The 57,671-nt window shown below is 39.0% G+C and carries 46 protein-coding genes, 1 tRNA gene and 2 pseudogenes (1 of these 49 running past the window's edge); 23 read left to right on the forward strand and 26 right to left on the reverse strand.

Annotated features, from left to right (window positions below; genetic code table 11):
• Positions 1-91 precede the first annotated feature (91 nt).
• From BLP81_RS05740 to BLP81_RS05775, 8 genes and pseudogenes are all read left to right on the forward strand, one after another.
• Positions 92-1,192, forward strand: a pseudogene (locus BLP81_RS05740) (Sec-dependent nitrous-oxide reductase); the annotation flags it as partial.
• 81 nt (positions 1,193-1,273) lie between these two features.
• On the forward strand, positions 1,274-1,879 hold the full coding sequence (locus BLP81_RS05745; protein WP_093366921.1) for a hypothetical protein: 606 nt from the start codon (positions 1,274-1,276) through the stop codon (positions 1,877-1,879).
• Between the two features lies 1 nt (position 1,880).
• Entirely contained in the window at positions 1,881-2,333 is a 453-nt protein-coding gene (locus tag BLP81_RS05750) for a nitrous oxide reductase accessory protein NosL (protein WP_093366924.1), read from the forward strand.
• A gap of 1 nt (position 2,334) precedes the next feature.
• Positions 2,335-3,583, forward strand: a pseudogene (locus BLP81_RS05755) (nitrous oxide reductase family maturation protein NosD).
• Complete coding sequence (locus BLP81_RS05760) at positions 3,577-4,284, forward strand: ABC transporter ATP-binding protein (RefSeq protein ID WP_093366928.1); 708 nt, start codon at positions 3,577-3,579, stop codon at positions 4,282-4,284. Before BLP81_RS05755 ends, BLP81_RS05760 begins: the two are co-directional and overlap by 7 nt.
• Positions 4,277-5,059 (forward strand): ABC-2 transporter permease, encoded by a 783-nt coding sequence (locus BLP81_RS05765; RefSeq protein ID WP_093366931.1) that lies wholly within the window; start codon positions 4,277-4,279, stop codon positions 5,057-5,059. The genes BLP81_RS05760 and BLP81_RS05765 overlap by 8 nt, the downstream gene beginning before the upstream one ends.
• A gap of 168 nt (positions 5,060-5,227) precedes the next feature.
• A complete protein-coding gene (gene ric / locus BLP81_RS05770; protein ID WP_093366933.1) occupies positions 5,228-5,947 on the forward strand; it encodes an iron-sulfur cluster repair di-iron protein in 720 nt (239 codons plus the stop codon).
• A 9-nt stretch (positions 5,948-5,956) separates the two neighbouring features.
• Entirely contained in the window at positions 5,957-7,201 is a 1,245-nt protein-coding gene (locus BLP81_RS05775; RefSeq protein WP_245686421.1) for a hypothetical protein, read from the forward strand.
• 184 nt (positions 7,202-7,385) lie between these two features.
• On the opposite strand, the gene BLP81_RS05780 is transcribed toward BLP81_RS05775, so the two are convergent.
• The 13 genes from BLP81_RS05780 to BLP81_RS05840 all read right to left on the reverse strand — a co-directional run bounded on the left by BLP81_RS05780 (position 7,386) and on the right by BLP81_RS05840 (position 20,400).
• Positions 7,386-8,129, reverse strand: coding sequence for a VIT1/CCC1 transporter family protein (locus BLP81_RS05780; RefSeq protein ID WP_093366937.1), 744 nt, complete (start codon positions 8,127-8,129; stop codon positions 7,386-7,388).
• A 30-nt stretch (positions 8,130-8,159) separates the two neighbouring features.
• Positions 8,160-8,459, reverse strand: coding sequence for a chaperone modulator CbpM (locus BLP81_RS05785; protein ID WP_093366939.1), 300 nt, complete (start codon positions 8,457-8,459; stop codon positions 8,160-8,162).
• Positions 8,446-9,372: a DnaJ C-terminal domain-containing protein gene (locus BLP81_RS05790; protein WP_093366941.1), complete on the reverse strand. Its 927-nt coding sequence runs from the start codon at positions 9,370-9,372 to the stop codon at positions 8,446-8,448. The genes BLP81_RS05785 and BLP81_RS05790 overlap by 14 nt, the downstream gene beginning before the upstream one ends.
• 153 nt (positions 9,373-9,525) lie before the next feature.
• Entirely contained in the window at positions 9,526-9,987 is a 462-nt protein-coding gene (locus tag BLP81_RS05795; RefSeq protein ID WP_093366943.1) for a hemerythrin domain-containing protein, read from the reverse strand.
• A 30-nt stretch (positions 9,988-10,017) separates the two neighbouring features.
• The gene (locus tag BLP81_RS05800) at positions 10,018-10,416 is read right to left on the reverse strand and encodes a group III truncated hemoglobin (protein ID WP_093366945.1); all 399 of its coding nucleotides are present in this window, start codon (positions 10,414-10,416) and stop codon (positions 10,018-10,020) included.
• A complete protein-coding gene (locus BLP81_RS05805; RefSeq protein ID WP_093366947.1) occupies positions 10,413-10,700 on the reverse strand; it encodes a hypothetical protein in 288 nt (95 codons plus the stop codon). The genes BLP81_RS05800 and BLP81_RS05805 overlap by 4 nt, the downstream gene beginning before the upstream one ends.
• A 76-nt stretch (positions 10,701-10,776) precedes the next feature.
• On the reverse strand, positions 10,777-11,373 hold the full coding sequence (locus BLP81_RS05810) for a Crp/Fnr family transcriptional regulator (RefSeq protein ID WP_093366949.1): 597 nt from the start codon (positions 11,371-11,373) through the stop codon (positions 10,777-10,779).
• 82 nt (positions 11,374-11,455) lie between these two features.
• A complete protein-coding gene (locus tag BLP81_RS05815) occupies positions 11,456-13,885 on the reverse strand; it encodes a TonB-dependent receptor domain-containing protein (RefSeq protein ID WP_093366950.1) in 2,430 nt (809 codons plus the stop codon).
• On the reverse strand, positions 13,866-15,230 hold the full coding sequence (locus BLP81_RS05820) for an HTTM domain-containing protein (RefSeq protein ID WP_093366952.1): 1,365 nt from the start codon (positions 15,228-15,230) through the stop codon (positions 13,866-13,868). The genes BLP81_RS05815 and BLP81_RS05820 overlap by 20 nt, the downstream gene beginning before the upstream one ends.
• 71 nt (positions 15,231-15,301) lie before the next feature.
• Positions 15,302-16,420, reverse strand: a complete 1,119-nt coding sequence (locus BLP81_RS05825; protein ID WP_093366955.1) for an imelysin family protein — start codon at positions 16,418-16,420, stop codon at positions 15,302-15,304.
• Between the two features lie 74 nt (positions 16,421-16,494).
• Entirely contained in the window at positions 16,495-17,700 is a 1,206-nt protein-coding gene (locus BLP81_RS05830; RefSeq protein WP_093366958.1) for a DUF4856 domain-containing protein, read from the reverse strand.
• Between the two features lie 277 nt (positions 17,701-17,977).
• On the reverse strand, positions 17,978-19,015 hold the full coding sequence (gene cydB / locus BLP81_RS05835; protein WP_093366960.1) for a cytochrome d ubiquinol oxidase subunit II: 1,038 nt from the start codon (positions 19,013-19,015) through the stop codon (positions 17,978-17,980).
• Between the two features lie 5 nt (positions 19,016-19,020).
• On the reverse strand, positions 19,021-20,400 hold the full coding sequence (locus BLP81_RS05840; protein ID WP_093366962.1) for a cytochrome ubiquinol oxidase subunit I: 1,380 nt from the start codon (positions 20,398-20,400) through the stop codon (positions 19,021-19,023).
• 157 nt (positions 20,401-20,557) lie between these two features.
• Here BLP81_RS05840 and BLP81_RS05845 point away from each other — a divergent pair, with 157 nt between their 5' ends.
• From BLP81_RS05845 to BLP81_RS05870, 6 genes are all read left to right on the forward strand, one after another.
• On the forward strand, positions 20,558-20,941 hold the full coding sequence (locus tag BLP81_RS05845; RefSeq protein ID WP_093366965.1) for a hypothetical protein: 384 nt from the start codon (positions 20,558-20,560) through the stop codon (positions 20,939-20,941).
• Positions 20,942-20,989: 48 nt separating this feature from the next.
• Entirely contained in the window at positions 20,990-23,287 is a 2,298-nt protein-coding gene (locus BLP81_RS05850) for a TonB-dependent receptor domain-containing protein (protein ID WP_093366968.1), read from the forward strand.
• A gap of 188 nt (positions 23,288-23,475) precedes the next feature.
• Entirely contained in the window at positions 23,476-24,804 is a 1,329-nt protein-coding gene (locus BLP81_RS05855; RefSeq protein ID WP_093366971.1) for a TolC family protein, read from the forward strand.
• Positions 24,794-25,864 carry an efflux RND transporter periplasmic adaptor subunit gene (locus BLP81_RS05860; protein WP_093366974.1) on the forward strand — a complete coding sequence of 357 codons (1,071 nt, stop codon included), beginning with the start codon at positions 24,794-24,796 and terminating at the stop codon, positions 25,862-25,864. Before BLP81_RS05855 ends, BLP81_RS05860 begins: the two co-directional genes overlap by 11 nt.
• A 5-nt stretch (positions 25,865-25,869) precedes the next feature.
• Positions 25,870-29,100: an efflux RND transporter permease subunit gene (locus BLP81_RS05865; protein WP_093366977.1), complete on the forward strand. Its 3,231-nt coding sequence runs from the start codon at positions 25,870-25,872 to the stop codon at positions 29,098-29,100.
• 190 nt (positions 29,101-29,290) lie between these two features.
• Complete coding sequence (locus BLP81_RS05870) at positions 29,291-30,403, forward strand: porin (protein WP_093366979.1); 1,113 nt, start codon at positions 29,291-29,293, stop codon at positions 30,401-30,403.
• A 463-nt stretch (positions 30,404-30,866) separates the two neighbouring features.
• Here the strand turns inward: BLP81_RS05870 and BLP81_RS05875 are convergent, their stop codons facing one another.
• The 11 genes from BLP81_RS05875 to BLP81_RS05925 all read right to left on the reverse strand — a co-directional run bounded on the left by BLP81_RS05875 (position 30,867) and on the right by BLP81_RS05925 (position 44,843).
• The gene (locus BLP81_RS05875) at positions 30,867-32,114 is read right to left on the reverse strand and encodes an NAD(P)/FAD-dependent oxidoreductase (protein WP_093366981.1); all 1,248 of its coding nucleotides are present in this window, start codon (positions 32,112-32,114) and stop codon (positions 30,867-30,869) included.
• A gap of 202 nt (positions 32,115-32,316) precedes the next feature.
• The gene (locus tag BLP81_RS05880) at positions 32,317-33,057 is read right to left on the reverse strand and encodes a ZIP family metal transporter (protein ID WP_093366983.1); all 741 of its coding nucleotides are present in this window, start codon (positions 33,055-33,057) and stop codon (positions 32,317-32,319) included.
• 85 nt (positions 33,058-33,142) lie between these two features.
• Complete coding sequence (locus BLP81_RS05885; RefSeq protein ID WP_093366987.1) at positions 33,143-33,820, reverse strand: aspartate/glutamate racemase family protein; 678 nt, start codon at positions 33,818-33,820, stop codon at positions 33,143-33,145.
• A 385-nt stretch (positions 33,821-34,205) separates the two neighbouring features.
• Positions 34,206-34,976, reverse strand: a complete 771-nt coding sequence (locus tag BLP81_RS05890) for a 3-hydroxybutyrate dehydrogenase (RefSeq protein ID WP_093366990.1) — start codon at positions 34,974-34,976, stop codon at positions 34,206-34,208.
• The gene (locus BLP81_RS05895) at positions 34,969-35,763 is read right to left on the reverse strand and encodes an alpha/beta fold hydrolase (RefSeq protein WP_093366992.1); all 795 of its coding nucleotides are present in this window, start codon (positions 35,761-35,763) and stop codon (positions 34,969-34,971) included. The genes BLP81_RS05890 and BLP81_RS05895 overlap by 8 nt, the downstream gene beginning before the upstream one ends.
• An 8-nt stretch (positions 35,764-35,771) precedes the next feature.
• Entirely contained in the window at positions 35,772-38,225 is a 2,454-nt protein-coding gene (locus tag BLP81_RS05900; protein WP_245686422.1) for a TonB-dependent receptor, read from the reverse strand.
• Between the two features lie 164 nt (positions 38,226-38,389).
• A complete protein-coding gene (locus BLP81_RS05905) occupies positions 38,390-39,820 on the reverse strand; it encodes a hypothetical protein (protein ID WP_093366998.1) in 1,431 nt (476 codons plus the stop codon).
• Entirely contained in the window at positions 39,820-40,749 is a 930-nt protein-coding gene (locus BLP81_RS05910; RefSeq protein ID WP_093367001.1) for an alpha/beta fold hydrolase, read from the reverse strand. The genes BLP81_RS05905 and BLP81_RS05910 overlap by 1 nt, the downstream gene beginning before the upstream one ends.
• Complete coding sequence (locus tag BLP81_RS05915) at positions 40,727-42,253, reverse strand: class I adenylate-forming enzyme family protein (protein ID WP_093367004.1); 1,527 nt, start codon at positions 42,251-42,253, stop codon at positions 40,727-40,729. Before BLP81_RS05915 ends, BLP81_RS05910 begins: the two co-directional genes overlap by 23 nt.
• Positions 42,250-43,752 (reverse strand): sodium/pantothenate symporter, encoded by a 1,503-nt coding sequence (locus tag BLP81_RS05920; RefSeq protein WP_245686423.1) that lies wholly within the window; start codon positions 43,750-43,752, stop codon positions 42,250-42,252. The genes BLP81_RS05915 and BLP81_RS05920 overlap by 4 nt, the downstream gene beginning before the upstream one ends.
• 287 nt (positions 43,753-44,039) lie before the next feature.
• Entirely contained in the window at positions 44,040-44,843 is an 804-nt protein-coding gene (locus tag BLP81_RS05925; protein ID WP_093367009.1) for a sulfite exporter TauE/SafE family protein, read from the reverse strand.
• Positions 44,844-44,975: 132 nt separating this feature from the next.
• Here BLP81_RS05925 and BLP81_RS05930 point away from each other — a divergent pair, with 132 nt between their 5' ends.
• Positions 44,976-45,425 (forward strand): GatB/YqeY domain-containing protein, encoded by a 450-nt coding sequence (locus BLP81_RS05930; RefSeq protein WP_093367011.1) that lies wholly within the window; start codon positions 44,976-44,978, stop codon positions 45,423-45,425.
• 63 nt (positions 45,426-45,488) lie between these two features.
• Positions 45,489-45,562: transfer RNA gene (locus BLP81_RS05935), tRNA-Arg, on the forward strand.
• Positions 45,563-46,304: 742 nt separating this feature from the next.
• On the opposite strand, the gene BLP81_RS05940 is transcribed toward BLP81_RS05935, so the two are convergent.
• On the reverse strand, positions 46,305-48,725 hold the full coding sequence (locus tag BLP81_RS05940) for a TonB-dependent receptor (protein WP_093367014.1): 2,421 nt from the start codon (positions 48,723-48,725) through the stop codon (positions 46,305-46,307).
• Positions 48,726-49,021: 296 nt separating this feature from the next.
• On the opposite strand from BLP81_RS05940, the gene BLP81_RS05945 reads away from it, so the two are divergent.
• The 4 genes from BLP81_RS05945 (at position 49,022) to BLP81_RS05960 (ending at position 53,969) form a co-directional block, all read left to right on the forward strand.
• Complete coding sequence (locus BLP81_RS05945) at positions 49,022-50,095, forward strand: sensor histidine kinase (protein ID WP_093367017.1); 1,074 nt, start codon at positions 49,022-49,024, stop codon at positions 50,093-50,095.
• Complete coding sequence (locus BLP81_RS05950; protein WP_093367020.1) at positions 50,092-50,862, forward strand: LytR/AlgR family response regulator transcription factor; 771 nt, start codon at positions 50,092-50,094, stop codon at positions 50,860-50,862. The genes BLP81_RS05945 and BLP81_RS05950 overlap by 4 nt, the downstream gene beginning before the upstream one ends.
• A 38-nt stretch (positions 50,863-50,900) precedes the next feature.
• On the forward strand, positions 50,901-52,016 hold the full coding sequence (locus BLP81_RS05955; protein WP_093367023.1) for a sensor histidine kinase: 1,116 nt from the start codon (positions 50,901-50,903) through the stop codon (positions 52,014-52,016).
• 165 nt (positions 52,017-52,181) lie between these two features.
• Positions 52,182-53,969 (forward strand): SLC13 family permease, encoded by a 1,788-nt coding sequence (locus tag BLP81_RS05960; RefSeq protein ID WP_093367026.1) that lies wholly within the window; start codon positions 52,182-52,184, stop codon positions 53,967-53,969.
• On the opposite strand, the gene BLP81_RS05965 is transcribed toward BLP81_RS05960, so the two are convergent.
• A complete protein-coding gene (locus tag BLP81_RS05965) occupies positions 53,944-54,279 on the reverse strand; it encodes a DUF202 domain-containing protein (RefSeq protein WP_093367029.1) in 336 nt (111 codons plus the stop codon). The two genes, BLP81_RS05960 and BLP81_RS05965, sit on opposite strands and share 26 nt — an antisense overlap.
• 305 nt (positions 54,280-54,584) lie before the next feature.
• Between BLP81_RS05965 and BLP81_RS05970 the strand changes: the two genes are divergently transcribed.
• The 3 genes from BLP81_RS05970 to BLP81_RS05980 all read left to right on the forward strand — a co-directional run.
• The gene (locus tag BLP81_RS05970; RefSeq protein WP_093367032.1) at positions 54,585-55,727 is read left to right on the forward strand and encodes a hypothetical protein; all 1,143 of its coding nucleotides are present in this window, start codon (positions 54,585-54,587) and stop codon (positions 55,725-55,727) included.
• A 13-nt stretch (positions 55,728-55,740) separates the two neighbouring features.
• Entirely contained in the window at positions 55,741-57,039 is a 1,299-nt protein-coding gene (locus tag BLP81_RS05975; RefSeq protein WP_093367037.1) for an erythromycin esterase family protein, read from the forward strand.
• A gap of 71 nt (positions 57,040-57,110) precedes the next feature.
• On the forward strand, positions 57,111-57,671 hold the start of the coding sequence (locus BLP81_RS05980) for a malate:quinone oxidoreductase (protein ID WP_093367039.1). It continues 939 nt past the right edge of the window; 561 of the gene's 1,500 nt are visible here — the first part of the coding sequence; the start codon lies at positions 57,111-57,113; its stop codon lies off the right edge, out of view.

Raw genomic sequence — 57,671 nt, forward strand, 5'->3', positions numbered from 1 at the left:
TTTTTCCTTGCATTACTAAAGATAATCAATTCCAAACTTTTCAATGCCAATCAATTATATATATTTACAAGAAATTGAGTTGTGCAACAGGCACAATGTGTATGACGAATCTACCATGACGGCTACTACTGAAATGAAAGAAGGGGTTATTTCTGTAGATCCACGTGATGTTGAAGGTGCTGTGTATTATATGCCTGTACCTAAATCTCCTCACGGACTGGATGTCGATCCATCGGGTCAGTACATCATCGGTAACGGTAAATTATCAACTCAGCTAAGTGTGTATTCTTTTGAAAAAATTCAAAATGCAATTCAAAACAAAGATTTTGATGGTGATGCTTATGGCATTCCAATCTTAAGCTTTGAATCTGTCCTTGAAGGTGTCGTAGATAGCGGTGGATTAGGCCCATTGCATACAGAATTTGATGGTAAGGGTTATGGTTATACGACCTTCTTTATTTCCTCAGAAGTGGTAAAATGGAAATTGGGAACCTGGGAAATTGTGGATAGGAAACCTACCTATTACTCCGTTGGACACTTGATGATTCCTGGGGGTAACTCCAGAAATCCTTATGGTAAGTATATGATAAGTTTGAACAAAATTACCAAAGACAGATATTTACCCACAGGACCAGAACTCGAACACTCAGCCCAGTTGTATGATATTACTGGTGAAAAAATGGAGTTATTGTCAGATTTCCCAACTCACGGTGAGCCTCACTATGCTGCAGGGATCCCAGCTGAGAAAATCAAAGCGCAATCCAAAAAGTATTATGAGTTAGAAGAAAACAATCACAAATATGCAGTAAAAAATGAAGCTGACACTCGGGTTGAACGCAACGGAAACGAAGTTCACATCTATGCAACAACGGTAAGAAGTCACTTTGCTCCAGATAATATTGAAGGTATAAAAGTGGGAGACAAAGTGTATTTCCATATCACAAACCTTGAGCAGGATTTTGATGTTCCACATGGATTTGCAATGATTGGAGCCAATACCTCAGAAATATTAGTCATGCCTGGACAGACTAAAACTATTATCTGGGAACCTAAACGCGAGGGGGTATGGCCTTTCTACTGTACTGATTTCTGTTCTGCACTTCACCAGGAAATGCAAGGTTATGTAAGAGTTTCTCCTGAAAACAGCAATACTAAACTACGCTGGTCACTAGATGACGAATGGAGAGAGTAATACAGGTTAACACCACATTTTAATTACTTAATTCGGGGCGAGTAGATTCTCTGCTCGCCCTTTTTTAATAAAAATCATACTATGAAAACGGCAAGTATCACGATGATTATTGGTTCTGCCCTATTGTTTGGATTGTTTTTTTATCCACTTTGGAGCATTAGCCTTGAAGCACCTCAATACCCGAGTGGCATAGGCATGTATATTCACCTTGACGGACTTGAAGGTCATGAAAAGCATGATATTCAAAATATAGATGGGCTTAACCATTATATAGGCATGCGTAAATTACCAAAAGATGATGAAATGTGGGAGTTTTCTGTATTTCCCAAAGTCGTTGGTGGCATGGCTATATTGGGCATTATCATTGGAATTCTAGGCTTTTTTAAAAAAATATCTTACAACTGGTTTTTAGGATGGCTTATTCTTATGCTTGTGCTAGGTGTTCTAGGCATGATCGATTTTAATAACTGGATGACCGATTACGGTACTAATTTAGATCCTAATGCCATCATGAAAATGACAGATAAAGAAGGCAATCCATTAAGTTATAAACCACCATTGTTTGGCTCAAAAGATATTTTAAACTTCACTGCTCATTCCTATCCAGCTACGGGTGCCATATTGATGGGCCTAGGGATGTTCCTCACCTTTGCGGCTTATATCATCGGACTTAAAAAAGCAAAATAACATGCAAAAATATATTATTTTAATCCTATGCTGTGTTGCTTTAGCAGCCTGTGATAAATCTGCAAAACCCATTTCATACGGAGAAGATCAATGTGACTATTGCAGCATGAGCATCGTACAAAAAACGCATTCAGCCCAGATGGTGACTGAAAAAGGAAAGCAACACAAGTTTGATGCTGTTGAATGTATGGTGAATTACATTAAGCAAGAACCGAAAAAGTTTGAAAATGCTACTTTGCTTGTGGCTAATTATAATCAGTCCGGCGAAATGATTCCTGCTGAAAATTCAGCCTACTTGATCAGTAAAAGTTTACCAAGCCCAATGGGAGCCAATTTAACTGCTTTTGCAACAACAGCTGAGGCTAAAGAAGCACAAAAAAAATTAGATGGTAAAGTATATCAATGGAATGAACTTAAAAAAGTCATCAATAAAGATAGTCATCAAAGTCGATAGAATGAAATCAAGTTTCTTACTCTTATGCCTGATCACAGCTTTAAACTTCAGCTATGCACAGAACAGAACCCTGGAGGTTTGTGCTAATGATTGTGAGTTTACTTCGATTCAGCAAGCAGTCGACCAGGCAAAACCCGGGGATTCTATTTTCATTAAAAAAGGAATTTACAAAGAACACGATATTTTCATCAACCGGAAATCGCTTCATCTCTACGGTGAAGAAGGTAGCATAATAGATATCGACAATAACGGCTACGGGATTAAGGTGGAAGCTAATGATTTTAGCATCACTAACCTGACTATAAAAAACGTTGAAGTAAGTTATACCTCGGATTATGCGGCGATTTACCTTTTTAAATGTGACAATTTCAAACTAAAAAATATCACTTTAAAAAAAGCATTCTTTGGATTTCTGATTGAAAAATCCAACAATGGCATTATCGAACAAAACGATATTTCTGGTATTGGTCAATCTGAAGCAAGTTCTGGAAACGCCATTCACCTCTGGAATTCAAAAGAGCTGGATGTACGAGATAACAATGTTTATCATATGCGAGATGGGATTTACATCGAATTTGGGAGCAATAATGTTTTTGAGAATAATACAAGCCATGACAATATGCGCTACGGACTGCATTTTATGTTTTCCGATGATAATCGCTACAGTTATAATACGTTTCAAAACAACAGTGCTGGTGTAGCAGTTATGTTTTCTAAACACATTCAAATGAACAATAATGTCTTTAAGAAAAATTGGGGCACAGCCTCTTATGGTTTATTACTAAAGGAAATCAACGATGGCGAAATCTACCACAATACTTTTGAAAATAACACAACAGGTATCACGGCAGATGGTTCTACCCGAATAAACTACTACGAAAATGACTTTATCAACAATGGTTATGCGGTGAAATTCATAGGGGGTAGGCTACAAAAACAAGTTTTACAAAAATAATTTTCTTTACAACAACTTTGATTTAAGCTACTCTGGAAGACTGAACAATAATAGCTTTGATACCAATTACTGGAGCGATTACACAGGTTACGATTTAGATAAAGATGGCTATGGCGATGTGCCTTACCGCCCTGTAAAATTGTTTAGCTATCTGGTAAACCAAACGCCCGAAAGCATTATTTTATTGAGAAGTTTATTCATAGACATTATCAATTTTTCTGAAAAGGTAACCCCCGTTTTCACCCCAAAAAACCTTACCGACCAACAACCCTTAATGAGCGAAGTACAATGGTAGAATTTAAAGATATACATAAAAACTTTGGTAAAAACGACGTGCTTACAGGCATCAATTTAACGATTCAGGATGGTAAAACCACAGCCATTTTAGGTCCTAATGGTTCCGGAAAAACCACCTTAATCAAAATATTGCTTGGGATGTGTCATTCAAATAAAGGAGATATTTTAATTGGTGACTCCACTACCAAAAACAATTGGTCTTATAGAAAAAACATTGATTACCTCCCTCAAATCGCCAATTTCCCGGGAAATATAAAAGTGAAAGAAATCATTGCGATGATCAAAGACTTGAGACATCAAAAAACTCGTGATGAGGAGTTGATCACGTATTTTGAATTGAAACCCTACCTAGACACCAAGCTGAGTCATCTTTCCGGTGGCTATAAACAAAAAGTGAACCTGGTGCTTAGTCTTATGTTTGATAGTCCATTTGTTATTTTGGATGAACCGACTTCAGGCTTAGATCCTCTGTCTTTAATCAAGCTAAAAGACCTGCTCAAAAAAGAACAAGACAATGGGAAAACCATCCTGATCACGTCTCACATCATGAGTTTTGTAGAAGAAATTTCAGACCACATCAGTTTTATTTTAGACGGAAAAGTCTATTTCGATGGAAGTATAGATGAATTAAAATCAACAACCCAAGAAACCGATTTTGAATACGCCATTGCTAACTTATTAAAAAACGATCATGCTTAAAATTTTAAAATACAGTTTTTTTGACTTGACAAGAAGCCGCTGGAGTTATGTGTATTTCCTGTTCTATCTGCTGTTGAGTTCGGTGTTATTATTCTTGAATAACGATTTGTCGAATACTATTATCACACTGCTCAATGTTGTGATTGTTCTAGTGCCGCTCATCGGCACTATTTTTGGGGTGATGTATTATTACGATTCGCAAGAATTTACAGAACTCCTTTTAGCACAGCCCATTAAAAGGAAGTCCATATTTTTGGGTCAGTACCTGGGTGTTGCCACTTCCCTATCTTTAAGTGTATTGTTGGGCCTTGGGATTCCCTTTGCCTTGTATGGTTTATTTCAATCCAATGTTATTTTTGATTTTTTAATCTTGATTGTCGTCGCTGTTTTTTTAAGCTTCATATTTAGTGCTTTGGCTTTTAATATTGCTTTGTCCAATACCAATAAAATTAAAGGTTTTGGGTATGCTATTTTAGTTTGGTTGTTTTTAGCAGTCATCTACGACGGTGCCTTTTTAATTGCCCTCATCTATTTCCAAGAATACCCTTTAGATAAGTTTACTTTGGTTGCTACCTTATTTAACCCTATCGATTTATCGCGGATTTTAATCTTGCTAAAGCTCGATATCTCCGCTTTACTGGGTTATACAGGAGCCATTTTTAAAGACTTTTTCGGAACTATTACGGGGAGTATAGTGTCTTTAGGCGTTTTGGCAGTATGGGTGGTTTTACCGTTATGGCGAATGCTCTACGTGGCTAAGAAAAAAGATTTTTAAATAAAAACGTCAGCACCAAGACCTCACAGTCCACAAAACTTTGGGGACTGTGAGGTCTTATTCCAAATGAAGCATAAGAGAATTTTACTATGACTTCAACTTGATTCAAATCATAAATTAAGGGTACTTATAGTTGTAATTTCACCTTAAATTAATACATATAACGTTATGACCTTAATAAAAGATAAAACAGTAGCAGAATTGGTTAGCGAAAATATCAACACGGCTCATGTATTCAAAAAACATGGTATCGATTTTTGTTGTGGTGGTGGCATCAGCATCTCCAAAGCTTGTGAAAAAAATCAAGTAGAACTAGATGAATTAATTGACGATTTAGACAATCTGAAGGATAAAGGCAGAACCTATGACTATAAAAAGTGGGACTTGCATTTTCTAGCACAACATATTGAAAATGTACATCACAGTTATGTAGAAGAAGCTATCCCAATATTGATCCAGTATACCAATAAAGTTGCTGATGTACACGGCGGAACCAACCCAGAATTAATCCAAGTTAGAGATTTATTTGCTGAAATAGCCAACGAATTAACTCAACACATGAAAAAAGAAGAGCTGATTCTATTTCCATTTATAGCCAAAATGGAAAGAGCGATGAAAAACGGCGACAAAATTGACCGACCTCACTTTGGAACGGTTGAGAATCCTATTGCCATGATGGAAGATGAACATGAAGCCGCAGGAGATTTACTTAAAGAAATAGCTCTCATAACAAACAATTACACCTTGCCAGAACATGCCTGTAATACCTATCGGGCCATGTTTCATAAACTACAGGAATTTGAAAACGATTTACATTTGCACATACATTTAGAAAATAACATTCTTTTTCCAAAAGCTTTGGCCATGGAGAAAAGTATCTTTTCATAGTTTGTTTTGATGATGACCCTAAAACAGTATTTTATAAGTAGCTTTTTATATTTACTTGTCACCGCTGTTTTAGGGTTTTTTCTTAGGCTCGAAGCCACTCCATTGGAATTGGATGTTATAAACCACTACAACTATGTGGTGCATGCGCATTCACATGTAGCCTTATTAGGCTGGGTCTATTTAGGTTTAAGCAGTTTTATCGTTTATTTTTTTGTTTTAGAATCCAAAGTCAAAAAACATTACACCAAAATTTTCTGGGCAACTCAGGCTTGTTTAATCGGGATGCTTATCGCCTTTCCAATTCAGGGTTATGCTTTAGTGTCGATAACATTCTCCACCTTATTTCTGTTGGTAAGTTATGTATTCTTCGGATTTATTCTTAAACGTACGCAACCTGAATTCAAATCAAAAAAATCATTCCTTCTCATCAAGCACGCCTTGTTCTATATGGTATTATCGTCAATTGGACCCTGGGCCTTAGGCGTGATTATGACGACTTTAGGCAAAGCCTCGATGTGGTATAAATTAGCGATTTACTTTTACCTCCACTTCCAGTATAACGCCTGGTTTATCTTGGCCGTAATAGGCCTCCTGGTGTTCATTCTGGAGAAATATCAATTCAAAATTGAAACCCAGTCGTTTACAAAATTTGTATACCTCTTTCATATAGGAATCCTCGGCACTTTTTTCTTGTCTACCCTATGGGCAAGCTCACACTGGACTTTGTATCTGTTTAGCAATCTGGGAAATCTGTCTTTATGGCTTGGTTTATTTTATTTAGGGAAATCGATTAAAAAGCCGACTGAATTTTTTTACGGAGAATTACCTCCACAATCTAAATTTATCCTGAAGTTTTTAGGCCTCGTTTTCATCTTAAAACTGATCATGCAAACCTTGAGTGGGGTTCCTTTTTTTGCTGAAATCGCCACTGCCAACTTGGATGTGGTCATTGGGTATTTGCACTGGTTCTTCTTAGGCTTCGTCAGTTTGTTTTTAGTGTTTCTGGCCTCCTACCTGAATTGGATCAGGCTTTCAAATCTTAGCCTTAGCCTGTACATCATCGCCTTTCTTACTACAGAATTTCTGATTTTCTACCGCGCTGGCAGTGCAGTCTTTAGCTGGCATTATTTACCTCATTTAAATACCTATTTAGCACTGGCTTCTTTCTTATTTAGTGCTGCGGTACTTATAATTTTATACCAGACCCTGTTAATCCGAAAAAATCAAAATCAGTTGACTTCCAAAACGGCTTAGATCAAGCTTTAGCAGATTTTTATTTGTGAGCTTAGTATCTCTGCGAGGGATTTCATCTTCATAAAATAGCTTTTCAAAATCACATCCTGTGCTAAAAACCATAGACCAACGGCTTCATGATTTAGTTAACGTATTTTACACGAGTAAAAATGAATAGGTATCTTAAATTCAGTTGAGATTAAGATCACACATTCACCCCAAACAAATAGCCTACCAGAGCCGATAAGCCCATGGCAATAGAGCCCCAGACCAGTATTCTCAAGATAGCTTTTAGAACATCGGATCCACCTGTTTTTGCCGAGACAGCGCCCAGGATAACCAGGGAGACACTAGTGAAACCGTATAAGTAATATTCCATCAGATTCATGGGTGCGAAAATGGTGACCAGCAAGGGTAAAGCCCCTCCAAAAGCAAATGCCACACAAGAGGTTAAAGCAGCCTGAATAGGTTTGGCCTGATTGATATCGTTAATACCCAGCTCATCTCTCACATGAGCTCCCAAAGCGTCGTTTGCCGTCAATTCTTCGGCAACCTTAAGCGCTGTTTCTTTTTTCAGTCCGCGTTCTTCATAAATTTTGGCCAGCATCTGTAATTCCAATTCAGGCATCTCTTCCAGTTCTTTTTTCTCTCGTTCAATATCGGCTTTTTCGACATCGGTTTGAGAACTCACAGACACGTATTCTCCGGCAGCCATAGACAAAGCTCCGGCTACCACACCAGCAGTAGTGGCTAGCAAAACAGGATCCCGTGTTACACTTGCGGCGGTTACCCCAATAGCCAGACTTGCTGTCGAAATAATGCCGTCATTTGCTCCCAGTACTGCTGCGCGCAACCAATTGCTGCGTTGCACATAATGCGCATCTAGGTAACTATCAATGTTTTCAGCATCCTTATCCGCAGATACCTCTGTTGTTTTGTTATTTGCCATGGCCTTTCTTAGCGAGATTCGTTAGATCAGTTATTCATCGATATTAAACGCCTTCAACTTATTGTTGGCTGCCCTAAGCTCTTCCTGTAAATCATCGATTTGATGCAGTAAATTATGTATCACATCGATGCCTTCTATATTGATATTCAACTCATAATGAAACTGAATGGCTCTTTCAAGGGTTTTCAGCTGTTCGTTTAAAATGTATTTTTTATCCTCCACCACTACGATTTCAATGACACCATTTTCATTCAGGGCCTCGATAAAGGAAAAATTGATATCACAGTTGGAGCAGAATTGTTCAACGAGTATCATTTTATTGGTTTCCATGCGTTCTGAGGTTTTGTAATTCTGTTAGAAGTTCTTTTTCTTTTTCGGACAGGTCTGTTGGTAATTTCACCTGATAGGTTACAAACAAATCACCAAACTCATTTTCCTTTTTATACACGGGAAAACCTTTACCCTTTAATTTGACTTTTGTGCCGGGTTGGGTTCCTGGAGCTACCTTCAGTTTGACTTTGCCGTCGAAGGTATCTATCATGACATCACCGCCAAGGAGAGCCGTGTAGAGATCTATCTCTGCTGTGGTATATAAATGCTTTCCGTCTCGTTTAAAATCGGTATTGTTTTGTATGGAAAAGGTAATGTATAAATCACCCTTTGGTCCTCCATGAGGACCCGGGGCACCATGTCCACTTATTTTTATCACCTGTCCGTTTTCAATACCCGCCGGAAATGTTAAACGGATTTTTTTGCCATTCACAGTCAGGGTTTGCTGTTGTGAGGTATAGACGTCTTTTAAATTTAATTCTAACTCAGCGTTTAAATCCTGACCTCTGTACCGGGTTTGTCCGGTTCTTCTTCCCTGGCGACTTCTGCTGCCCTGACTACCAAACATGGATTCAAAAAAGTCTGAAAAATCTCCTGAAAATTCCTGCTGATCTGAATGCCCACCAGCTGTTCGATAGGCCTGTTGCTGTTGCCTTTGTTGCTGCTGAGCTTTTTTGAATTCATCTGCGTGTTTCCAGTCCTTACCGAATTCATCGTATTTTTTTCGATTTTCAGGATTACTCAACACTTCATAAGCCTCACTGACCTGTTTAAACTTGGTTTCAGCCTCCTGGTTGTTGGGGTTCAAATCCGGATGATATTTCCTGGCCAGCTTACGGTAAGCCGCTTTAATTTCCTTTTCGGTAGCCTTTTTGGAAAGGCCTAAAATTTTGTAATAATCAATAAATTCCATAGTTGATAGTTGAATTTGATTACTAATCCCCTGTTTCAAAGTTAGATACTTTGTTTCAAAACCTCTTAAGTTTAACTCATAAAAATTTAAGGACTACATTTAAATACCTTAGAAATCAGAAGCATTTGAATAGGTACAAAGATCATATGCCTGTTATTCCCAAAACGGATTGGGCCAGACTTCGCAGGATTGCTGCGCCTCATGAATGTCATGGAATGCTGCAAGTTGGTTTTCAGTCAATTTTTCCTGAATCCAATTAAATACTTCTCGTTCTTCCAGGCGGATATGCTTCTGCAGCAGTTCATAAATCGCTTTGAAATCTGCATAAGACTTAGCCTGGATTTCAAAAAGAGCCTGTAAGCTACGGTGCTGTTGTTTAGCTTTCTTTACCAAGGCCTGTTCCTCATCAACTCTGGGAAACAGATGTTTTTCTTCCATTGCGAAATGAGGAACCAGATGATGTTTCCAAAACCAGGCGGCATAGGCTTCCATAGCCTGAAGCTTTGCTTTTTTGGCTACCCCTTTCTGCAGGCGCAAGGCAAAAATAAGCCCGTCATGGTGTTCTCTGCTCAGGTTTTTTAAAGCTTCGTGGCGTTTTATAGGTGCATAAGTCATAGTTTGAAAATAACTAAAAATTTTAAACAACTAGTCCATCGCCTTTGACTTTCTATGCATATACATCTGCATAAAAATATGAGACGCCATGTTTCTGGCGTTGTTTTTTGCCCGATTGGCCAATTCGCCGGCAAAATAATCGTCTACGGTTTCAAACCAGAGGTTTAACCAAACTCCAAAATGTTTTTGTTCGATGCTTTCGTTAAAATCCCGGTCAACACGTTGATGGACCAGTTTAGGATTGCCTTTATAGTTGCGTTTAAAAAATAAATTGGTTTCCCAGAAATCGGTTAATTTCTCAAGATGCGCATCCCAGTCTTCAATGCTTTCATTAAAAAAATAGCTAATCTCTTCGTTTTGACGAACTTTTTTATAGAACTGATGCACTAATTTGGAAACATCATCCCTTGTTTTCAAATCTGTTTTCATGTGAAAAAAATATAATAGGCAATGCTAAGCACGCTTGACAATACACTGAAGACTTGGAGAAAAAAAACCATTTTAGATTTTAAGCCAACCAAAACGGAGGCATTATAAATCATGGCGGCAATAACAATCCAGCTTAAGTGGATGACATGGTATACAGAATTACCATCTGCCAAAATCATCATAGCGGCAATAGATCCCAGGCAACTGGAAACAATGATGCCCAAAATGGAATTGGCCATATAAAACCTTTCAAAATCTGTAGATAATCGTTCAATAATGTTCATGTTACTTTTTTTTACAAATTACAAAGTCACATGAGCACTAGTTATGATTTGAATCAGGTTGGCTTAATTCAGCCCTTTATCTGAAGATTTTACGCTTTTTAATTTGGATTTCATTCTTTTTTTCCAGGGCCTTGCATGCCCGTATTACCGTCTCTACCCGCAAGCCGGTAAGGTCAGCAATTTGCTGACGTGTTAAGTCTACTTCCAGGACGTCTGTTGAATCCAGCTCATGGATATGCTTTTTGGTATAGTCCAGTAAGCGCAGGATACGGTGTTCGGGTTCCTGAGATGAAATTTCTGAAGCCATAATCGCTTTATAATAGAGTCGGGAGGCCAATACTTCTGAAATTTTAAGATGTGTGTCGGGGTTTTGTTTAAGCAATTCAAAAAAAATATCTTTTGGTAAGCGGTATAGTTCAACATCTGTGATCGCTTCAGCTCCGGCAGGGTAAGCCACATCTGCAAATAAGGGAGGCTCACCAAAACTTTGACCTGCATAGAAAATACCCTGGATGAACTCCTTACCATCCCGGTTGACGTTATTCATTTTTACCTCACCGGATTTCACCTGATAATAGAACTGGGCTTTACTTCCGTAGTCAAAAATCGTATTGCCTTTCTCTATTTCAATGAGGTCGGCATTGAATTGTTCTAATAAATGCACATCAATCATAAGAATTGTTTTATCAACATTAAAGATGCTAATTTTTCAGGTCATAAGACCACATAGAAAAAATTAAAGCAGGATTTCAAACTTAAAACTCAATCTCTAGAGTTGCATACCAGTTTCTGGGGGCGGAAGGAATAATACCCGGTCCGGGATAGCCTGTTGCTCTCCTGGTAAAATAGGCTTCATCCAGAAGATTATTAACCCCTGTTTCGAGTTTAAAATTTTTATAGCGGTAGGACATAGAAAAATCAAGCACATCGTACTGCGGTATTTCACCTATAACGCCGCTTAAGCCCGCCTCAACAGAATTGGTCGCATCTGTAAACTGATCTGATAAATACGAGTACTGTATACTTGCTCCAAAATTTTTGAACGCAAATCTGGCTCCGGTTTTCAGGTTGAGGTCAGGGACGAATTCAACATTGTTCCCCTCTATTCCCGGGCGTTGAGAATTGGTGTATTCTGAATTGATTACTGAAGTATTGACAAAATAATTCAAACTATAAGATGAACCTAAGCTAAAAATCTTTTTCAGATTAAAATCAAATAAGGACTCTACGCCATAGATCATGGCGTCGCCTACATTTCCACGTTCACTAATTATTCGATTATCGTCCAAAACCTTTTGTACGAATCCAATTCTGTCTCGATAAGCCAAAGCAAATGCACTGGCGTCATACGAAAGGAAATTATTAAAGTTTCCCCTTAGACCTAAATCGGCTGTAAAGCCTTCTTCATCGGTGATATCGGGATCCACAGAAAAAGCGGGATTGCTGATATTGATATCGGAAAAGGTAACCGAGCGGTAATTTTCTGAAATGTTGGCATACATTTCTATATCATCAATCGGCTTATAGCTTAAACCAAGGCCTAAAAGCACAAACGAACGTTCAAAACTTCGCTGATCCGGAATGGTCCGGTCATCGATAACGTTTCCGGCCGCATCGGTGTTGATACGTCTGAAAAATCCATCGCTTTCCGTTTTAATGTATTCAAACCTGAAACCAGGGGTTACTGAGAATTTGTCGTTTAGATAAAAAATATTTTCGCCGAACACAGCCACATTTGTATTGGGTAAATCGAATTCGGATTGGTTGGGATAGCCCGGATATTCGTCATTTCTAAAACTAAAATCAGGACCAAATCCATCAGAACCAGCTCCCTGCTGTTCCTGGTTATCCGAATCGTAATATTTCGCTCCAATCAAAAAAGTGGCATCGCTTTCAAATAATTTGTATTCACTCAACAACCGAGTTTCAAATCCGAAATTGCTGAAATCACTCACAATCAAATCACGCTCCTGGTCAGGATCGATTTGGTTGACTCTGTTGGTTCTGAAGCCTAACGCATTTCTTTCAGCATTAAGACCAAAGAAATTGAAGGTGAACTGGGTTTGTTTTGAAAATTCGTGTTCTAATTTTAGATTATAAAGCAGCCAATCCACCTCAAACCAGTTGCGCTCCCGGTTGCTTTGGTAAGGATCTTCAGAAAACATCGCATCGGTTAAACCACCGCCTTGCTGGGCGAGATAATTCATGTAGGTGACTTCGCCAGTCAGTTTTGTTTTTTCGTTAAATTCATAGCCCAGATGCGAAAACAGGTTGATGGATTCATATTCAGAGTTGGGCCTGAACCCATCACCCCGCTTATAATTCATGTAGGTATAATAACTCCAGTTGCCTTTGGTACCACTTAGGCTGGTGAAATTGGTGTAAAGTCCAAAACTGCCGGCTGTATTGCGCGTAACAACTTCAAGCGTCTTATACGGATTAGGTTCTTTCATAATGAAATTGACAAGCCCGCCAAACTGAGTTCCATATTGAAGTGAAGCCGCTCCCCTTATGATTTGTATCTGTTGTAAACCTTCAGACGCCGGGGTATAATAACTTTCAGGATAACCTAAAACATCGGCACTAATGTCATAACCATTTTGTCGCGTATTGAAATTGGCTGTCCGGTTCGGATTGAGCCCCCTGCCCCCTATATTAAGCTGTAAGCCGCCATCGTCATTCTGAAAAATATTTAAGCCGGCAACCTGACTGTAAATTTGCCTGGCATTGTTGGTTGCCAGGTTGGCCATGGACTGGTCAACCTGAATAACTTCGGTCTTCTTACCAGCATAGATGGCCGTACCTTCCACATCTTTAAGACGGTTGAGTGTAAAAACTTTTTCTTTTTGAGCGATGATTTGAACTTCAGAAAGCTCTTCAGACAAAGCTTGCAGTTCAACCTTTAGTGAGGACGTTTCAGTCGGATCGATAGTCCGTTCAAGAATTTCGTACTGAAGTCCGTAGAAAATTAAATTCAACTCGGGTTTTGTGGTTTCAAACTCAAAATAGCCCAAGGCATTGGTTTGTGCTAAAATGCCTTTTTCCTTGTCGTAAACATTGACCGACTTCAGTGGTTTTTGGCTGGCTTTTTCATAAACATAACCTTCAACCGTATAGGTCTGAGCACGGCCCAGGACTGAAAATAAAACCAAAACTATTACTATACTAAAGTCCTTTAATGTCATCTTTGAAGGGTAGTATCCAGCTTTTGGGCTGGAATGATTCGTATTGTTTTAATAAATCTACATCGGGGTCGATATAAGGCTGACTTCTTCTGCCATTGAGCGCTACATAGCTTTCTACATAAATTTCAATGGGCTCATGACCCTGGGCCTTAAATTGCTCCCCCAGGAAATGGGCATATTCCAAAATAAAATCGGGTTGTGTACTCATTTGTTTTTCCTGAAATGAAGATAAAAAATCTGTATTATCCACATAAAAATAGGTGTTTTCCTTAGGGTTCACCACCTTGAAATTGGCATAACCTCGCTTCTCCATCAGCATCACTCGCCACGAAAACCGGTAGCCTTCCTCTCGCCAAAACAATTCGCTGGGATATAAGGCATATCTGAATGGTAAAAGCATTTGAATGACAAAAAAAACAAGCAAACCAGAGACTATTAATTTTTGATTTGAATATTTAAACGTTCCTGTAGCAATGGGTTTCGGTTTTATGCTGAACAGCTTTAAAAACTCTTGAATGCTGTGAATGATTTTATGATGCACTTTAGGGTCAAAAAACACCAAACTTCCAATGATCATGATATACGGAAACATTCCTATGGGAAAAAGGACACGCGTAAACACATGGAAAAACACAACCAGTACAAAGGCTAAAATTCGGGTTCTTTTATAGAGGAGCAGCAACGGAATGAACAGGTCGTATAGCATTCCAGACCAGCTCATAGCGAAGTGAAACCACTCCTGCTGCATGAGATTTCCACCGATAAACGGCAGATCATATTTAGAGGGCAGCCATATTTTCAAGGGCATGGCCTTAAACAACCAGTCGCTGTTGAGCTTTGCTAAACCCGCATAAAAATAAACCAGAGCCAGTAATAATTTTATAGAGTCGATAGTCCACTGGGGTATGAGCAGGTACTGCTTCTTTTTAAATAGAGTATCGATAGAATAAAAAGCACTGGCCGGTAAAAAAATCATTAAAAAACTGACTAAACTTATAAAGTAGTAATGGTTGAGATAAGTCGTCTTATCCATGAGTTCTATGTAGGTAAAACTCAAAAAAAACAGAATGATAGCCAGACGGTATTTCAACCCCAGCGCCACACATAAAGCAGAGAGTCCACAAATGATAAAAATGAGATAAGTCCAGTCGCCAACTGGTTTTACCCATTCAAAACCGTAGTAAGAAAAATGAAATTTCGGATCCAGGTAAAGCTTTTCAATCCAGCCATAACTCCAAAAACGAATAATGCTAATAAACATCATCAAACCAAAACCAATCCTAAAAACCGCTAAAGGTGCGGCTGAATTTTGCTGATTGAAATAGGCTTTAAAGTGCTTTAACATAGGTAAAGAAAGGGATTTTCAAAACTATGAAAATCCCTTTTTAAATTTAAAATTAGATAGCTTATAAATGATTAGTCTCCATCTGCATCAACATAATCTACACTGATGTCTAAGGCCTGAAGCATATCAACTTTCAGTAACACAACTGCCAGCTGAATGATGTCAAAAGTCTCGGTCATCGCGACATTATTGGTTTTCACCTGTTCAGCAAAACTTTCGTTCAGGGTGTTTATTTTGGTTCGGGCTGCAGTGTACTGAGACGTGATGGAGGCACTTAAGTCTTCATTTCCGTTGATAGAATTCAGGTAATCAGCTAAACTCCTGCCATCACTACCACTCTGATAAGCGCGTCCAGTAAAGAAATCCTGAATAGCGTTCATAGCCTCCAAAGCCAGGGCTTTAGAGAAATCATATTTATGATAAGCTTCTACGCGATCCGGTAAAGGGTTTTGAGAAAAAACACCTGCCGGAATACCAAATTTATTGGCTCTGAACCCTTTTTCATAATAATAAATGAAATCATTCACAACCAAATTGATAGAGCCCGTAGCCGTATTATCTGTACTGCTCACAAATGTATCCCGATAGCTATTTTTCCAGTCCTCCAGAACCGTTTGCGTTAAAGTTTGCATTCTATCGGTCAAATCGGACAGATAGATTTTGCGTTTATCAGCTGAAGCAGAGGTCGTATAAAATTCCACCACTTCCGTTTCTGTATTTCCTACACCATAAAGCATATAATCTAAAGCCGGGAAACCAACAGCATCATTATTGTTGACACTTGACAAATCATAATCTTGAGATTCGATATTGTTCTGGATATCCTGAATGTTTGTAGGGTAGACATTCATCTGAAAAATGTAGTTGATGTTTTCAGCCATACCCACATTAAACATCTCAGCATACTGCCAGACTTTATAAGCATCCTGCCATGCCGTTCTTAAGTTGGCAAGGTTTGCAGGCGTTGGTTCAGCCATAAAAACCTCTTTTTCAGCTGCCAGGATTTCAAGTTTGGAATTCAAATCCTCGTAAACGGGAATGATGATGTTATCGGCCCAGTTGATGAGCATTGCGGAACGATCAAAGTTATCTGTTTGATTATCATTTCCACCAGAAGCATCATCATCTGAACTACAGGAAAACATGAGTACAACAACTGTAAATAAGGCTAAAAATGTTCTCTTAATCATATGCTTATTTTTTTTGCAAATATAAAAGTAAAGTGAGGTTTGCTTATTTAATTTAATCTTAAACTAATTCTAAATTAGCTACCAGCCTGCTCTACAGTAAAGCTAAATCGTGCTGCTATCTGAACGGAAAGTGCATCTAAGGTGGCTTCAGTCACATCCCAAAATCCGTTGCCTTCCATCAAAGTAGATAACATAGCCTGAACTTCCGTTCTAGAAAAATACGGACTCACAGACCCTGGCATTCTTGTGAACTGAAGACTGTTGATAAATCCGTAAGCTTCAGATAAATCATGAAAAGCTGCACCTTTATCATTGGCTAAGCTGCTTTTAGCCTGCTGCAGGTAATATACCGCTCTGATACCACTGATTTTAGAGATTTGCTCTCTGATGATTTCTGCCTGCTGATCTCTAAGCTCATAATCTTCAGCAACAATAGCTGCGCGACCTAATACAAAAGCGTCATAAACCACATCTGCAATACCTGTAAAATCGGGATCATTTTCTACTCTCCCTAAGTACTTGTTTAAGTATTGATCCTGTCCGAATTGAGGATTGTCTTTATTATCGGTTCCATAGAGGTATCCAAAGGCTTCATCCCATTTGTGCTCCATAACCGTATAACTTTTACCGTCAACCGTAATCTCGTTATTGTTGTTTTCGATATTATCGGCTTCATCCAGTACAGAAGTACTCAAATAATTGTTAAGCATCTGATCGGTCATTACACCGCCTAAAAGCGTTAAAATGATAGCCTGGTTATACTCCAGTCCTTTGGCATTCACGTATCTTATGCTTCCTCCGCCAGCTTCTTGAATCTGTCCTGCTACACCAACTGTGGCATTAGTATTCCAATTCGTAAAAATATCGTTGGCCTGGGCACTAATCCATGCGTCAACTTGATTTCTTATGGCAAGGGCTTCCGTAGTGTTGGCCGAAAAATAGTCTCTGGAGGCCGCGGTTTTACTTCTTAAATTCTTACTGGATGCATTTAAATCGGCATCAGAAAAATCACTATCCCCTTCCTGATGCGCATACATGGAAAGCAATTCTGTTTCTGTTTTAGTATTGTCTAGTAAAGAGCTTTTCAGTTCATTCGCCATCAAAATCCTGGTTGTTTGTCCATCATAACTCACGGTGCTCGTTCCATTACGCTCAAAACTGTAAGTGTCTGGCACTTCTACAACAGGATCGATGATTATGTCATCATCATCACTACAGGACATAAATACTAAAGCTGAAACACTTAAAAATAGACTTGTAATTACATTTGATCTTTTCATTTCTTGATTTTAATTTGATTGTTTTTATTTAGACTTGTTATAAATACGGTGCAAATATAATATTCATTTTAATTTGAACAAAGTTTATTTATACTAAGTTTAAATAAGAATAGTTAAAATTTAAAGTGAAATCCGATGCTTTAGAATTCTACGCCAAGTGGATATCCATTTTAAAAAAGGCTTTGGGCGTTTTATCGGACTGGGCGTTTTGAGTCTGCCCAAATCGAAATCCGATTAAAAGTGAAGTCCCTCTAAGAATAATTAACTGTTTGAAATCCTAATACGATTCAACATCAGATTTCACCTTACCCCAGAATGTTCTATACACCACATAGCTGTATAAAAGCACTAACGGACCGCCTACAGCGACGAAGCCCATCATGATTTTTAAGGTCTTGGTAGAAGCCGCTGCATTATAAATAGTAATGCTGTTGTCTTGAATAGAATTTGATAAAAGCAGACGGGGATATAGTTCAAACGCCACAATAACAAGCAGTAAGGCTATGGTTAAACTTGTAAAGATGAAGGCCCAGCCATATTGCTTTTTACTTGCTAATCGGGGCACGTTGGCGATGCTGAGAAATACGAGAAAAGGGACGGCAAACAGGATTTTGTTTTCTTCAAAAACGGTGAGCAAATGTTCAACTTGGAAAAAACCGTAGGTTGTTGTTACGATATAGGACAGGATGAAAAATGCCATGCCTATCTTTAAAAATCCCTGAATCCTGTTATAAAGCTTACCTTCTGTCTTTAATAAAAGGTAGATGGCACCGTGCATCATAAAAAGGGCAAGACTGGTAACTCCCACTAAGATGGAAAAGGGATTTAAAAATTCAAAAAAACCTCTGCCTACGTATTCGTAATTTTCGTCCAGTGGCATTCCGTTCAAAATATTACCAAGTACAACTCCTAATAATACAGCCAGCATAATACTGGATATGGAATAACCCCAGTCCCACATTTTTCTCCACCAGGGCATGTCTTCCATATTTCTGAATTTGATAGAGATTCCCCTAAAAATGATGAACAAAAGAAAAAGAATAAAGGGCGTGTACATGGCAGAAAACAAAGTACCGTAGAAAACCGGAAATCCGGCAAACAAGGTTCCGCCTCCTATGACCAGCCAGACTTCGTTACCATGCCAGGTAGGGTCTATTGCCTTAAGAGCGGTTTCCCTGCTGCTATCTTTCCTGAAAAACATATGCCAAGCACCAGCTCCAAAATCGAAGCCATCCAGGATAGCATAGCCAGAAAAAAGCCCGCCGACGACGAGAAACCACCATGTTGGATAATCTAAACCTAAAAAAGTTTCCATATGTTTTATTTTTTTGAGACCACTTCTGCGATTTCTTCATTTAAACTTCCCTGATCAAAATCGATGTCGCTAGATGGGCCACTTTGTATTTTCTTATTCATCAAATAAACAAACAAAAGAAAAAGAATAAAATAGACGATAAAAAACAAGATGAGAGAGAATAAAACCTGATTGGCCTGTACGCTTTTGGACAGGGCATCTGAGGTTCTTAGCAATCCATACACCACCCAGGGCTGCCTTCCTAATTCTGCGGTAAACCAGCCAAACTGATTGGCCAGCTGCGGAAGTAAAGCCGTAAAGACAAACGTCCATAACAGCCATTTTTTCTCAAAGAGTTTACCTCTTTTCCATTGCCATAAAGCAAATAAACTCAAAGCAATCAAGAACATGCCAATAGCTACCATGAGGTGATATAACTGAAAAATGGCATTGACCTGAGAAGGTTGGTCTTCTTCGGGAAATGCATTCAATCCTGTAACTGGAGTTTCAAAATCCTGATCCAGCATAAAGGACAAACCACCGGGAATCTTAAGACCTGTGGTTTCTTTATTTTCTTTATTTACCCAACCCAGCAGGTATAAGTCTGCAGGCGCTTCTGCCTCAAAGTGACCTTCCATGGCGGCTAACTTGGCCGGCTGATTTTCTGAAACACCCTCTGCGGAACTATGACCTGTAAACAATTGCGCCAAAGAACAAACAGCAGCAACAATAAGAGTAATTTTAAAGGCTTTTTTAGATAACACCACGTAACGCCCTCTCAAAATATAATAGGCATGTACACTTAAAATCAAGAATGTCCCGGCTAAAAAAGCACCCAGCCAGACGTGAGTTAAACGGTCTACAGATGAGGGATTAAACACCATAGCCCAAAAATCAACAATTTCTGCTCTGGCCTGCATTCCCTCCCCTACAATATGATAACCTGCAGGAGTTTGCTGCCACGAGTTAGCCACGACTATCCAAACTGCAGAAAACATAGAGCCTAGAAAAACAGCCCAAGTCGCTACCAAATGCACCCATGGTTTTACGCGATTCCACCCAAATAAAAGGATTCCCAGTGCACTACTCTCAAGGGCAAAGGCGAAGATACCTTCAGCTGCAAGTGCACTTCCAAATATATCACCAACATAACGGGAATAAGTTGCCCAGTTGGTTCCAAACTCAAACTCCATCACAATACCGGTGACCACCCCAATACCAAACGTAATGGCAAAAATTTTGGTCCAAAATTTGGCTAATACTTCGTATTCTTTCTTTTTGGTTCGTAAGTACATACTTTCGAACACAACCATAATAAGACCTAAACCAATACTAAGGGGCGGATAGATATAGTGAAACGCTACGGTGAAGGCAAACTGTATTCTGGAGAGAATTTCAACATCCATAATCAACAATTTTTTACAAAAATAAAAGATAGTCGTTAGATAAGTTAGCTACTTATGTTACTTAATATAAAAATGAAGGATATCAAACCTGACTTAAGAGTAAAATTAAGTAACAATTGTAGCAAATCTAAAAGGGTATATCCTTTATTTTTGCACTGTGAAATCAATCAAACTCCCTATATCGGTTGCACTTAGCCTAACTGTGTTTCTATTCACGATTAAGTCGGCGTTCTGGCTATCTTATTATATAGTGTTCACCGATAACTTTATAGAAAACTACTGTGAAAACACAGACAAGCCAGAACTGGAGTGTGATGGTAAATGCTTTCTGAGTGACGTCCTCGACAAAAAAGAAACGGAAACTCCAAAAAATGCTTCTATTTATCTGGAAAGTAAACTTATTTTCACAACTGTTCTTTTTGAAACCGATATAGTTTTAGATTCCTTTATTCTACAAAAACCACACACCTTTTTCTATACTTCATTATATAAATTTCATTATTTACAGAGCAGCTTCAAGCCCCCTGCAATTGTTGTTTAACATCATACTTTATTTAAAACACAATAGTTAAACATCAAATGCTTAAATATGAAATTAATACTAAGTGCCATTTGTTTTGTAGCTGGTTTTGTCATGCTCAATGCTCAAACCAAGACCATAGAAGTAAAAGACGCACAAACCAAAGAAATCCTGGGCGGAGTATACGCCATTAATCAAAACGACGAAGAAGATTACCGCATCACTGAAAATAAAACTCTCAAACTGGAAATCGGTGAAACCTACCTTATAAGTTATATGGGGTATGCCTCTGAACGTCTGAAAATTAATAGCTCATCTCCTGAAGTTATTTTTCTCAAAGCTCAAAATACAGAACTGCCAGAAGTTCTGGTCTCAGGAAAAATATTCCAGGATCCGGTGATGAATATCACCACACCAGACTTAACAGAAAGCGTCAGTCAGCCCAAAAATGTAGCCGATCTCTTTCGGGATATTAATGGGTTTGGACTCATCAAGCGAGGAAATTACGCTATAGATCCGTCTTTCAGAGCTTCTCACTATGAGCAGTTAAACATTCAGTACGATGGCGGAACCAAAGTGATGCATGCCTGTCCTAACAGAATGGATCCAATCACGACTCATGTCATGCCTGAAGATATTGCTAAGATTGAGGTTGTACGAGGCCCATACACCATGAGGTATGGTGCCACTTTTGGCGGATTGATCAATATGGTTTCCAAGCGTCCGGAGATTGGAAAATATGGCTTTTCTGGAAATGCATCTTCAGGTTTTGAGTCCAATGGCGGCTCTCAAGTCCAAATGCTTCGCCTCCAATATGCTGAGGAAAAATTGGATGTGGTTGGTATGTATGGATACCGAGATTTTGGCAATTACGAAGATGGTGCTGGCCGAGAAATACCCTCTTCCTTTAGAAGCATAGATTACAACCTGCGAATGGGCTATAACTTTAGTAGTTTAGAACGCCTTCAGCTACATTGGAGACAATCCTTTGGGAGAGATGTGCTTCACGCTTCCTTACCTATGGATTCAGACTACGATGATTCTTCCATGCTGTCTTTAGATTATTTCAAAAAAAGACCAGGTAAAACCCTGCGAAACATCCAGGCTAAAGCCTACTATTCTTACGTAGACCACCTAATGAGCAATAGTAGACGAGGTAACTTCAATACAGTGGAAGCCGTTTCTCCTGTCGAAGCAACCACAGCTGGAGGTCGTTTTGAACTGGAATGGAAGCTGGATGAGTTCTGGACGCTGTTTACCGGAACCGACGCTCTGCTTATCAGCAGAGATGGAGTACGGAATCGCTTGGTCAAACAAAATCCTATGGGAATGCCTCTAGATCCTCCCGTTGCCTTTATCGACAAAATCTGGCAGAATTCCTTTATTAATGATTATGGATTATTTGCAGAGTCACGTTACAAACTCAATTCCTCGACAGTCCTTAATGCTGGTGTGCGTTATGATTTGGTCCATTCAGATATTCAGGATCCTGCATCAGATTTTCAGGCTTACTATCCAGGTTTAGAAAACCGAACAGAACATAATTTTAGCGCTACTGTTTCACTTAAAAAACTACTGAATGCGGATAATCAACTGGAGTTTGCTTTTGGTCGTGGCGTGCGTTCTGCTAACATGATAGAACGGTTCATCAATCACTTTCAGGTGGGCCAAGATCCGTTTGAATACATCGGTAATCCCGATCTGGATGCTGAGGTGAATAACCAATTTGAAGTTGCTTACACAGGTAAGAAAATACTTGATGGCGCCATTAACAGACTAGACTGGGGCGCTTCCGTATATTTTTCTCACTTCGAGAATTATATCGTTGCCATTATAGATCCTACCAAAACCAGAAAGTTTATGCCCAATCAGGAACCATTAAACCCAAAGGTCTTCAGAAATCTGGAGGATGCTTATAAAACTGGCTTTGAAGCGAACTTTGGAATAGATTTCTTCAACAACTTTCAATTTGATGCCGAAGTTGCCTATGTCTACGCGAGAAACGAAGACCTCAGCGAATCTCTCCCACTCACTCCTCCATTGCGCAGCAAATTCAGCTTGCAATACAATAAAAACAAATTCTGGGCTGCCACCGACCTAAGAGTCGTAAGTCAGCAAGATGAACTGGCTACATCCTTTGGAGAAAATCTGGCAACACCAGGTTACGAACTGGTAGATTTTCGACTGGGTTATGAGTTGACTCCAGGTCTAAACTTAGGAGCTGCAGTGCTAAATGCATTTGACGAGCAGTATTATGACCATTTGAATTTCGCTTTTAGAAATCAGGCCAACGCCAATTTAAGCGGCATGGAACGCCTCACCGATCCAGGGCAGAATTTTACTCTCTTTGTGAAGTATGCGTTTTAATCAATTCTGACGGTGTTTTTACACGCTGTCTGTTACTAGTTCGTCCCCTCCCTAAAGTATTGGGGAGGGAACGAACTTTTCACTTCCTTCCTGAACGCAATAACAACAAGAACTATTTTGAATAGAACATTTGTTACATTCGATTTGTCTCTGAATCTATAATTTTGTAATTTAAAATTCAAAAGAAAATGAATACACAATTAAAATTAATTACTGTTATAGTTTTTCTTTTCAGCCTAGGGCAAATGCAAGCTCAGGAAAACATAGAATTGACTTTGGAAGAACTGAAAAATCAAGTTCTTCAAGACAACCGATCGCTTAAGGTTAACGAGAGTAAATTCAGAAAGCTCAGAGCCCAATACAGACAAAGCAATGCTGCATTTTTACCTCAGCTTAATGTCTCTCATAATTTTTACAGAACCAATAATCCTGTACAGGCTTTTGGGACACTATTAAACCAGGGGATTTTCACAGAACAGGATTTTCAGATTGATAATCTGAACAATCCAAGCGCTATAACGAACTTCACTACTGCTTTAAGCATAGAACAACCTTTGATCAATATAGATAAATGGAAACAACGTTCCGCACTCAATGCCCGGAAAAAAGCTCAGGAACTTCAGAATACATTTGAGAAAAAAGCACTTTTGGTAGAAGTTGAAAAACTGTATATGCAGCTTCAACTTGCTTACAAAGGCGTGGAAGTCCTTGAGCAGACCAGAGAAATTGCCAGGCAGAATTATGAAGATATACAGAACTTTTATGATGAAGGTTTACTGGTGATGCCCGATGTTTTGAATGCAGAAGTCAGACTGAATGAGGTGGAAAAGGAATATATTTCGGCATCCAATCAGCTTAGAACTCTTTCAGATTACCTCCTTTTCCTGATGAATAAAGATGCCAATGCTATTGTAAAACCAGGTTCCAAACTCGAACTCAAGGTAGTTGCCCTGAAAGACCAAAATCAGCTTGAAACCAGAGAGGATGTTTTGGCAGTCGATTTGCAAACCGAAGCACAACAAAAAATGCACACAGCTTCAAAGCTGTCCTTTCTTCCAAGGCTCAATGCATTTGGCAACGTGCAGTGGTTTTCTGATGAAGTCTTTACTACAGACTCCAGAAATTTCTTTGTGGGGGCTTCTCTTAACTGGACTGTTTTTGAAGGCGGGAAGAAAATCGCCAAACTGCAGGAAGAAACAGCCAGTCTGGACCAGGCCCAGCTGGAAGCTTCGATGTATGCTTCTCAATCTAGTCTGGAACTTGAAAAGGCTAAACGACAATTTCGAGAAGCCGAACAGAAACTCAACAGAAACAGACTTTCCCTGGAACAGGCCGAAAAAGCTTATAAAATCAGAAAAGACAGATTTGAAGAAGGCTTAGAACGGACTACAGACCTGCTTCAGGCAGAACAACAGCAATCTGCCATGAGACTTGCATACAACCAATCCATTTTTGAATTCAATTACGCACAGTTATATGTTCAATTTTTAGCAAACAACTACTCTTATGAGAACTAAATTACCACCTATAGTTTTAATCGTACTGCTTTCGCTAGGCCTGGCCAGTTGTGGAGAAGAAAGTCAAAGCGAAAACACCAAAGCCCAGGCTGTCAACGTTGAAGTTCAGGATCCTGTAAGCAGTTTACCTCAGCGTTTGAGGCATAAGGGAAAGATTCGTGCTTCAAAATCAGTAAATATCCAGTCAAGAGCTTCCAGCTATGTTGAAAAAATTCTGGTAGAGGTTGGAGATGAAGTCAGAGAAAATCAATTGCTTGTTAAGCTGAACAGCGATGACCTCGAATCAAAACAAGCTCAGGTTTCAGCTCAACTTGACGAAGTAAAAGCAAGCCTGGAAATTGCAGAAAAAGACTACGAACGCTATAAAAACTTGAGAGCGAAAAATAGCGTTTCAGAAAAAGAGCTAGAGTCTATCCGGTTGAAATATAATTCTGTAAAAAGCCAGAAATCAGCTGCAGAAAACCAGCTAAAAGAAGTGGAATCCGAATTAAAATACTTTAATATCAAAGCGCCTTTTGACGGAGTGATCACCTCAAAATTGGCTCAGCAAGGAGATTTAGCTAATCCGCAATCCCCAATACTACAGATGGAGGCCGACACTGCTTTTGAGTTTCATTTTTCAGTATCGGAACGGGCGATATTGGCTATAAGAAAAGGTCAGCTTGCCAAAGTGGTTCTCTCTAACGATGGACAGGAACTCGATGCTCAGATTTCAGAAATAAGTTCGTCTTCCCTCAACTCCGGCGGACAGTATAAAGTAAAAGCAACACTCTTTAATGAGAATAGTATTGAGTTGCTTTCCGGCCAGCAAGCAGAAATTCAACTGGTCACAGAGGTGATGGACAAAGGCATTTTCATTCCTAAATCTGCACTCATGAGACGCGGAAGCCTTCAAGGTCTATTCGTGGTAAGTCCAGAGAATAAAGCCATGCTTAGGTGGGTAGAAGTGGGTGCAGATTACGATGACTATATCGAGATTTTATCTGGACTTAGCGAAGCTGAATCTGTCGTGATTTCTGCAGATTCCAAGCTATATAATGGTATAAACGTAAACCTCTAGGTCTTATGAAAAATGGTATCGCCGGAAAACTGGCCAACGCATTCCTAACCTCAAAGATTACTCTTTTAATGATGGTGGTGTTCATGGGAGTGGGTATTTACGCCACCTTGCTAATTCCCAGAGAAGAAGAACCGCAGATAGATGTACCTATGGCTGATATTTTTGTGAGCTATCCTGGTGCCAGTCCCAAAGAAATTGAATCTAAAGTCATTATTCCTCTGGAACGTGTGATTTCCAATATTGACGGTATTGAGTATGTACATACCACCTCCATGCAGGGACAAGGCATGCTTATCGCTCAGTTTTATGTTGGTGAAGATATCGAAAGATCTTATGTAAAACTGCATGATGAGATCATGCGGCATAAGGATGAAATCCCACAGGGGGTTTCTCAGCCGCTTATCAAAACCAGATCTATCAATGATGTTCCTGTAGTAGGGCTTACGCTTTACAGTGAAAAATATGATGACTTCCGCCTTAAGCAAATCGCTGATGAACTTCTTTTAGAAATTGAAAAAGTGGAAAATGTAGCTTCCACCGAAGTGATAGGAGGGAGAAGTCGTGAACTGAAAATAAAATTTAACCATCAAGAAGCAGCAGCTTATGATCTGGATATTTTGAGTGTCACTCAAATGATTCAGGCCAATCATTCCAAATCTAAGAGCGGTAGCATCCAGAATCAAGATGAAAACCTTCTCATTACCACAGGAAAATTTATAGAAACTGAACAAGACCTTAAGCAAATTGTAGTCGGCACTTATCAAAACAAACCTGTCTATCTGCATCAGATTGCTGATGTGGAAGATGGAGCAGAACGCGCAAAAAACTATGTAGAATTTGGATTTGGTGCCGGGAGTGAAGATCAGACACAAATGCCTTCCTCCTATTCTGCGGTGACTTTGTCTGTAGCCAAGCGAGAAGGCTCCGATGCCATGCAGGTAGCCGATCAGATTTTAGCTCAGAAAGAGCGCTGGGAACGCTACATCATTCCTGAAGAAGTGGAACTCGAAGTCACGCGTAACTACGGAGAAACCGCCTCAAACAAGGTATCGGACTTGCTTTTCAATCTGCTAAGCGCCATCATTGCTGTAACTTTAGTGGTCATGTTGTCTATGGGCTGGCGCGGCGGCCTGGTAGTGTTTATTTCGGTACCAGTGACCTTCGCCTTGACCATGCTTAGCTACTATCTGTTTGATTATACCTTAAATAGAATTACGCTTTTTGCGCTCATTTTTATCACAGGTATTGTGGTTGATGATTCTATCATCATCACCGAAAACATGCACCGGCATTTTAAGATGAAAAAACGATCCTTGCGAAATGCCGCCATTTACGCCATCAATGAAGTAGGTAACCCTACTATTCTGGCCGCTTTTATTGTCATAGCCTCTGTATTGCCCATGGCATTTGTAAGCGGGCTTATGGGGCCCTATATGAGTCCTATGCCTGTAGGAGCTTCCATTACTATGATCCTTTCCTTATTCATAGCACTTACTGTTGTTCCCTATCTTGCTTTTTACTTTTTAAAAGGAGATGGTAAAGCAGATGACGGCCAAGAAGACGATGAGGAAGCCATAAAAAAAGCAGACCAGCTTGGGGATGAAAACTTAAAATCAACCAGAATTTACAAGATTTATCAGAAAGTACAACGACCACTTCTGGAAAGCTCAAAGAAACGCTGGCTCTTTATTGGAAGCACAGTGGTTCTTCTTATCGCCTCAGTCTTTCTGTTTTTGAATGAATCGGTTTTAGTAAAAATGCTTCCGTTCGATAATAAAAATGAGTTTCAGATTGTGATCAATATGCCGGAGGGCACTACCTTGGAACGCACGCAAGCCGTAACTTTAGAAATTGCAGAATACGTCAAAAATCGTGATGAAGTCATCAATTATCAAACTTACGTTGGCACCGCTTCGCCCATAACTTTCAATGGTCTGGTGAGGCATTATGACCTTAGAGATGGCGATCATCTAGCCGATATCCAGGTCAATATTACCAACAAAAGCGAACGCAGTGCACAAAGTCATGATATCGCGAAGTCCTTCAGGAAAGATGTAAAAGCAATTGGGGATCGTTATGGAGCAGCTATCAAAATTGTAGAAGTGCCACCCGGTCCTCCGGTCTTATCGACTATCGTAGCTGAAGTTTACGGTCCGGATTACGAAGAGCAAATCAACATAGCAGAGAAGGTCAAAGCCATTTTACAGGAAACACAGGATGTGGTTGACATCGACTGGAGAGTGGAGGCTGAACAGACTGAAGTTGAATTTGTAGTCGATACAGAACGCGCTAACCTGGAAGGGGTGAGCACTCAGCAAATCGTTGAAACCCTGCAGCTAAGCTTAGGAAATACCTCCATTGGCTCAGCCTACAGAGAAAATGAACGCGAGCAGGTGAGCATCACCTACTACACACCAAATGCTGAAAAATCATCTACAGAAGATTTACTAAAGCTGAAAGTCAAGTCACAGCAAGGCCATATAGTCAACATTGGCAATCTTGTGAACCTGGTGGAGCAGCCTATAGAAAAAAGCATCTACCGTAAAAATAAACGCCGGGTGGTGTATGTCACCGCAGAAATGGCCGGAGAACTGGAAAGTCCTGTTTATGCCATTTTGGGCATGGAAGAGTACCTCAAAGACATGCATTTACCAAAAGGCTATTCTATAGAAGAATTATACACCGATATTCCCGTGGATACAGAAGATTACTCCGTGAAATGGGATGGAGAATGGCAAATTACGCTTGAAGTGTTTCGCGATCTTGGCATTGCCTTCTTAGGGGTTATTTTCATTATTTATATGCTAATCGTTGGCTGGTTCCAAAGCTTCCGCTCCCCTATTGTGATGATGATTGCTATCCCGCTATCGCTTATAGGTATCGTCCTTGCTCACTGGCTGTTTGACGCCTTTTTTACAGCTACGTCATTTATCGGTATGATTGCCCTGGCTGGAATAATGGTAAGGAACTCGGTTTTACTCGTAGACTTTATAGAAATTCGTCTCAACGAAGGCATTGCCTTCAAGCAGGCCATAATTGAAGCCGGAGCGGTGAGAACCACGCCTATATTATTAACAGCAGGAACCGTCGTTGTTGGAGCCGTTGCTATACTCTTTGACCCTATTTTTCAAGGTCTTGCTTTATCCTTAATGGGCGGTACCATCGTATCGACTTTCTTAACTTTAATTGTGGTACCCCTTGTTTTTTATATGGTAATGAAGAATAAATATAAATAACAAGGCGTTTTAACGGGCTGTTCGTCACAAGTCCTCTCCTTCCCCAAAGTATTGGAGATGGGGGTTACGGGCCTGCCTTCCAAGGAACGCAGGCAGGCTATCCACTTCCATCCCGAACGAAGGTTTAGTGATAAAATATTAAATTTGAGATCATCAAATCATCGATAATCTAATTTCAACTTATTTCAAAATGAAACAGCTTCTTAGTTATAGTCCTGTCTTTATGTTTTGTTTATTCAGCTTTCAAACATCCGCACAACTCGATGAATCCTGGAAAGAAAAACCCTCTCTTAGTCTTTATGGTTTTGTGGATGCCTTTTACGTATATGACTTCAACGAACCACAGACTACCCAAAGACAGTCTTTTCTTTTTAATCACAACAGGCATAATGAATACAATTTAAATTTAGGCCTCATCCGGCTGGGTCTGAATCACTCCAGATACAGAGCTAACCTGGCTTTTCAGACAGGAACTTATGCCAATGATAATTACGCAGAGGAATCCGGTGTGTTTAAAAACCTTTTTGAAGCTAATGTTGGTATCGCCTTAACTTCCAATCAGAAGCTATGGCTGGATGTGGGTATTTTCCCTTCGCATTTAGGATTTGAAAGTGCTATTTCATTAGATAATTTCACGCTAACACGTTCACTTTCTGCAGAAAACTCTCCTTACTTTTTGGCTGGGGCAAAAGTGACTTATCAGGCTAGTGAAAAATTAGAGCTTACCGGACTCATGGTTAACGGCTGGCAACGAATTCAAAGGCTTGAAGGCAATTCATTAGCCTCTTTTGGAACTCAACTCAATTACGCAGCTTCAGACCAACTCAGTCTCAACTGGAGTACGTTTATAGGCACAGATGATCCCGATGCAAGGCGTCGTATGCGTTATTTCAGCAATATGTATGGCCAGTTTCAACTGGCTGAAAGCTTTAATCTTATAGCTGGTTTCGACCTGGGCGCTCAACAGAAGATGAAGGACAGTTCAGGTTACCATATTTGGTTTACCCCTGTCATAATTGGTCAGTATATCATCGACGAGACCTGGAGTACAGCCTTAAGAGTAGAATATTATCAGGATGAAAACGGGGTAATTATTCCCACGGCGACGCCCAACGGGTTTAAAACCACCGGCCTGTCTGTAAATGTAGATTACTCCCCTATTCCCAACCTGGCCTGCAGACTTGAAGCCCGCTGGTTTGAAAGTCAAGATGCCATTTTTGAAACTCCCAACGACAATACTACTTCCAACTTTTTCGTAGGAGGATCTGTAGCGATTCAGTTTATGGAGATCCTTGGGAAGTAAATAGTGAGTGGTGAGTCGTGAGTCGTGAGTCGTGAGTCGTGAGTCGTGAGTCGTGAGTCGTGAGTCAAAATTAAAAAATGATATTCTTTATTCGATATTCTTTATTTTTTATTCGGTATTCGGTATTCGGTAATCTTTGAAACAGGAGCCAGGACCTAGAGACTAAAGATTTTAACTACTAGCATCGCACTTCCAATATCTATTATCTTACTTCTAATATCTCACATCTAATATCTTTCAAGGAAACGCAGGCAGGCCTGCCTTTGCCAAGGAAACCTGCCTGCCAGAGGCACGACAGGCAGGCGCAGGCAGGCTCGTCGAAGCAAAAAAGCGTCTCCCGGCGGAATAACAATAGTATAATTTTTACTCAGAAGTCACCACCTAAAAACGCACAATAAAGTGAATAAAAAAAGCAGAACCCCTTCGGAATTCTGCTCCTCAGCTTACTTAAACTAACTATGAACTAAACAGCTTCGCCTTTCATCATTTTATTCCAGTATAAATAGGGAAGACCGTATTTTTTGAGCATCCATAATCTCCAGTGTTCTTTGGAAGAGTCGAAAATAAGCATTTGCTTGAGTTTCGGATCTGGAGTGAAATTGTTCTCATAATCAAATTCAGCTAAAACCATTTTTCCATAACCTGTTACCAAAGGACATGAGGAATAGCCCTGATAGTCTGTATTACTTGCCGGTTTATTGTTCATCAAAAACATCAGGTTTTCGATTACCACAGGAACCTGTTTTCTTATAGCTGCTCCTGTTTTGGCTGTTGGAAGTGCTGCCACATCACCCAGTCCAAAAATATTGGGATAGGTATTGTGCTGAAGTGAGTTGATATTCACATCTAACCAGCCTTCTTCGTTCACCAGGTTGGAGTCTCTGATAAATTGAGGCGCAGCCTGTGGCGGAGCTAAATGCAACATATCAAAGGGCATTTCTATGGTTTCCCCAGATATTTTTTCTTCGATTTGAGTATTAGCTTTCAATTCACTCTTATCTTCTCCCACATACTTGAACGTAACTATTTTTTTCTCCGCATCAATTTTAACCGGCGCATAAAAAGGCTTGAAGTGAATGCCATAGCGATCTACCACTTTTTTTAAGGTTTCATTGATTTCATCAACGCCTAAAAGCACAGATCCAGGCGTAGCAAATATCACCTCAGCGTCTATATTATGCTTTTTGAAATAATCGGCCGCCAGGTAAGCTATTTTTTGAGGTGCTCCGCCACATTTGATTGGAGTTGTGGGTTGCGTAAACACGGCATTGCCGCCTTTAAAGTTTTTGAGGACTTCCCAGGTATGTTCGGAATCCGTATAATTACTGCAAACTACTCCTTTGTCCAAAGCAGATTCTAAGCCTTCTATTTGTGAAGGCTCCATCACCAATCCTGGGGCAACGATGAGATAATCATAAGCAATGTCACCGCTATTTTTGGTGTTGACTAAATTCTTATCGGCATCAAAGCCAGTGGCATAATCCTGAATCCAGTCTGCGCCTTTGGGGATTAACTCTTTCATTGGCCTGGCAGTATCTTCATAATCGTAAGTTCCTGCCCCAACCAGGGTCCAGGCCGGCTGGTAGTAATGTGTATCTGCGGGATCGATTATTCCAATCGAAAGACTGGAGTCCTTTTTTAGTAATTGTGCTGCAGACATGATTCCTGCAGTCCCTCCTCCGATGATTAGAACTGAATATTTTGATTTCATCTTTCTTGATTTTAGTTAAAGATATTTAATAAAACCAAGCTAATACGTAACTAAAGTTACACTGCCTGTATGGCTTCCTGAAATAGGTGTTAAGAATTTAAAAGGGTTTATTTTCTAGAAATAAATTTGATTAATGACCTACATGTTCTCTGGATAGATATACATCAGCATCTCTGAATAATGGCATGAAACTCAATACATATTATTCCATCAAAACCTGAAAGAGCATCATCAGGGCTATAGAAACGGTAGCTATGGTGGCAACCTGTTGCTTTTTGGCATTTTCCAGGGCATCTGGAACAAGGTCTGAAAAGACCATCCAAATCATGGCCCCGGCCGCCAGGCCTAATCCTACGGGCAGGAACGACTTAAAGGCGGAAACAAACAGAAACGCAGGTATAGCTAAAAGTGGTTGCGGCAAACTGGAGACTACACTCCAGCCTGCAGCCTTCCATGTACTCATGCCTTTGGGAATTAACACCAGGCTGATGGCTAAACCTTCAGGAATATTGTGTATAGCAATTGCAACAGACATAAAAACACCAAATCCTTCTTCACCCCCAAAAGACACGCCTACCCCAACGCCTTCTGCAAATGAATGTATAGTCATCACACCAATGATCATCAATGCTTTCTTTGCATTGGCTCCCTTTAGCTTACCAACATGAAGATTTTCATGACTGGACAGCCATTTTTGGCTTAAAAGGATAAAAACCAGACCTATCAATACTCCAATAATTGTTTTGTAAAGATTATAATTTATGCCTTCATTAATCAGCCGAAAACTGGCGGCCAGCATAATTCCCGATGCTACTCCACCGGACCAGCCCAGCCATTTCTTGGGCATTTTTTTCACGAAAAAGAAGGGAATTGCTCCAAAACCCGTCGTAATTGCAGTGATTAAGGCGTATAAAAAAACTCTAAATACAGTCTCGTCAAACATAACTTCAATAGTATCGAATGTTCATCAGGATCAAAAACAAATTAAATTCTTATAGCATTCAAAAAGTTCGAAATCAGACAATTTACTAATTTATAATAAACTCTACTGCCGATTGAATGTGTAAATCGGTCGTTTTAATAAAAGGCGTTGTTGAACTTTCATCTTTGAGCAAAATGGGTAATTCGGTGCAACCCAAAATGGCAGCATCGATTTCATGCTGATGCTTTTTAATAAGTTCTTTATAAAATGTTTTGGCTTCTTTAGAAAATTTTCCTTTTGTCAATTCATTGGAAACGAAATAATGAGACTTTTCGATGGCTTCTTCTTCTGGAATGATAAGCTTTAAATCGTAGTTCTCGATAAGGTAATCCTTTAAAAAAGCCTTGGTTATAGTTGGTCGGTTTCCAAGCAGCAGTAAGGATTTGTAATTCTGTTTCACCGCTTCTTTTCCAATCGAATCACCAATATGTAAAAAAGGGATTTCGATTTGAGGCTGAACGTACTCTACAGCCATATGGGGCGTGTTGGCACAAATCACAATAGCTTCAGCACCAGCTTCCTGGAGTTTTTGGGCAACCCTTAGGTATACCGAATTTATTTCATCCTGCTGCTGTCGCCGCATCACATCTATAGGAATGCTATACAGCAAAAGTTCCGGGTTGGAATTGTTTTCAGTTTGCGCAATGACCTGAGCATTGATGGCCTTGTAATATTCTAAAGTGGAGTGATAAGAGGTTCCTCCAATAAGTCCTAACCGTTTCATATTAAAAGTTTTAAATAATTATTCTACATCTGTCTTCCCTCAAAACCCTATTTATTTTAAAATATTTATTAAGAAAGACCTTACCAAAGCTGTTAAGCAAAAAGCTGATAATAAATCAAACAGGATTTATTATCTATTGTGAAATTTAATTCTGCAAGTTAGGATTACTCCTCTATCTTTATGGTAACTTAAGTTACTATAAATCCATGGTAAAAAGTGAAGCTTTTAAAGCAAAAAGTGCAGGAAAATTTCAGAGTGTAATTCTCTGAAGATTTACTGTCTTTCAATTATAGGGGGTCAATAATTTTGGTATGACTTCTCATCATCCCATAAAATAAAAAAGCAGGAAAAGATTTCCTGCTTTTAGAATAAGAATATAAATTATTTATTGAGATGTCCAGCCGCCATCAAGCGTGTACGAAGATCCTGTTATAGCCGAAGAGTTCTCTGCTGCCAAAAATAAAGCGAGTTCTGCGATTTTCTCTTCAGGAATAAATTCCTTCACTGCCTGCTTTTTCAACATAACTTTTTGAACGACTTCCTCCTCAGATAATCCATGTGCCTTACTCTGGTCTCTTATCTGTCCTTCTACCAGCGGGGTTTTTACATAGCCCGGGCAAATAGCATTGCAGGTTATATTGGAGCCTGCCCCTTCCAGGCCGAGTACTTTAGTAAGACCTATTATACCATGCTTTGCTGAGACATAGGCAGATTTGAATTCAGAAGCTCTAAGACCATGCACCGATGAAATATTGATAATCCTACCAAAACCGTTCTTTTTCATGCCAGCCCATACTGCTTTTGAAGCGATAAAAGCTGCAGTAAGATTTACCGCGATGATAGAGTTCCATTTTTCCAAAGGAAATTCTTCAACTGGTGAAACATATTGAATACCTGCGTTATTGATAAGCACATCCACTGTATCAAATTTTTCTAATGTTGCTTTTATGAGTTTTTCAATTTCTTCTGGATGCATCAGGTTTGCATTAGAAAAATCTGTTTTTACCTTATATTTTTCGGTTACTTCTCCTGCTAGTTTGGTACCATTTTCTTCCAGACCATGAAACATGATATTATAGCCAGCTTGAGCAAAAGCAACAGCAATAGTATAACCAATTCCACTGGTACTTCCAGTAATCAAAGCTGTTTTAGACATTAGTTAAAAAGTTTAAAATTATCCTGTTAAATTCCGTAGGCTGATCCATGGTTACCCCATGTCTTGACCGCCTAACCACTTCAAGCTTAGAGTTTTTTATCTTTTTGGAATATGCTTCTTTTGAAGAAACAGGCGTATAATCCTGATCTGAAGCAATGACCAATGTAGGGACTTCTATACCTTTTATCTTTTCCCCTATTCCCCATTCCATAAGAGTAATAAATGAGTTGAAATAGGTACTTACAGGGTTTTTTCTTAGCCTTTCATAAAACACATTTCTAAGTTCAATCTGTTCATTTTCGGGAAACATGCTTTCTGCTATTTGCTTTGCTAAAGGTTCAATTCCAATAGCTTTTAAAATCTTTGTTCGCTCCCTTATCATTTCTTCACCCATGTCGCCTAAATCGTTGAAATCTGGAGCTGTATTGACTATGATGAGTTTAGAGATTAATTCAGGATGATTCACTGCCATTTCAAAGGCCACTGCTCCACCCATAGAAAATCCAAGAACTGCACACTGGTCTTCTTTAAGTTCTTTGAGCAAAAGAACATTATCTTCTGCACAAAGAGAAACTCCGTATTCCTCTCTCTTTTCTGGTTTGGATGAATTTCCATGACCCCGAAGATCTGGTGCTATTACCCTAAAATACTTAGAAAGCGTATCAATCTGAAAGTCCCAGTCAGCTTTTGTGGAACCTAGACCATGAAGGAGAAGAATTGCTTCTCCTTCACCTTTGTCAAGGTATTCCACTTCTATGCCGTTGCTAAGTTTAATGCTTCGGATCATATATGAATTTACATTTTGTTTCTTTTGTTTTGTCCGAACTGATATTTCAATTCTACTAGATACAATCTTCCGATAGACGGTGATGCCACAAACTCCCTCACTTCAGAATCAAAGATGTTGGTTACAGAAGCACCAAGAGTTAAGTTATCATTTATATTGTAACCAAGATTCAAATCAAAATTTACAAAACCTCCAAGCGGACCATAGTTCCAAGTTCTTCCAACCCTAGCGTTTTCTACAATTTCATTTATGCCATCTCCATCGATATCCTGAGTTTCTGCTGCTACATTAATTCCTGAGAAGAAGTCATATTCCTGAACCCATCGGCTGAAAATAGATCCAAAAAATTTATCTCCGGTATAATAGTAACCCAGATTTGCTTTGTGTCTAGGCGTGTTGATAGGTAAATCGGTTTTAGTTACTATACCGTCCTTGTTAGCGTCATTGGCAGGATCACTCTCATCTAAGGTATAATCGAAATAAGAATAATTAAAAGCCAGCCTGTTTCTATCATTCAGGTAATAGTTAAGACCAAGATCTGCACCGTAAGTATCCACTTCTCCAAAATTGAGATAAGTAAGAACAAATCCGCCGTTGGCTCCTGGAGTAACATCTCCTATTGGTACTCCGCCTCTTGAAACAACAGGATTACCTGGCTGAGCAATATTTAGCAAAGGACTTAGAAAATCTTCTGAAACATTATAATAAGCGTTTACATCCACAAAAAGTTTGTCTCCTAATAACTTCCCTTTATAGCCTGCTTCAAGAGAACGTATTGTTTCAACGCTTAATTCCGGAATCTGTGTTCCATCCTGAAGTGTAAATCCTTCTCCATTACCCAAAACAAGGCCTCCAAAAAGATTTCCGCTCAAGTTCAATATTGATGGAGCTGCAATACCTTTACCGTACGTAAGTCTGAAACTTCCAAAGTCGTAGTTTTTAACAAGAGCTGCTTTAGGTATAAAGTTCCCGCCATAAAGTTCATGGTTATCATATCTCCCCACTAAAAGAATGTCAAGGTCTATATCTTCGATATTATACTCAAGCTGACCATAAAATCCTGTTTGGTCTATTATAATAGCACCATCCTGATCCAATAAATAAGTTCCCTGTGAATCTGCTCTATCCTGTTGAAACTGAGCACCGGCTACATACAGAAGATTACCAATCTGGTTGTTATATTGTGCCTCTGCATTCAATCTTCGCGAAGCATCTTTAAAAACCGCTCCTCTTGGTAATGTAACTCCACCTCCCGGAGCCCCAGCGATTGGAAAAAAAGACTCTGTAAAAGAGCGACTTCTAGCCTCCTCTTCGCTAAAACCATTATTGATGAAAGACACATAATTCTGTGTTCTCTGATTTATAGCATAAGTATCATCTGTATTACTCCAGTGATGATAAACATTTGCGTATACACGTGGTGAAACAAATTTTAGCTGAGCATAGTCAATGCTCCAGTCTTTAATCTGGTTTCTACCTGCGTTGGTGACACCAAGGCTATTATTATTACTATGGCCGTAAGAAGCAATAAGGTCTGTTCTCTCATTAAATGAATAATAGGTAGTAGCTCCATATCTTGTCACAGAAAAATCTCTATCCAATTCCAATTCGGGATAAGCTGTAGTTCCCACATATACAGAATCTACATAGTTAAATTCTTCTCCCTGTTGTCTTTCTCCCCAGACCTTGAACGCGAATTTATCACTTACAACCTGAGCGTGACGAGCGCGCACATTGAATTGCTCCTGATTTCCTCCAGCAACAGCGATTGTTGTCCCTTCAGAAGATCTAGGATCTTTAGTAATGGTACTTATTAATCCGTTATGAGCATTTGGGCCATAAAGTGCAGCGTTAGGTCCTAAAATGATTTCATTTCTTTCTATATCATCCCTGGTAATGGTAGAGAAACTTCCAAATGGTAAACCAGTAGCTATAAGAGAGGAAATTCTACCGTCTTCCACTTGTAAATTCTTACTATTGAAAGCAGAGTTGAACCCGCGAATATTGAGGCCAATTCCCTGCACACCGGTTCTTACGTAATCCACACCTTTTTGTCTTGCAGCCAATTCTGCAGGATTACCAGCATACCTATCAATATCTTCAGAGTTTATAATATTAACTGTAGCCGGGGCTCTGGTTACTTTCTGTGGTCTTCGGTTTGCTGAGATCACAACCTCATCAATCATGGCAGATGACTCAGAAAGACTAAAATTCTCCACCAGAGCATCTCCCGCGTTGATTACGATCTCACGAGAAACAGTTTCATAACCAATATAGAAAACATCTAGCACGTAGGTCCCAGGGTCAATGTTTTTAAGCATATACTTCCCTTCAGAATCACTGACAGCTCCAACATTGGTACCTCTAAGCACTACGCTAGTTCCTTTAAGTGGCTTTTGAGTACCTGCTTCCAGAACAGTACCACGCACAGTTGTATTTTGCGCAAATGAGGTTATACTCATAAACAGACAAAATAACATTGAAAAATGTATCTTCATAAGATTAAAGTTTAAATTAATTTAAGACCAAATTAGGAATTGGTCTTAGTTTTTTATTAAGAGAAAAAAAGATTGCTTTATGTGACTAAAGAAATAAAAAGGATTCTTTGTAAGACAACACATTAATTTTACTGATCTGAGAACAAGTGCGACTTTATCGAGGAAAATAGTGTAGGTAAACTGAAAGATAGCCTTTCTACAAAACGAAAGAATTCTGAACGTCCCTTTTTTGTGAAGTTATCAGTGTTTTCAGCAGTCTTAAGAAGTTCTTTTTTAAGTTTTTCTTCAGAGTAATTTCCCTCCATATAATTGGCAAGTATACAATACCAGTGAATCTTTGGAATAAAATCCTCAAGATGCATTACCTCGGTCTCTCTTTCTATCAAGTTGTATTTTCTAGCAATTTTTAAAACGTACCCGAATTTCTCTTTGGCCGTTAACAACATCAAGTAATTTGAAAAAAAATGCCTCCACCTGTGCTCAAATACATTTTGATTGTTATTATTTATAAAATTTTTAGCAAAACTTTCAGCTACATCAAGCCGTTTATTCCTCACCAAAGTGCGGATGTAATGGGTAGCAAAGCCTAGCTTTTGGTGATGATTATGAGTCTTTTTGAACAGGTCATAATTACTCTTCATTAAATCCAGAGCCTCTTCATTTTTTTCTTTCTTAAGCAGAATAGCGATAAGGTTATTTAAATAAAAAAGCTTATCACTGTTTTCTTGTTTTATAGATAGATGAGCATAATATTCAGCCTTGTCCAAATCCTCAAGATTGGAATGAAGTATGACTCGGTTTGCATAATAATTAAAGAGAATTCTTCTGGAATACATAAGACCCTGCTTGAAATAGGCATCTACCTGGTCAAAAACTTTTTTTGCCTTATCGTATTCTTTATAATTAAAATACAAAAACACCAACCGAACAAAAGCATTGTACCTGTTCAGACCATCTAATTGCTCACTGCGCATGAACGCCAAGAGTTTTTCCTCCCAATGTTTAGTATCAAGGCTACCGCTGGTATACTGACGTGTTAAATCTTTTGTTGCAAAAAAAAGCTGCTCCTTGACATCTACTGTTTTAAGATAAAACGCGTTATGATCTCTTAAAAAACTTTCGGTGATCTTACAATCCTGATAGCGGAAACGTATCAGAAGAAAATCCTGATATTCCCTCACCAGTTCATAGAATTTCTGAAAATAAAACGAAGTGTGAGTATAGCTATTGATTTGATTTAACAAAACCTCTTCCTCCACAGGTTGTATTGTATCGGTTAGAATCTTGTTTTCAGTTACAGAGAGGTAATTCAAGTGTTTGTCTACATCCGCATTTTCCAGTTTTTTTGCGATCCATTTTTTGATGTAGGCATATTTTCTTTTGTCAATATTCTCATCGAAATCCTGAAAAGAGATTAATGAACTGGCATTATCACATACTTTATTTAGAATAGACTCCTTTTCTTCATCCCTTATTTTATTATCCCTCAAAAGATAAGAAGCCTCATGAGGAAGAATCCCTTCAGCAAAATCAATGAATATTTTAAGCTTAGATTTCACTAGTTTTTCAAGAATTCAGCAATCTCTTCATTAACTTCCCCCGACTTCTCAAAGTTTACAAAATGTCCGGCTGCGTCTATGAGTTTTACTTTTAGATCGGATATTCTTTCTTCGGCATCCTGTACCAAGGAACTGATGTCCTGCGAAGGATGAAAATAGGTATTGGGTATCAAAAGATCGTTTTTACCGTAAATCATTAAGACCGGGATTTGAATCTCAGAAAGCCGGTCGATTACCGGTTCATCAAGCATCGCATAAATATTATTCACCACAACTTCAGCATAGATTTTCATATCCTCAGCCTCTTTCATAGCGATTCGATCTTTAATCATAAATTCTGCATCCTCGGGAAACTGATAGAAATTCATTTTGAAGTTATTTCTTATTTGTTCTGGCGAAGAATTTTCTACAATCGCAGCATTATAGGAAGCTTTCATCAATTTTACTTCATCCTCTGAAAATGTTTCTATCCCTGCAGGTGCTATCAAAATTAGCTTTTCAAAATTGTCCTGTGCAGCTAATACAGTTTGAACTGCGACTTGACCACCCATGGAATGTCCTATCAAGATGACATCCTGAAGATTCTTTTTTTCTATGAAGCTGTTTAAAAAATCAGCATAGTCTTTTAAGGAATAAGCAGTGCTGTTTTTTGTGGATTTTCCATAACCAGGAAGGTCCAGAGCTATACATCTATATTCATCCTTAAGTCCTGAAATATTCTTATTCCAGGACTCTAAGTTGCTGGAAAGTCCGTGAATAAACATAAGTGTCTTTTCTCCTGAACCTAAATCCACGAAAGCAATCTTTTCTTTTTCTATTGAAATCTTTTCCACTTGTTCATCATAGTTTAATATCTCACTTATCTGGTTCTGACCAACAGCACTAACCCAGCACAATATTATGCTGCTACAAAAAATTCTTTTTATCATTGTTTATTTTTTTAAATCCGACTTTCAATTCGTTCTTATTAATTTTTCCAAGTCCTGACTTCGGCAACTTTTCCATAATAATAATCTCTCTTGGTACTTTATAGGAAGCCAAATGTTTTCTCAGATAAGAACGGATATCCTTCACTTTGAGTTTTTGATTTTGAAGAACCACAAATGCAACTCCAGTTTCTCCCCAGTTTTCATCTTCTACTCCAACTACTGCGGCTTCTTCAATCCCATCAATTTGATAAAGTATATTTTCTATTTCCGAAGGGTGTATATTTTCTCCTCCAGAAATATAGATATTATTTTTTCTTCCGATCATAAATAAGAATCCATCTGCATCCCTGCACACAATATCGCCAGTATGCAACCATTCATCTTTGATTTTCTGCAAGGTACACGCTGAATTGTTCCAGTATCCCGGAGTAACAATATTACCTTTAATGCATAATTCGCCTGCCTGATTATTATTTACTTCTTCATTTTTATGATTAAGGATTTTCACATCCACATAAAAATTGGGTTTTCCTATAGAGCCTTTCTTCCAGAGCGCCTCATGCCGATGCAGAGAAGTAATAGAAGGCCCTGCTTCTGTAAGACCATACCCCTGGCTCATGAGAATTCCCTTTTTGGCCCAGATATCTATTAATTTACAGGAAAGATTTTCTCCCCCAACTATAAAATAATTTAATTTCTTAGGCTTGAATTTACTAAAGACTTTGGATTTCACCATCATGCGCAACATTGTCGGCACAGCAAGAAATAAACTTATAGGCTGTTCCTGAATGTAACTTAAAATTTTACCTGGTTGGAACTTACTGATGAAATCTACACGTGCCCCTCGGTGTAACATCGGCAGCAGTAAAACATTCCATCCTGAAGTATGAAAAGGCGGCAATGCATTAATGGTGTGATCCACAGAAGTTATTTCTAACTGAACAGCTGTATTCAAGCTATTCCAGAACATCATTCTGTTGGTATAGATTACTCCTTTAGGCTTTCCTGTTGTACCCGAGGTGTAAAAAATAAATATGGGTTGTTCTGTATCTATTTTAAAGTCCAGATTAGGATAATCTGTGTCAGCTTTTTCTGCTTTTTCAAAAAAACTTTTAAAAGACATAAACTGAGCCTGTATTTTGTTTTTTTGTTCAGGTATTTTTGTTTTAAATTTTAAGTCATCCCCTAAAATGAGTGAGGGACTTACATCGTCTATACAATAACCTATTTCCTGTGATGTATATCTATAATTAAGAGGAACCAGAATAATTCCTAAACGCTGAGTAGCAATGAAGAGCATCAGATATTCTGGAGAATGTTCCGCTATAACAGCCAGTCGTTCTCCTCGTTTAAGCTGAAATCTGTTGATGAGGTAGTTGCCAATCTTCAGAGAATTTTCGTGAAGTTCCATATAGGAAAAAGATCGCTTAGTATCCAAGCAGTACACAGCCTTCTTATAAGGCGTATAGGATGACCATTTCGCTATCCAGTCCAGGTAGTTCATTCTTTCTTTTTACTTATCAAATATAGAAAATTAGCGATCAGAAAAGATACTACAATTGCAATGGCAGCAGATACTCCAGGATTATTTACTGGCTCTTGCATATATTCTGTAATTCTTCCGTAATAAATTATAAAATGAAGTGCAACAGCAGAAAAACTAGCGATAAAGACGGCGGTTTTTTTCACTTTTTTAAAATATATTCCAAACAGGACCGGTACAAAAGCAGCAGCAAAATAGGCATAAACCCCATTTTGCGCAAAAATGGCAACACTCACATTAGGATTCTCTATCTGATCATAACTCAGCAGAAAACTTGCTATTGCTAAAGCTACGATGACGATTTTATTCAAAGTCACTCCACTAATCTTCTTTACAACCGGAAAAAGAGGAGTAATAAGGTCTGTACTTATCGTAGTAGAAAGCGACTGAATTAAATTTTCAAGTGTTGATAGACCTGCTGAAATTAATCCTGCGACAATAATAACCCCGGCACCAGCAGTGAAAGTTTTTACAACATAGGCAGAAACCAGCTCATCCATCTGAAGCGGATCACCGTTTAAAGTAAGATCAGGGAAGAGAATTCTGGCATACAATCCAACGATGACTACCAAAAAGAAAAGTATCATGCAAATGATAGCGATGACCAGATATTGATTTACTGACTTTTCACTTTTCAGAAAAAGGGTTTTTGTAATAATGTGAGGCTGACAGACAATCGCTATTCCAATAACAATCTGGCAGAAAATAATTTCGAAATAATCTCTAAATAAGAAACTTTCTTCATTTGTGGGCTCTACCAGATTTGGATCAATATTTTTAAGCGTAGACACAAACCCATCAAAACCTTCACTGAAATAATCAGCACCAGATGCCAAAAGCATAATAGCGACTATAAACATTAAGATAGCCTGCACGGAATTCGTGTATACCATAGAGTTTGCCCCACCAAACATCATATATCCAAATACAAAAACTACCAGTCCTAAAAGTACCCAGAACGGTTCCATATTAAGAGATTTGGAAATGATTTGTGTGAGACCAACACAAATAAGTACAATAAAAGTGATTAACAATAGAGACAGAATAGCGAAAAATATGGTCATGGCTTTACTATCATAACGCTTTCCTATCCACTGGGCCATGGTTACTGCCTTGACAGTAGACCCATATTTCTGAAAGGCTTTGGTAAAAAAGATAAGCGAAGCGAAAATAGCGATCGGCATTACGATCCCAAAAGAGATAATTCCTGAAAAACCATAGAGTGCGATAAATCCTGGGTTAATGATAAACGTAGCTGCACTTGTCATGGAAGCTGCGAGTGACAAGCCTACAGCCCAGGCCGGAAAGCCTTTGCTTCCGATTGCGAAATCGTTGATGTCTTTCGTTTTTATCATACCTCTTACCACAAAGAAAATGATAACTATCGCATAAATTATAAGTAGAATAGTCACGTAAGTTGACCAGGTATCGCTCGCAAACATATATAGTATTAATTTCAAAAGTGAAATTAGAGGTAATTGTCGAATCTACCTATTCACAAAGAAAATTTGAAAGTGTGACTTAATCAAATATAAGCCTGTAAAAGAATCTGAAGCCATATATAGCGTGCAAATAAAATTCCGCGACTTTCATTAGCCTAATTATTTGAAAATTTCAGATGAAAAATTCAAAAATTATGATATTTAATAGCCCCCGATAGCAATGGAAAGCCCGCAACCCCCAAGGCTTTTTTTTTGGGGGGGGGCGGACTTGAAATGTATAGCGGGAATAGCTTCACATACTAATACTAGTGTGTAAATTCTTTATAAACGATGTATATGCCCATGAGCAGGACAAACCAGCCAAAGCCTTTTTTGAGTTTACCGCCGTCAATAAATTTATTCAGCCAGATGCCCACAAAAATTCCGACGACCGAAAGTCCTGTAAATATTCCCAAAAAGACCCAATCAATCTCCATATTTTGAACATCTCCAAGAAAACCAATCAAAGATTTGACAGCTATAATCAATAATGAGGTGGCTACTGCTTTTTTCATAGGGAGTTTGGCCAGTAATACCAGGGCAGGAATGATAAGAAAGCCCCCTCCTGCCCCTACGATTCCTGTAAGGAAACCCACGACAATACCTTCAACAATAATAAGCGGGTAATTGTATTTCACCTCAACCTCGGCTTCCTCCAGTTCTTCCTTTTTGTCTTTGATCATGGAATAGGAGGCCAATACCATAATGAGTGCAAAAAACAGCATAATACCTATGTCCTTGGTCACTTCGAAGCCCGAAACCGTAAATATGGACTCGGGTATGGCCGGAATGGCAAATTTACGGGTGAGGTAAACGGCAATAAAGGCAGGGATGGCAAAAACAGTGGCTGTTTTAAAATCGACGAGGCCTTTTTGCATATTCCTAAGCGCTCCTACAAGACTTGCTGTTCCTACTACAAAAAGAGAATAGGCTGTAGCGGTAACCGGGTCTTCGGAAAGCAGATAAACCAACACGGGAACAGTAAGAATAGATCCGCCACCACCAATTAATCCAAGTACTACACCTATGACAAGTGCCCCAAAATATCCTAGTAATTCTATTATTTCCATGTGGTAAGTTACATTTTTAAGACGCAAAGATAGAACTCGACCTAAGCCCGGGCAGTAACTTTGGTTACATTGAAAGTAGGGCTTTAAATTGATTTTGAAAGATTATTATTTATCTTAGCAAAAAAATAGGAAATGGCACTAGAACAAGAGGTAATGCAAAAAATGAAAGAAGCGATGAAGGCTAAAGACACGGTCGCCCTGGCTTCTTTACGATCTATAAAAAGTGAAATTTTAAAAGCTAAAACGGCCACTTCTAGCAAAGAGGAGATGACTGAAGCTGAGGAGCTGAAACTGGTTCAAAAACTGGTAAAACAGAGAAAAGACAGTGCCGACTTATATCTGGAGCAAAACCGCAAGGATTTGGCTGATGCCGAATTGGAAGAGGCTAAAATCATCGAGCAATTTTTGCCGGCCCAGTTAAGCGAGGAGGAAATCAGTAAAGAAGTGAAAGCCATCATCGCTGAAACCGGAGCTGAGTCTATGAAAGATATGGGAAAAGTAATGGGTTTAGCTTCTCAGCGCCTGGCTGGAAAAGCAGATGGCAAAACAATTTCCAAAATCGTTAAAGAGAACTTGTCTTAAAGCAGAATAGTATTGTATTTTTGCAATTCAAAATAACAGATTTCCGTGAACACGGAGATTGAAGGCCGCGTAGTTCAACTGAATAGAATATCAGATTTCGGCTCTGAGGGTTGGGGGTTTGAATCCCTCCGCGGTCACGAATAAATACTTCAAAAAAGAAAAAACGCCAAGTTTACTTGAGCGTTTTTTTGTTTGAAGTATTTTCAAAGCGGAACGCTTTGGGATGCGCGAAGCGAATCCTCGATGAACACAGCAAGCAGAAAACCACGCTTTTGCTCATAATGAATTTCTTTGTTACAGATACAAGCGAAAGCGGAACGCTTTGGGATGTACGTAGTGAATCCTTGCAAGCATGGGGTCTTAGGGTTTAGGCGGTAGGGTTTAGATTTTTGATTTGAGATTTTAGAAAAATAATTTGACCGGAATCCTAATCTGTGGTTTTCTAGTTTCAAAGCGGAACGCTTTGGGATGCACGCAGTGAATCCTTGTAAGCAAGAGGTTTTAGGCGGTAGGCTTTAGTGAACTTTAAGAACCAGGACGCTAGTCCGTGGTTTTTAATTTTCAAAGCGGAACGCTTTGGGATGCACGTAGTGAATCCTTGCAAACAAGAGGTATTAGGTTTTAGGCTACAGGCTTTAGATTTTTTGACCTTCCCTAAATAACCTTAAGGTTTTAATTAACATAAAGAATCAGGACGCTAGTCCGTGGTTTTCTATTTGCAAAGGGGGACGACAATGGTTATGCAATCCTGCTTATTTACGAATTAATCAAAAGTCGAATACTTATGAGGGGCGATTCCTGAGATTTAGTAAGACAAAAAAAAGAAGCTGCCTCACCTATGAGACAGCTTCCTTCGTGATGCAGGGTATCGAATCTAGGCTAATCACCTCCTGCTCTCTTGAGCTCTTCCAATGCGGCTTCCTGCCTTTTGCTTTCAAACTTGCTGCCAGAACTAAAGTTATAGCGTAAGGTTAATCGAACCGACTGGTCAAACATATACTGGCTTAATTTGTTCAGGTTATTATTGATTCGTGAACTTGCCGTTATGGTTTGGGTTCTGAACAGGTCTGTAAAAGCCAGGTTGACATCCAGCTTATCCTGCATAAATGATTTTTTGAAACCTGTATCTATCCCCCATCTGCTTTTAATCCTATATAATCCATAAGCCATAGGACTTGTATAAGACGCATTAATCTCCCATGAAATATCATAGGGTAAACTGATTTGATGATTGGATCGCGCTATAATCGAAAACTGTTCGTTTTCTAATTCCTCTCCATTGATCTGAGTATTGAAATACTGATAGGAAGCCACCAGGTTATTGTCCATTCTCCAGCCTTTGGTGATTCTAAGTGGTGCTATCAATGTCGCACTAAAATTTTTGTTGCGATCTATATTTCGAAAAGCAAAAGCCGTTTGATTGGTTTCTTCATTCTGAATAGGAACCTCTATAATAAAATCCTTAGAATATTGTGCGCCTAGAATCAGATTGTATTTATTCTTATAGGTTTGCGTAAGCTGAAACGAATTGGTATACTGAGGTCTTAAATCAGGATTACCCTCTACGTAAGAATACGGATCAAGATAAAAAATAAAGGGGTTCAGTCTTTCATAATTTGGTCTTGTAATCCTGCGGCTTAAGGAATAAGATACCTTGTAATCTTCAGAAATATTTTGCTGCACAAAAAGACTTGGAAATAAGTCCAAGTACTCACGAGGCGTCCTCTTATCCAAGGTAGCTGAATATCCCTCGGCGACGGTTTGCTCGAGTCTAAGACCCGCCTGAAGGTTCCAGGTTTCGTTAAATTTTTTACTAAAACTACCATAAGCGGCATAGATATTTTCATCGTATGAGAATCTATTACTAAGGTCCGGGTCTATTATACGCTCATTGTTTATGATTTCGTAAAATTCCAGCGTACTTCTGGACTTCACTTGACTTGCCTTAGCTCCAAATTCCAGTTTAGCAGCATTTGGCAAAGGCAACCCAAGATCCACTCTGGCAGCATAGATATCATATTCAGAAAAATTATCAGTCCCCAGTCTTTCCGTTTCACTATCAGACGGGCTGAAGGTAAATACATTGGTAAAGGTCGTATTGACATCTTTATTGAGCTTGACATAGTCAAGGTCGGCAGAAAGATTTGAGCCTACAGTATCCAGTTTCCACTGGTAATGCATGTTCATAGAGGCGTTATAAAACTCATCTTCCAAATGGTTTCTGGCATCGATAAAAGAGGGGGCACCTGCAGCAGGGTTGAGGGTAACCTCATTGTCCCAGTCATTTTCACCATTTTGATAGGTTAAGTTTCCCGTCACCCCTACACTATGCCTTTCGTTGATTTCATAATCTGTTCCCATTCGAAGAGAAGGAGTATAAAAAAATCTGGTTTCTTTTCCATTTTGATTGATGCGTGTTACACCTTCTTCCAGGTCAAAGGTTCTGAAGATCGTCTGTTCTCTGAATCTGCCATCTTTGGAAGCATCCAGATTCACAAAAGAATTCCATTTCCCTTTTTTATAATTCAGGTTGATGCCTGTATTATATAAGGAAAAACCGTTGTACTCATATCCGGCATATGCACTACCATTCATACCGCTGAGCTTGTTCTTTTTAAGAATGACATTAAGAATTCCAGCCGTCCCTTCCGCTTCATACTTGGCAGAAGGATTGCTTATAATCTCAATGTTTTTTATATTTTCTGAGGACATACCTTTCAGTAAGCTCTGTAATTCATTAGAAGAGAGATAGGTTGGACGTCCGTCAATCATCACCGCAACGTTTGCTTTTCCGTTGAGTTGCAAATCTCCGTTCTGGTCCAGCCAGACTCCGGGAGACTTGGCCAGCACTTCGTAAGCGGATGTTCCAGAAGCCATCACAGTCCCTGCCACATTAACAACCAGTTTATCGGCCTTCACTTCTATGCGGGGACGTTCGGCAATCACCAAGACTTCGTCAAGAGAATTTTCCTCAACGTGTAAGGTGATTACACCAAAATCCTTTTGAAAACTCGTGTTTTCAACTTTGAATGCTTCGGTTTTTACCGATTGGAATCCGATGGTAGAAAATTCAAGAAAATAAGCTCCATCTTCTGGAGTATCAATATTAAAATTTCCATTCATATCTGTTGCACCGCCTGATACGATAGTAGAATCTTTTACCTTAAGAACCACCACATTGGCAAAAGGTATAGTTTCACTTTGTGCATCCTGGACAAGGCCTGTTAATTTTCCTTGAGCAAGTCCTGCACCTGATATAAGTAAGCTTATGAGAATGAGTAGTGTTCGATACGTTTTCATCACTTTAAATTTTTAGGGTTAAACAATTTTATTTCAGCTGATACGACAAAGATGTATCGACATCTCCACTGCTGAAACCCTTTTTCTGTGAAACGGGATATGTAAGGAATGAATCGGTATATAAGTCGGTTAAATCTGAAGCACTAGTTAATTGCATTACAACAATTTTCACCCAGAGGAGTTGTTTCTTGTTATTATCCTATTTTAAGAAAAAAGAATAATACTTATATTTACCAAAAATGCTATGGATACAGATGCCCGTAAGCTCTTGAAATAAGTATTTCAATTCAACCTATATGTCCAAAAAAGGCCAGTCTAAAATTTCTTCATTTTTCAGAATCATAGGCATTGCTTTATTGACGACTGTGCTATTAAATGCAATTATACTTCTTGTTCATTATGGTTCGCTACTGTATGATCATGAGGGGCAACTTATTTATAAACAAATCATCCCCCAGGAGATTTTATTAACTTTTCTCTTTCTACTCAGCCTTTTTTGGTCTCATTCTAAAATTTCAGATTATTTCAATTCTTCAATTTTCTTAGAAAGAAAGCCAGTTCACAAAGCCATCATCGAAATTCTAACAGTGGTTTTGATTTCGTTACTATTGCTTCATTTAGTTCTTTTTATTCCATTCAATCTTCTTTATCCAGATGTTGATCCCATTCCTGAGCAATTGCGAACTGCCTATGTCTTAACCTGTTTTTTCTCTCTCTTCTTTTACTTTTTCGTAGAGCGAGAAAAAAGTCAAAAAATATTTCAGGCAGAACTCATCAGGTCTGCTCAGCTTCAAAAAGAGAATTTTCAGGCTCAGCTCCAGCATTTAAAAAACCAGGTCAATCCTCATTTTCTGTTTAACTCTTTAAACGTTTTAGGATCACTCATCAAAAAAGATCGAGCACAGGCGGTTGTATTCGTGAACAGGTTATCTGATGTCTATCGGGCTTTTCTTGATTTTAGCGATCAACAGCTGATTCCCCTGGAAAAAGAGTTAGAACTGACTAAAGCCTATATCTATCTTTTGAGTACAAGATTTGGCTCTAACATCAGGTTTGATATCGATGTGGAAAGCAAGTATCTATCCTGCCAGCTGCCTCCGGGTTCCCTGCAAATGCTAGTAGAAAATGCAGTTAAGCACAATGCGTCTACGATCCGAAATCCGCTCATCATCTCTGTTTTTACAGAGCATCAAAAGCTTGTGGTCCATAATAACATCAGGCCCCGGAAAGAAGGGGTTAAGTCCACGGGCAGTGGATTGGTAAATATTAAAAAAAGATACCGATTTCTTTCCAACCAGGAGGTAGAATTAAAAGAGAACAGCTCCGAATTTACGGTCAAGCTTCCATTATTAAAAGCTGAAAAACAATGAAGATCCTAATCATAGAAGATGAACAGCACGCCGCTGAATCCCTTGAAGAACTTATTCTCGAGCTAAGGCCACAGGTAATTATTCTCGCTTCATTAAGCTCTGTAGAAGATTCTATAGACTGGCTTAGCAGCCATCCTTCACCTGACCTTATTTTTTCGGACATACAGCTCTCTGATGGTAACAGTTTTGAAATATTTAGAGAAATAGATCCGGGCTGCCCTGTTATTTTCACGACCGCCTTTAATGAATACGCCTTAGAAGCCTTCAAAGTGAACAGCATCGACTATCTCTTAAAACCTATCAAAAAAAGAGAGGTCGGTAAAGCCATTAAAAAATTCGAGGATTTGTATCAACATCAGGTAGTTGAGGAACTGAATAACCTGAAAAAGCTATTGGCGAATACGGAAGCGACCTCAACACAGACCCTGAAAAAATCACGGTTTCTCGCCAAAAGCGGTCAGACACTCGTATCCATACCCTCAAAGGATGTGGCTTATTTTCAAGCTGAAGACGGCGTCGTCTTCCTGTATGATTTCAAAGGTAAACGCTATATTGTCAACCAAACCTTAGAGGAGCTAACTGAAGACACCGACTCCAATTCTTTTTTCAGGGTTAATCGCCAGTACCTTGTACATATCGATTCAGTTAAAGAAGCGCATTCTTATTTCAAAGGACGTTTGAAACTGGAACTGAATCCTGCAGGTCATGACGATATTATCATCAGCAGCAATAAGTCCAATTTATTTAAGAAATGGCTTGATCAATAGAAAAACGTATTTAAGTAAAATGAAAATATAAGACTTGGATGGAAGCAAATCAAGTAAGTCAGCAAAATCAATCTCCAGAATCCGTATGGAATAAGTTTCCGTTTTGGATTCGCCGCATTGCTATTGCAGCCATCATAACTATATCTATACATTTGTCTTTTTCGTTTATCATCCGGGGCACATTTATAAGTGATTTAGATATAACCGATGCTATTGAACTCCCTTTTTCTTTCTTATACATCCTTGCTCTATTTTGGATCTATCCCTGGATAAGTCGAATGGTGCATTCGGCTTTTCTAAGCAGAGTAAAGAAAATTTATGTCAAATTTATTGAGGGTTTCACAGTAGTGGTGACCACCGTACTGCTAACCCTGCTGGTAAGACTTTTTCCACTCTGGCTGGCGCTTCTTTTTATCAACTCAGTCCAGGATGATATCAATCTGGGCTTCAGTCCCGATCAAGTGCGCAGGAGCTTTATCATCCATGCCATTATTGGTTTATTCTTTTACTATTTTGTGGAAAGGCAGCGCATTCGCAAACAGTTACAAAAGGAACAACTACAGCGCGCACAGTTACAAAAGGAAAAATTCAGAGTTGACCTGGAAAATCTGAAAGATCAGGTCAATCCAGAATTTTTGTTTAATAGCCTGAATTTTTTAGATAAATTCATTCAGGAAAATCCAAAACAGGCTGAAGAATTTGTGGAGCGTTTATCCAATGTGTATCGCTCTTTTTTGAATCGACAGGAAGAATTGATATCATTGGAAGACGAGGCCTTAAAGCTGAAGGATTATCTTTATCTCCTCCACTGCCGTTTCAAAGACAAGATTAGTTTTAAAATGGAAATTGAAAAAGGAGCAGCACAACACGTCTTGCCCCCCGGTGCGCTTCAAAGCCTTATTGAAAATTTCATCACTGGTATTCGCTTTGAAAAAGAGGCCATTCTGCTTATTACAATCCATGCAAGTGACCAACAATCCATTTTAAAAATCGGTTTTAATACTCCGCTCCATACAAACGTATCCATGGATTCCGTCTTGAAAAACCTCAATAAACGCTATGGGTATTTTACAACACGAAACCTTGAACTTAAAAAAACCAAAACCGGTACACAGGTAAGTCTTCCACTTCTAAAACTCGAGAAAAGGATGTGATAAAATAGCATCAATAATCCATTTTGATTGTTAAGGAATTTTACTAACGCATCGGGGCAATCCTATTCTTAGATAACTCGAATACGTACTTACAAAGTGTAGAAAAACTTAGCGAGTCAAATCATTTTCGTTAACTTTCACTTTTGGTTTTTTAAATTTTAAAACATGACTACAGAAGCCTACATCACTCTTACTATTATTGCGATAAGTATATTCTGCTTTATGAAGGAATCTATTCCAATAGATTTGGTAGCGCTTGGCATCATGGTCAGTTTAGTCATTACCGGGGTCGTCGATGCGAGTGAGGCTATTTCAGGATTTGCCAATCAGGCTACTCTGGCTGTAGCCGCCATGTTCATTCTTAGCCAGGCCTTGATCAAATCGAATTTAATCGATTTTCTAGGTCCGTTTATGGAAAAATTACTAAGTAAAGGATACTCCAAATCGATACTCAGCATGGCCCTTATGGTTGGGGGTATATCGGGATTTATAAATAATACACCTGTGGTTGCAACCTTTATCCCCGTCGTGAACAGAACCACAAAAAAACTCAAACGTTCCCCTTCCAAATACCTCATTCCGCTCTCCTTTTTAGCCATTTTTGGAGGGATGTGCACATTGATCGGCACGTCTACGAATCTCCTCGTAAGCGGGATGGCATCCGACAGGGGATTTGAAGGTTTCGAAATGTTCACGCTTGCTCCTGTGGGACTTTGCCTGTTAATCGTGGGGGTTCTTTATGTGATTTTTATTGGTCGTTATCTGTTACCAGATATGGGAACCAAAGACTTAATGGAAGAGGAAGAAGAAGAAATTAAACAGTTCCTGGCTGAGGTTAGCTTAAAAGAAAAATCTGAAGAGAAAGAATTGACTTTAAATAATTTCATCGAGGAAAATGACATCGAGATCAAATTGCTGAAAAGGGATGGCGACACTGAAAAAGATCCGGATCGATCTAAAGCACTAAAACAAGGAGACACCCTGCTCATTGAAGGCTCACTTAAGGAAATCAATAAATTAATTAAAGATGATTATTTGAGTCTTGCAGAAGACTTTGAGGATAAAGAATTTCCTGATGAAGAAACCCGTATGGTCGAAATTATCCTTTTACCAAATTCTGAAATTATTGGTCAAAAACTTGAAGAGGTCGATTTTCTCAACCGGTATAACGCAAATGTTATTGGGATTCGCCAGAGAGGTGAAAAGCAACTCTCAGATTTGAAAGAAGTTAAACTTCAAGCCGGTGATATTTTAGTTCTACTGACTAACAAAAACGGGTATCAGCTTTTGGAAGAGAGCCAAAAAAAACGAAATTCACCATTTATCTCCGTGAGCGAAAAAATACTAAGCGATCTGGATCCTAAGAAGCTTTACATTACAATTTCAGTCATTGTATCTGTCATTCTATTGGCTACTTTTAATATCCTGCCTTTGGTGATTTCTGCTTTTGCAGGAGTAGTCGTCTTGAACATTTTTGGGGTAATCAGCATGCAGGAGGCTTACAGGGCGATAGACTGGAAAGTGATTTTTCTCTTAGCAGGTTCACTGAGTCTCGGTGCTGCGATGTCAAGTAGTGGTCTATCTAAAAATATCAGTGACCTGCTTTTGAATTTTACCAGTCAGTACGAAAGCCAAATGCTGATTGTTGCTCTTTTTTATCTATTCACAGCTTTGCTTACAGAAACCATGAGTAACAATGCTTCTGCAGCATTAATGGTGCCTATTGCCTTTTCCGTTGCAACCAGCCTGGACACCAATATTTTACCACTCTTAGTGACTATTGCCATAGCTGGAAGTGCGAGTTTTATGACGCCAATTGGTTACCAGACCAACACTATGGTTTTTAGTGCCGGTAAATATAAGTTTACTGACTTCACCAAAGTAGGTGCTCCACTCAGCTTTACATTTTTGATAGTAGCCAGTATCCTTATTCCTTATTTTTATCCGTTTTAAAGCGTTCTTCTATTTCAGAATCATCGTAAAATCGGTTCAATTTTTTTTGTAAAAGCTGATAGCGAATAATGCCAAACGTCAATAAAAAAGCACTGATAAAAAATAAGGCATAGCCTACCCAGCTCAAAGGTTCAAAATCTTTCAGTTTTACAAAAGCTATACCCGCGATAATCAGGTAAAAACTCGTACGGATATAAGAAAAAAAGGTTCGCTCATTGGCCAGCGTGGTGCGTTCCATGGCCAAAAAATCGCGCAGGATAATTTTTTCATTATTCCTGAAGTCACTTCTGAATCGTCTAAATTTTTTCATTGTTAATGTTTAAGATGCATTTCAATGTAATGAAAAGTGTGGGATTTTCAAATCTTCTTATAATACTCTTAAAAGCTTTGAATTTATTACATTAATAGTTAATTTAAACAAAGTCTAAGTATTTCATAATAAATTATGATCAATACGCTGTTTAAAACTAGATTATCAAAAGTCTAGTCTTCAAAACCTGGCTTCAGCGGGTTATTTATTTGGATTTTCTGAATTGGAATACAACCCAAACCAAGTTTGAGTGAAATCACAAGTTTTAGTGTTTTACTAAAATATAAGATTTAAACCTTTTATCAATGAATGACATAGAACAGACTACTGCGAATGCAAAGACGCTGATGAGGCAGTTTGCAAAACGAACAGGACTTGATCCTGAAAATGACCAGACCAGCCAACGCTATCTCTGGACCGATGCTTTTGCTCTACTCAACTTTTTAGCGCTTAAAAAAAGTGATGGAAGTAATGTAAACCAAGACTCAGCTTTAAAAATCATACATGAAGTTCATCATCATTTAGGAAAATTTGCCTCCAACGACCCCAGAACCGGTTGGATAAGTGAACTTCCTGAAGAAAAAGCGAAGAATCACCCCACTGTAAAGGGACTCCGTATAGGAAAGCAGCTCCCGGAACGTAAGCCGGAAGAAGCTTATAATCAGCAGCTGGAATGGCAAAGGGATGGTCAATATTTCCATTACCATACCCGCTGGATTACAGCATTATTAAAAGCCGGCGAATTATTAGAAAAAGAAGAATTTGCCAAATGGGCGGCAGAACTCAGTTTAGCAGGCTCCTATTTTATCATTCATAAAAATAATGATATAAGCATGCACTGGAAAATGAGTGTAGATCTTTCCCGACCTCTGGTTCCTGCTATGGGAGCACATGATCCTTTGGAGGGTTTACTTTGTGCCTTACAGGCACGGGAAATGTCAGAGTTTTACAATGAGGAATTTGATATTTATATTGAAGATCTAAAATTACTCTGCCAATATTCCAACTGGCAGACTGAAGATGCGTTAGGAATTGGCGGTTTACTTTTAAATGTCATTCGCGCAACAGAACTTCAGAAAAAAATGGATTTGCCCGATGCTGTAAAACCGGAAAGCCTGCTAAGAGTTGTAGAACAAAGCCTAAAGGCTTTTTATAGATCTTATGAGCCCGAAAAATCGGCAGAGTATCGTCTGGCATTCAGAGAATGTGGACTTTCACTAGGGCTTCGCTGTCTAAAAGGAAACTTAGAATTCCTGGAAAAAAATGGTTTAAAACCAGACATCGATTCCGAAATCTGGAGTATTGCCGATGAAATAGAAGCCTTTTGGCTTAGTCCGGAACATACTCAGGTGTCTACATTTCAGGATCACCTGGATATCAATCAAGTGAGTCTGGCGGCTAGTTTGCTAGCCCGTAAAGCACCTCACATTTATAGCAGAACGCATTAAAAAAAATAAACTTATGAAAGATTCAGTTATTGCAACGTTACAGGAAACTAAAAATGATTTTAAGGATAAAGCAGATTTAAAGGCCTTGATCCAGTCCATCAAAGACAAAAAAATTGTGATGATGGGTGAAGCTTCTCATGGAACTCATGACTATTACAATTGGAGAGCCAAAATCTCTAAGCTATTGATGGAAGAACATGGATTTGATTTTGTAGCTGTAGAAGGTGATTGGCCCGCATGTTATGAACTCAATCGCCATGTCAAAAATTATGAAGATGCCGAAGAAGAAACAAAAAAAGTATTAAAGGAGTTTCAAAGATGGCCGTCCTGGATGTGGGCCAACTGGGAAGTTCATGAATGGGCACAATGGCTAAAAGAATTTAACAAAGAGCTTCCTTCAGATCAACGTAAAGGTTTTTACGGCCTGGATGTGTATAGCCTTTGGGAGTCGCTGGATGCTGTTATGGAATATCTGAAAAAGGAAGATCCTTCCGCCTTGGAAACCGCAAAAGAGGCCATGCGCTGTTTTGAACCCCATCGCGATGAAGGTGGACAAAAATATGCATTATCTACAAGGTTAGTTCCCGAGGGCTGCAGCAAAGAAGTGACTCAGTTACTCACTGAAATTCGTAAAAATGCCACGAATTACAATTCAGACCGGGAACACGCGTTCAGCACCGAACAAAATGCACTAGTCACCAAAAACGCTGAAAAGTATTACCGCATCATGGCTTCCGGAGATGAATCTACCTGGAATCTTCGAGACCGGCACATGATGGATACCCTTAACCGGCTTATGAAATTTCACGGTGAAAATGCCAAGGGTATAGTCTGGGCCCATAACACCCACATTGGAGATGCTTCTTTTACCGACATGGCCGGACAGGGCTTATACAATATAGGAGAGCTTGGTCGAGAAGAATATGGTAAAGACGAGGTGTCTCTTATTGGGTTTGGCAGTTACTGCGGAAGCGTGCTGGCAGGAAGCTCCTGGGGCTCAGCAGTGCAGGACATGGAATTACCTGAAGGACGAGAGGATAGCTGGGAAGATTTATGTCATCGCGCAGGCGATCAGTTTCACATCAACGTGAGTGAACTTAAACATGTTCCCGAATTACAAGAACGGATTGCACACCGAGCAGTTGGTGTTGTATATAACCCAAAACATGAACGTTTTGGAAATTATGTACCTACGCTTATCACAGAACGTTATGATCACTTTTTATTTTTTAATAAATCACAAGCTTTAAATCCTATAGATGTTTCTGTTGAGGATTCTAAAATCCCTGAAACCTATCCTTATGGTTTGTAAGCCATAAGGTATTTTTAAAGAGCTTAAAATCACAAAAAATCATACTATTAATAAAAATAAATTCAGAAAAAATGAGTAAAAAAAACTCAGGCAAAACTTACGATTTGGTTTGCATAGGAGGTGGAATTATGAGTATGACTCATGCTTTGTTGCTTAAAATTTTAAACCCCGCATGTAAAATCTTAATTCTCGAACGGCTTTCAGAAACCGGGCAGGAAAGCTCCAAAACCATGAATAATGCAGGAACTGGGCATGCCGGTAATTGCGAACTGAATTATACAAAAATAAAAGAAGACGGCAGCCTTGATATTTCCAAAGCACTTGAGGTGTGTCATGATTTTGAATTGACCATGCAGTTCTGGAGCTATCTCACTGAAGAAGGCTTCTTATCAGATTCTGACGCATTTGTGTTTCCAACTTACCATTGCAGCTGGGTACATGATGAAGAACAGGTCAGGCTCCTCAAAAAAAGATATGAAACCATGAAAGCCCATGTTGAGTTTGAGAACATGGAATATACCGAAGATTTTAACAGCATGCGTGAATGGTTTCCTCTTATTATGAAACATAGAACCGATGACGAACATCTTGCAGGAACACGAATTAAGCACGGGACAGAGATTGACTTTGAA

Origin of the sequence: Psychroflexus sediminis (assembly GCF_900099815.1) — a bacterium.
Classification (GTDB): Bacteria; Bacteroidota; Bacteroidia; order Flavobacteriales; family Flavobacteriaceae; genus Psychroflexus; species Psychroflexus sediminis.

Bases quoted from the DNA above. Each gene is read 5' to 3' on its own strand.
- BLP81_RS05960 (WP_093367026.1), top strand. From the start codon at position 52,182: ATGACTACAGAAGCCTACATCACTCTTACTATTATTGCGATAAGTATA.
- BLP81_RS05865 (WP_093366977.1), top strand. From the start codon at position 25,870: ATGAAAAATGGTATCGCCGGAAAACTGGCCAACGCATTCCTAACCTCA.
- BLP81_RS05880 (WP_093366983.1), bottom strand. From the start codon at position 33,057: ATGTTTGACGAGACTGTATTTAGAGTTTTTTTATACGCCTTAATCACT.
- BLP81_RS05750 (WP_093366924.1), top strand. From the start codon at position 1,881: ATGCAAAAATATATTATTTTAATCCTATGCTGTGTTGCTTTAGCAGCC.
- BLP81_RS05820 (WP_093366952.1), bottom strand. From the start codon at position 15,230: ATGTTAAAGCACTTTAAAGCCTATTTCAATCAGCAAAATTCAGCCGCA.
- BLP81_RS05855 (WP_093366971.1), top strand. From the start codon at position 23,476: ATGAATACACAATTAAAATTAATTACTGTTATAGTTTTTCTTTTCAGC.
- BLP81_RS05870 (WP_093366979.1), top strand. From the start codon at position 29,291: ATGAAACAGCTTCTTAGTTATAGTCCTGTCTTTATGTTTTGTTTATTC.
- BLP81_RS05765 (WP_093366931.1), top strand. From the start codon at position 4,277: ATGCTTAAAATTTTAAAATACAGTTTTTTTGACTTGACAAGAAGCCGC.
- BLP81_RS05940 (WP_093367014.1), bottom strand. From the start codon at position 48,725: ATGAAAACGTATCGAACACTACTCATTCTCATAAGCTTACTTATATCA.
- BLP81_RS05950 (WP_093367020.1), top strand. From the start codon at position 50,092: ATGAAGATCCTAATCATAGAAGATGAACAGCACGCCGCTGAATCCCTT.
- BLP81_RS05975 (WP_093367037.1), top strand. From the start codon at position 55,741: ATGAAAGATTCAGTTATTGCAACGTTACAGGAAACTAAAAATGATTTT.
- BLP81_RS05915 (WP_093367004.1), bottom strand. From the start codon at position 42,253: ATGAACTACCTGGACTGGATAGCGAAATGGTCATCCTATACGCCTTAT.
- BLP81_RS05830 (WP_093366958.1), bottom strand. From the start codon at position 17,700: ATGAAAAGATCAAATGTAATTACAAGTCTATTTTTAAGTGTTTCAGCT.
- BLP81_RS05800 (WP_093366945.1), bottom strand. From the start codon at position 10,416: ATGAAAACAGATTTGAAAACAAGGGATGATGTTTCCAAATTAGTGCAT.
- BLP81_RS05945 (WP_093367017.1), top strand. From the start codon at position 49,022: ATGTCCAAAAAAGGCCAGTCTAAAATTTCTTCATTTTTCAGAATCATA.
- BLP81_RS05890 (WP_093366990.1), bottom strand. From the start codon at position 34,976: ATGTCTAAAACAGCTTTGATTACTGGAAGTACCAGTGGAATTGGTTAT.
- BLP81_RS05970 (WP_093367032.1), top strand. From the start codon at position 54,585: ATGAATGACATAGAACAGACTACTGCGAATGCAAAGACGCTGATGAGG.
- BLP81_RS05875 (WP_093366981.1), bottom strand. From the start codon at position 32,114: ATGAAATCAAAATATTCAGTTCTAATCATCGGAGGAGGGACTGCAGGA.
- BLP81_RS05745 (WP_093366921.1), top strand. From the start codon at position 1,274: ATGAAAACGGCAAGTATCACGATGATTATTGGTTCTGCCCTATTGTTT.
- BLP81_RS05805 (WP_093366947.1), bottom strand. From the start codon at position 10,700: ATGAACATTATTGAACGATTATCTACAGATTTTGAAAGGTTTTATATG.
- BLP81_RS05760 (WP_093366928.1), top strand. From the start codon at position 3,577: ATGGTAGAATTTAAAGATATACATAAAAACTTTGGTAAAAACGACGTG.
- BLP81_RS05790 (WP_093366941.1), bottom strand. From the start codon at position 9,372: ATGGAATTTATTGATTATTACAAAATTTTAGGCCTTTCCAAAAAGGCT.
- BLP81_RS05895 (WP_093366992.1), bottom strand. From the start codon at position 35,763: ATGATCCGAAGCATTAAACTTAGCAACGGCATAGAAGTGGAATACCTT.
- BLP81_RS05825 (WP_093366955.1), bottom strand. From the start codon at position 16,420: ATGATTAAGAGAACATTTTTAGCCTTATTTACAGTTGTTGTACTCATG.
- BLP81_RS05925 (WP_093367009.1), bottom strand. From the start codon at position 44,843: ATGGAAATAATAGAATTACTAGGATATTTTGGGGCACTTGTCATAGGT.
- BLP81_RS05795 (WP_093366943.1), bottom strand. From the start codon at position 9,987: ATGACTTATGCACCTATAAAACGCCACGAAGCTTTAAAAAACCTGAGC.
- ric (WP_093366933.1), top strand. From the start codon at position 5,228: ATGACCTTAATAAAAGATAAAACAGTAGCAGAATTGGTTAGCGAAAAT.
- BLP81_RS05850 (WP_093366968.1), top strand. From the start codon at position 20,990: ATGAAATTAATACTAAGTGCCATTTGTTTTGTAGCTGGTTTTGTCATG.
- BLP81_RS05785 (WP_093366939.1), bottom strand. From the start codon at position 8,459: ATGGAAACCAATAAAATGATACTCGTTGAACAATTCTGCTCCAACTGT.
- BLP81_RS05780 (WP_093366937.1), bottom strand. From the start codon at position 8,129: ATGGCAAATAACAAAACAACAGAGGTATCTGCGGATAAGGATGCTGAA.
- cydB (WP_093366960.1), bottom strand. From the start codon at position 19,015: ATGGAAACTTTTTTAGGTTTAGATTATCCAACATGGTGGTTTCTCGTC.
- BLP81_RS05810 (WP_093366949.1), bottom strand. From the start codon at position 11,373: ATGATTGATGTGCATTTATTAGAACAATTCAATGCCGACCTCATTGAA.
- BLP81_RS05930 (WP_093367011.1), top strand. From the start codon at position 44,976: ATGGCACTAGAACAAGAGGTAATGCAAAAAATGAAAGAAGCGATGAAG.
- BLP81_RS05840 (WP_093366962.1), bottom strand. From the start codon at position 20,400: ATGGATGTTGAAATTCTCTCCAGAATACAGTTTGCCTTCACCGTAGCG.
- BLP81_RS05815 (WP_093366950.1), bottom strand. From the start codon at position 13,885: ATGACATTAAAGGACTTTAGTATAGTAATAGTTTTGGTTTTATTTTCA.
- BLP81_RS05900 (WP_245686422.1), bottom strand. From the start codon at position 38,225: ATGAGTATAACCTCATTTGCGCAAAATACAACTGTGCGTGGTACTGTT.
- BLP81_RS05910 (WP_093367001.1), bottom strand. From the start codon at position 40,749: ATGATAAAAAGAATTTTTTGTAGCAGCATAATATTGTGCTGGGTTAGT.
- BLP81_RS05965 (WP_093367029.1), bottom strand. From the start codon at position 54,279: ATGAAAAAATTTAGACGATTCAGAAGTGACTTCAGGAATAATGAAAAA.
- BLP81_RS05885 (WP_093366987.1), bottom strand. From the start codon at position 33,820: ATGAAACGGTTAGGACTTATTGGAGGAACCTCTTATCACTCCACTTTA.
- BLP81_RS05775 (WP_245686421.1), top strand. From the start codon at position 5,957: ATGATGACCCTAAAACAGTATTTTATAAGTAGCTTTTTATATTTACTT.
- BLP81_RS05955 (WP_093367023.1), top strand. From the start codon at position 50,901: ATGGAAGCAAATCAAGTAAGTCAGCAAAATCAATCTCCAGAATCCGTA.
- BLP81_RS05860 (WP_093366974.1), top strand. From the start codon at position 24,794: ATGAGAACTAAATTACCACCTATAGTTTTAATCGTACTGCTTTCGCTA.